The following is a 52,246-nucleotide window of genomic DNA, read 5'->3' as shown; positions in this document are numbered from 1 at the left end:
TGATCTTGCTGGTGTCCAGGCCCAGGTCCTGGATCACGGCCAGCGACTGCGCGGCAAACGCTTCGTTCAGCTCGATCCAGTCGATCTGATCCTGCGTCAGGCCGCCAGCCTTGAGCGCGGCCGGAATCGCTTCCTTCGGGCCGATGCCCATGATCTCCGGCGGCACGCCGCGCACCGCGAACGACACGAAGCGCGCCAGCGGCGTCAGGTTGAACTGCTTGAGGATCTTCTCCGACACCAGGATCAGCGCACCCGAGCCGTCCGACGTCTGCGAGCTGTTGCCCGCCGTCACGCTGCCCTTGTTGGCGAACACGGCGCGCAGCTTGCCTAGGCCTTCGACCGTCGTATCGGCACGCGGACCTTCGTCCAGCGACATCGTGCGCGTCTTCAGGTCGATCGCACCCGTGCCCAGGTTCGGGAACTTCTCGATGAGCTCGATCGGGGTGATCTCGTCCTTGAACTCACCGGCCTGCTGCGCGGCCAGCGCCTTCTGGTGCGAGAGCAGCGAGAAGGCGTCCTGCGCCTCGCGCGAGATCTTCCACTGCTGGGCGACCTTCTCGGCGGTCAGGCCCATGCCGTAGGCGATGCCGATGTTCTCGTCACGCGTGAAGATGTCCGGCGACATCGACGGCGAGTTGCCCATCATCGGCACCATGCTCATCGATTCGACACCGGCCGCGATCATCACGTCGGATTCACCCACGCGGATGCGGTCGGCCGCCATGGCCACGGCGGTCAGGCCCGAGGCGCAGAAGCGGTTGACGGTCACGCCGCCCACGGAGTTGGGCAGGCCAGCCAGCAGCGCGCCGATACGCGCCACGTTCAGGCCCTGCTGCGCTTCGGGAATCGCGCAGCCGACGATGGCGTCTTCGATCAGCGCCGGGTCCAGGTTCGGCACCTGGGCCACGGCGCTCTTGAGGATGGTCGCCAGCAGGTCGTCCGGACGCAGGTTCTTGAGCGTGCCCTTGGGCGCCTTGCCGATCGGGGAACGGGTCGCGGCGACGATGTAGGCGTCTTGCAGTTGCTTGGTCATGATGAAACTCCTGTTCTCTGTCGTCGCGCGGGTTAGTTACGGACCGGCTTGCCGGTCTGCAGCATGCCCATGATGCGTTCCTGCGTCTTGGCCGAGCCGAGCAGGTCCACAAAGGCCTTGCGCTCCAGCGCCAGCAGCCAGTCTTCGTCCACCAGCGAGCCGGCTTCCACGTCGCCGCCGCACACGGCCTCGGCGATGCGCGCGGCGATCGTGAAGTCGTGCTGCGAGATGAAGCCGCCGTCACGCATGTTCACCAGCGAGGCCTTGATGGTCGCGATGCCCGAACGGCCCGCCACCGGAATACCCACCGGACGCAGCGGCGCACGGTAGCCCGAGTCGGACAACGCACGCACTTCGTTGCGCGCCACGTGCAGCAGCTCGTGCACGTTGAAGACGATGGTGTCGGTCGGCTGCAGGTAGCCCATCTTCTGCGCGTCCAGCGCCGAAGACGACACCTTGGCCATGGCCGCCGCCTGGAAGCGGTTGGTCAGGAACTGCAGGATGTTGGTACTGCCCGCAGCCTGCGCGGCCGTGGCGGCTGCCAGCGCAGCTTCCTTCAGGCCACCGCCGGCCGGCACCAGGCCCACGCCCACTTCCACCAGGCCCATGTAGGTTTCCAGCGCAGCCACACGCTTGGCCGAGTGCAGCATCAGCTCGCAGCCGCCACCCAGCGCAATGCCCGATGCTGCCGACACGACCGGCACGCCGGCGTACTTCACGCGCATCATGCCGTCCTGGAACTTCTTGACGAACGGCTCGATGCCCTTGGCGCCGCCCATCATGAAAGCCGGCATGGCTTCTTCCAGGTTCGCACCGGCCGAGAACGGACCGCCCGGCGCGCCCAGCTTGAGCGACGTCGGCTGCCACACCACCAGACCCTTGTAGCCAGCTTCGGCCAGGTCAACGGCACGCGTGAGACCGTCGATAACGCTCGGGCCGATCGTGTTCATCTTGCTCTTGAACGAGATGATCAGCACGTCGTCCTGACCCGCAGCCTCGTCCACCCAGATGCGCACGGCATCGGTCTCTTCGATGGTCTTGCCGTAGGTGAGCGGGTCGACCGTGGCCGCACCCTTGATCGGCGCGCGGAACACCTGGCGGCCGTACACCGGCAGTGTGCTGCGCGACAGGAACGTGCCCTGCGATGCCGACCACGAACCCTGCGCCGAGTGCACACCACCGTTGTCCGCCACCGGGCCCGAGAACACCCACTGCGGCAGCGCGGCGTTCGACAGCGCGCGGCCGGCTTCGATGTCTTCCTTCACCCACTCGGCCACCTGCTTCCAGCCGGCCTGCTGCCAGTCTTCAAACGGGCCGCTGTTCCAGCCGAAGCCCCAGCGGATCGCCAGGTCGATTTCGGCGGCCGAATCCGCAATCTGCTCAAGGTATACCGCAATGTAGTGGAACACGTCGCGGAACACTGCCCACAGGAACTGCGCCTGCGGGCTGGTCGATTCACGCAGCAGCTTCAGGCGCTCGGCGGGCTCCTTCTTCAGGATGCGCGCGACTATCTCGTCGGCCTTCTTGCCGCTCGGGCCGTACTGGCCGCTCTGCGGGTCCAGCACCTTGATGTCCTTGCCTTCCTTCTTGTAGAAGCCGGCGCCAGTCTTCTGGCCCAGGGCACCCGCCTCCACCAGCTTGGCCAGCGCGGGCGGCGTGGCGTAGACCGGGGCGAACGGGTCGTCCTTCAGGTTGTCCTGCATCGTCTTGATGACGTGCGCCATGGTGTCCAGGCCCACCACGTCCGCCGTGCGGAAGGTGGCCGACTTGGCGCGACCCAGCTTCGAACCGGTCAGGTCATCCACCACGTCGAACGGGATGCCGAACTTGGCCGACTCGGCAAACACCGCCAGGATCGAGAAGATGCCGACGCGGTTGGCGATGAAGTTGGGCGTGTCCTTCGCGCGCACCACGCCCTTGCCGAGCGCGGAGGTGAGGAAGGTTTCCAGCTTGTCGAGGATGTCGCCGCGCGTATGGGCGGTCGGGATCAGCTCGACCAGGTGCATATAGCGCGGCGGGTTGAAGAAGTGCACGCCGCAGAAGCGCGACTTCAGCTCGGCCGAATTGTCCCCACCGAAGCCATCCGACAGTTCGGTGATCGACAGGCCCGAGGTGTTCGACGCGAAGATCGCGTGCGGGGCGATGTGCGGCGCGACCTTCTTGTACAGGTCGTGCTTCCAGTCCATGCGCTCGGCAATCGCTTCGATGACGAGATCGCAATCGCGCAGCTTCTCGATGTCGTCTTCGTAGTTGGCAGCCTGGATCAGGTTGGCATCGTCCTTGATGCCCAGGGGCGCCGGCGACAGCTTCTTCAGGTTGTCGATGGCCTTGAGCACGATGCCGTTCTTCGGGCCTTCCTTGGCCGGAAGATCGAACAGCGTGACGGGAACCTTGGCGTTGACCAAGTGCGCGGCAATCTGCGCGCCCATCACGCCGGCGCCCAGCACGGCGACGCGCCGGACGAGGAAGTTGGAGCGCTGGCCGGCCTGCGGCTGCGCGCTGGTGGAGAGTTCAGTGCGGGTCATGGTGTCCTCACGGGAGGAGAGGAAAGAGACGAGCGGGGCGACGTCTGTGCGCGTCGCCCCGAGGGGGGTGCGGCTGCTTGCTTAGAACAGCTCGGCTTCGAGTGACATCAGCGTCGCGCCGCCTGCACGTGCCAGGCGGATCTGCGAAGCCGTCTCAGGCAGCAGCTTGGCGAAGTAGAAGCGCGCCGTCGCCAGCTTGGCCTTGTAGAAGGTGTCGCCGCTGGCTTGCTTCTCCAGGGCGATCTTGGCCATGCGAGCCCAGAAGTACGAGAACACCAGGTGGCCGACCACGCGCAGGTACGGCACGGCGGCGGCACCGACTTCGTCCGGGTTGGCCATGGCCTTCATGCCGATTTCCATGGTCAGCTTCTGGACCTTGTCACCGATGTCGGCCAGCGGGTTGACGAACTCCTGCATGGCTTCGTTGGTGCCTTCGGCTTCGACAAAGTCCTGCACCAGCTTGCCGAACTTCTTCATCTTGGCGCCCATGTCGCCCAGGATCTTGCGGCCCAGCAGGTCCAGCGACTGCACGGTGTTCGTGCCTTCGTAGATCATGTTGATGCGGGCGTCGCGCACGTACTGCTCCATGCCCCACTCGGCGATGTAGCCGTGGCCGCCGAACACCTGCATGCCTTCGTTGGTAGCGGTGAACGCGTTGTCGCTCAGGAAGGCCTTGGCGATCGGGGTCAGCAGCGCGACCAGGTCGCCGGCTTCCTTGCGCACGGCTTCGTCCGGGTGCGACAGTTCGCGGTCGATCTGCAGCGCGATCCAGTAGCTGAACGCGCGGCCGCCTTCGGCGAAGGCGCGCTGGGTCAGCAGCATGCGGCGCACGTCCGGGTGCACGATGATCGGGTCAGCCGGCTTTTCCGGTGCCTTCGGGCCCGACAGGCTGCGCATCTGCAGGCGGTCCTTGGCGTAGGCCGCCGAGTTCTGGTAGGCCACTTCGGTCAGGCCCAGGCTCTGCATGCCGACGCCCAGGCGGGCGGCGTTCATCATCACGAACATGGCGTTCAGGCCCTTGTTCGGCTCGCCGACCATCCAGCCCTTCGCGCCATCGAGGTTGATCACGCAGGTGGCATTACCGTGGATGCCCATCTTGTGCTCGATGGAGCCGCACTTCACGGTATTGCGCTCGCCCGGGTTGCCGTTGGCATCGGGGATGAACTTGGGCACCACGAACAGCGAGATGCCCTTGGTGCCGCCCGGCGCGTCCGGCAGGCGGGCCAGCACCAGGTGGATGATGTTCTCCGACAGGTCGTGCTCGCCTGCCGAGATGAAGATCTTCGTGCCGGTGATGGCGTACGAGCCATCGGCCAGCGGCTCGGCCTTGGAGCGCAGGATACCGAGGTCGGTGCCGCAGTGCGGCTCGGTCAGGCACATCGTGCCGGTCCACACGCCCGAGACCAGCTTGGGCAGGTAGCGCTGTTTGAGTTCGTCGGTGCCGTGGGCGTGCAGGGCTTCATACGCGCCGTGCGACAGGCCCGGGTACATCGTCCACGCCTGGTTGGCCGAGTTCAGCATCTCGTACACGGCGTTGTTGATCAGGATGGGCAGGCCCTGGCCACCGTATTCCGGATCGCAGCCCAAGGCAGGCCAGCCACCCTCGACATACTGTGCGTACGCTTCCTTGAAGCCCTTGGGTGCCGTCACCACGCCGTCGCCGTGGTACGTGCAGCCTTCGCGATCGCCGGACTGGTTGATCGGGAAGATGACTTCCGAGCAGAACTTGCCGGCTTCCTCGATCACCTGGTTGATGGTGTCGGCATCGATCTCCGCGTGCAGCGGCATCTCCTTCAGGTGGCCCTCGACGCCGAGAAGCTCGTGAAGGACGAAGTGCATGTCGCGCAACGGTGCGGTGTATTGACCCATCTTGGGCTCCTTAGGTGTTGCTGCGCGACTTGCTAGGTATGCAATGCCGCGTCAGGTTCGGTAAGACTGAATGAGTTTGTTAAGCGCCACCATGGCCAGCTCGGCGCTGTTCGGCAACCGCAGGAAACGCGCGTCGTGATGCAGGCCCAATTCCAGGCTGTACATCTCGAACAGCATCAACTGCGGGTCCGCTTCCGCACGCAGGTGGCCTTCTTCCTTCGCCTGCTCGATCGCGCGGGCCAACGCCGACCGCCAGATCGTCACGCTCTTGACGAGTTCGTCGCGCACCGGGCTTTCGGCGCGGTCGTCGTACTCCACCGCGCCGCTGATGTAGATGCAGCCCGTGGTCACTTCCTGGATGCGACGCTCCATCCAGCGTCGCACCAGGCTCCACAGGCGCGGCAGCCCGCGCGGTTCCGTCAAGCTCGGGTAGAAGACTTCCTGCTCGAACCGTTTGTGATACTCGCGAACGACTTCCACCTGCAGATCCTCGCGCGAGCCGAAGTGCGCGAACACCCCGCTCTTGCTCATCTGCATGCGCTCCGCGAGCACACCGATCGTCAATCCTTCCAGTCCGTCGCGCGAAGCCAGTTCCAGCGCGGCATCGAGAATCGCCGCACGCGTCAGCTCGCCCTTGCGCATCGGCGTGGCTGCTGCGTGATTCGATTCAAGACGAGCGGTCGGGTGACGCATGATGATTTCTCTCCGTTCTTTTCTGGGGCATGACACACTCAAAAATCAGCGCTTTGCAAGGCGCCTTTTGCATGTCGGGCAGGACTGTAAACCAGCCTGCGCAAACACTCTAGCCCAAAATCGAACGGTCGTTCAATTATTTACAGGGCCCTGTTTAGCGGCAAGTGTTTTATTAGAAAGCCGCATCTAAATGCAGACGCCGCAATGGTGGCTCTCGCGTCGCAACACGATTGCCACAAACCGTTGCTAGCAAAGGTTTTGCGGGATGTGCGCCGCACCCATAAAACGCGTGCGGCGCAGCATGGTCGACCGGTTTTCTAGTGCTACCCGTCAGTAAATAAAACGGGCCGGAATCAGGCCGGCACGGTGCCGGCGCACATGGGGCCGCGGCGGAAGATGCGTGCGTCCATCTCCCGCAGATCCGCTGCCACGGCAACCTCTGCGGCACACTGGTCCAGCACGTCGCGCTGCAGATCGATGCCGGGGGCGATCTCGGTCAAGGTCAGGCGGCGCCCGCCGTGACCGTCGTCGCACATCTCGAAGACGGCGCGCTCGGTCACGTAGCGCACGGGGATACCCGAGCGCGCCGCATAGTCGCCGTTGAACGTGAGGTGCGAGACGGCCGGCACGATCTTCTTCAGGCGGCCCTCGCGCACGATCCTCAGGCGACCATCTTCCGCCTCCACCTGCAGGCCGCCGGCGGTGAGCGTACCCATGAACACCACCGACCGCGCGCTCTGCGTGATGTTGATGAAGCCGCCCACGCCCGCGACGATGGTGTCATTGCCCTCGCCGAACAGGCTCACGTTGACATTGCCCGCCCCGTCCAGCTCAGCCAGGCCGAGGATGGCGAGGTCGATGCCACCGCCTTCATAGAAGTCGAACTGCGCGGGCTGGTCGACCACCGCCTCTGGATAAGCCGAGGCGCCAAAGCTCAGCCCATCCGCCGGCGTGCCGCCGATGGGGCCGGCCTCCACCGTGAGCGTGAAGCCGCGCGCGCCCTCCTGCTCGGCCAGCGCGCCCACGGCGGCCGGCATGCCTACGCCGAGGTTCACCACGCGCGGCTGCTGCGCCATCAACTCCAGCACGGCGCGACGCTGCACCAGCGTGCGGGCGTCGAGCGCGCCGTGCAGGCTCGCTTCCAGCGCCTCGCCCGCTTCGAGCGCATCTTCCTTCAACTGGATCGCCTCGCCCTGCCAGGGCCGGATGTAGGTCGGGTTGAACGCCTCGCCGAAGGTCATCTGGTGCTCGGCCTCGTCGTCGGCGACAACCACGTAGTCGACCAGGATGCCCGGCACGTGGATGGCCTGCAGGTTGTCGTGCCGATCCACCAGTCGTCGCACCTGGGCGATGACGAGGCCGCCCGAGTTGCGCGCGGCCTGCGCCATCGCCAGCAGTTCGTGATGGAACGCCTCTTCGTGCGTGCTGATGTTGCCGCGCGGGTCAGCGGCCGTACCACGCAGGAAGACGCAGTGCAGCGGGAAGCTGGGATAGAACAGGTAGTCCTCGCCGCGAAAGCGTTCGTACTCGACCCAGGAGGCCGTGCCCGCCGCGCGTGCGGCCTTGGCGCGCGCGTTGATGGCGGCGCCGTGATAGCGCGCGTCCAGCTCGGTACGCGGGTCGACGAAGGTGTGCAGGCCGATCTTGGTCAGCACGCCCGGCTTGCCGCCGGCAATGGCGCGGTACAGATGCGTGAGCACGCCCTGCGGCAGGTTGAACGCATCGCACTGCTCAGCCAGCGCCAGGTCCGCCAGCCGCGTGGCTGAGCGCCAATGCCCGCCGACCACGCAGCGCGTCATGCCAGGATTGCCGAAATGGTTGACGCCGCGCGTGGCGCGATCGCCCTGCCCCGCGGAGTACACCAGCGTCAGATCGCGCGGCTCGCCGGTGGCCAGGAAGCGTCGCTCCAGCGCGTGCGTGACCGCCTCGGCATGGCCCGCGCCGACAAAGCCGGCGCACGCCACCGTCCAGCCGGGTTGCACCAGCCGCGCCGCTTCGTCTGCTGTGATGACCTGCATGTTGTCTCCGCTGTCGTTGTTGTGTTTGTTGTTGTGTTTGTTGCTGCGTCTGCGGCTAGTACTGCGCGGCGCCTCCGCTGATGACCACACCCAGCCGCACCAGCCGATACGCGCACCAATCGGCCAGGCGCGACCACCACGGGCGCGCGGCATGCGCGTCGGCCAGGACAGGCCGTGCGTGGCGCGCGATGGCGTCTTCCAGTGCCACGCGCAGGTGCCCGGCCACGGTCGCATCCCAGGCGACGACGTTGGCCTCGCGTGCGAGCAGCAGGCTGAACGGATCGATGTTGCTCGAGCCGATCGTTGCCCAGCGCCCATCCGCCACTGCCACCTTGGCGTGCAGGAAGCTGGCGGTGTACTCGTGGATCTCCACGCCATCGCGCAGCAGCATGTGATACAGCGAGCGTGTCGCGTAATGCTGCAGGCGGTATTCGACCTGCCCCTGCAGCAGCATCCGCACGCGCACGCCGCGCTGGCGGCAGGCGGCCAGCGCGCGCATGAAGCGCCCGCCCGGCAGGAAGTACGCGTTGGCGATGATCACCTCCTGCCGCGCCGTGCCCAGTGCGCGCAGGTATTCACGCTCGATGGCGCGCCGGTTGCGCACGTTGTCGCGCAGCACCAGCGACGCCAGCACATTGCCCGACGCGTGATCCGGCTCGGCACCGGACGCGCCGCCGAATGCACCACGAGCGCGCGGCTTGGGCGCATCCGTCATCACCGGAAACTCGGCGGCGACACCCGTCACGCCGACCTCGCGCACGCCTTCGCGCAGGCCCATCTGCCACCACAGGCGGTCCGTCGTGAGCGCGATCTGGCTCACCAGCGGCCCGCGCACACGGACGGCAAAGTCATAGCGCGCATCGAGCTGGCTGTCTTGCAGCGGCGCATGGTTCAGGTCGTCGATGATGTTGATGCCGCCGACGAACGCGACATCGTCGTCGATGAGGGTGATCTTGCGATGCAGACGGCGCAGGTAGCGGCGCTGCAGGAGAAAGCCCAGCACGGGCTGGTACACGCGCCAGGTCACACCGGCCGCATCGAGCATCGCGGCGATGCTGCCCGGCAGCGTGCCGGTGCCAAAACCGTCGACCGTGACGCGGACCTCGACACCCCGTCCGGCCGCGCGCACCAGTGCTTCGGTCACGCGATGCGCGGTGGCATCGTCGGTGTAGATGTAGGTTTCCAGCGCCACGCGATGCTGCGCACCATCGATGGCGTCGATCAGGGCGGGAAAGAACGCGGCGCCGCCCTGCAGCAGATCGACGCGGTTGCCCGGCAGGGGCTTGCCCCGCCGCCACTCGGAGCGCAGCGGACCCGCATCGCGCACGACCCTCATGGGCGCGCCAGTTCCGCCAGCAGGGGCACGTGGTCGGAGCGCTGCGCCCATTCGCGGCCGGTCAGCGCGTGCGCACGCTCGATGTCGAAGCCGCGCACGTAGATGCGGTCCAGCCGCAGCCACGGCAGGTGGCTCGGGAAGGTGCGCAGCGGGCGCGCGTCGGCCGCCTTGTCGGCCACCTCGGTGGCGCCAAGCCCCTGGCAGATCATGCGGTCGAGCCGGTTGTTCCAGTCGTTGAAGTCCCCCGCCACCACCAGCGGCGCGTGCTTGGGCACGACCGAGCGCACGCGTTCGATCAGCGCCTCGGCCTGCCGCTGCCGGCTGCGCGCGAACAGGCCAAAGTGCGCGCACAGCAGATGCACCTCGCCAAAGCCGAGATCGGTCACGGCATGCAGCAGCCCGCGCTGCTCGAAGCGGTGATCGGAGATATCGAGGTTCTCCGACAGCAGGATCGGGAACCGCGACAGGATCGCGTTGCCATGGTGCCCGTGGTCGTACACCGCGTTGCGGCCGTAGACCGTGTGCGGATAGACATCGGTGGCGAGGTAGCGCAGCTGCGTGTAATGCGGGTCGAACAGCTCGGCGGCGACGAGGCGGTCGTTGCGGTCCTGCACTTCCTGCAGGAAGACGATGTCGGCGTCCATGGTGTGTAGACCCTGCCGCACATCGTGCACGCGCACGCGCCGCGCGATGCCTGTGACGCCTTTGTGGATGTTGTAGGTGGCGACGCGCAGACGCAGCATGTCAGGCCCGATCCCTTGCGATCGCTGCCTGCCGCGCGGTATAGGCGGCCAGGCGCTCGGGCAGTTGCAGGATGGCCTCGCCATTGCTGCGCGAGAAGCAGCGCGCGGCAGCTTCCTGGTATGGCAGCCATTCGGCCTGCAGATGCTCGCGCGGCGCCAGCCGCACCGGCACCTTGCCGCTCACCAGCAGGCCGAACCAATGCTCGGTGTTGCGCGTGACGCCCGGCGCGTAGCGGTGGCGCCAGCGCGGGTAGATCTCGTATTCGATCTGGTGGCCCCAATCGATCAGGTGATGCCGGACCGCGTCGATGCCGGTTTCCTCTTGCACCTCGCGGCGGGCGGTCTCGGCCAAGGGCTCATCGAGCGCATCACAACTACCGGTCACGGATTGCCAGAAGCCCGGGTGGTCCGCCCGTTCCATCACCAGCACTTGCAGATCGGGCGTGTGGATGACGACGAGGACGGAGACGGGAATCTTGTGCGGCATGACGGATGGAAGACAACGAACGGCGCCAATGCGCCGCAGTCCTGTAGCTTACCGCAGCCGCGTACGGCCGGCGTTCTTCTCTTGAGCGCCCGCCGGTGCAAATCGTTCCCGGAAATCCGTCACGGTTCGTCCAGCGGCGGACCGGCGACCGCAAAGAAAAACCGCGCCGCCCTCATCGGGCAGGCGCGGCTTTGCGCACACAAGAAACGATCGATCAGGCCGTCGTGGTGGTCGGCGCAGCCACCTTCGCCTCGGCGGCGCGCAGGCGGATGTGCAGTTCGCGCAACTGCTTCTCGTCGACCGGGCTCGGGGCCTGCGTGAGCAGATCCTGTGCACGCTGCGTCTTCGGGAAGGCGATCACGTCGCGGATCGAATCAGCGCCGGCCATCATCGTCACGACGCGGTCCAGGCCGAAGGCGATGCCACCGTGCGGGGGCGCGCCGTACTGCAGTGCGTCCAGCAGGAAGCCGAACTTGGCACGCGCTTCTTCCGCGCCGATGTTCAGGGCGCGGAACACCTTGCTCTGCACGTCTTCCTGGAAGATCCGGACCGAGCCGCCGCCGATTTCCCAGCCGTTGAGCACCATGTCGTAGGCCTTGGCGATGCACTTGCCCGGATCGGTCTCGAGGTAATCCAGGTGCTCGTCCTTCGGGCTCGTGAACGGGTGGTGCATGGCCACCCAGCGCGCATCTTCCTCGTCGTACTCGAACATCGGGAAGTCGACCACCCACAGCGGCCTCCAGGCGTCTTCGAACAGGCCGGTGCTCTTGCCGAACTCGGAGTGGCCGACCTTCAGGCGCAGCGCGCCCATGGCGTCGTTGACCACCTTGGCACGGTCCGCACCGAAGAACAGGATGTCGCCATCCTGCGCGGCGCTGCGCTTGAGGATCTCGGCGATGGCCGCGTCGTGCAGGTTCTTCACGATCGGCGATTGCAGGCCGTCGCGGCCCTTGGCCACTTCGTTGACCTTGATCCAGGCCAAGCCCTTGGCGCCGTAGATCTCGACGAACTTGCCGTAGGCGTCGATATCACCGCGCGACAGGGCAGCACCGCCGGGCACACGCAGCGCGACCACGCGGCCACCTTCAGCGTTGGCTGCAGCCGAGAACACCTTGAAGTCGACGTCCTTCATCGCGTCGGTCAGCTCGGTGAATTCCAGCTTGACGCGCAGGTCCGGCTTGTCCGAACCGAAGCGGGCCATCGCCTCGCGGAACTCCATCACCGGGAACTTCGCATCCAGCTCGACCGACATGGCGTTCTTGAACACCGTGCGGATCATCTCTTCGAACAGGTCACGGATTTCCTGCTCGCCCAGGAACGACGTTTCGCAGTCGATCTGGGTGAATTCGGGCTGGCGATCCGCGCGCAGGTCTTCGTCACGGAAGCACTTGGTGATCTGGTAGTAGCGGTCGAAGCCCGACACCATCAGCATCTGCTTGAACAGCTGCGGCGACTGCGGCAGCGCGAAGAACTGGCCGGCGTTCACGCGCGACGGCACCAGGTAGTCGCGCGCGCCTTCGGGCGTGCTCTTGGTCAGCATCGGCGTTTCGATGTCGATGAAGCCCTTGTCATCCAGGTACTTGCGCACTTCCATCGCCACCTTGTAGCGCAGGCGCAGGTTGTATTGCATCTGCGGGCGGCGCAGGTCCAGCACGCGGTGCGTCAGGCGCGTGGTTTCCGACAGGTTGTCGTCATCGAGCTGGAACGGCGGCGTGACGGAGGCGTTGAGCACCGTCAGCTCCTGGCACAGCACCTCGACCTTGCCGCTGGTCAGGTTGGCGTTGGTGGTGCCTTCCGGGCGGGCGCGCACAACGCCCTTCACTTGCAGGCAGAACTCGTTGCGCACGCCTTCGGCCACCTTGAACATCTCCGGGCGGTCCGGATCGCACACGATCTGCACCAGGCCTTCACGATCGCGCAGGTCGATGAAGATCACGCCGCCGTGGTCACGACGGCGATGCGCCCAACCCGACAGGGTGACGCTCTGGCCGAGCAGTTGTTCGGTGACCTGACCGCAGTATTGAGTACGCATTTGCATGTTGTGGTTTTCCGCGAAGCGCGCCGCCAACAGGGCGTCGCGCGAGAAAGTTGATCGGGGGGCCGGAGGGATGCGTTCGCGCTACCGGCCGATTGTGTTCCTAAGGGGCTGAGACGGCGCCGCCTTCTTCGGGCAGCGCTTGCGGATTCGAGGGGCCGCGCGGCGTAGTGGCCGGCGACCGGTCCTCCGTCTCGGGCGACGCGTCGGGCGACTCCGTGCGGCGCGGCAGCGTTTCCGGCGCCACCACCCCCATCGACACGATGTACTTGAGCGCCGCATCCACCGTCATGTCCAGCTCGATGGTGTCAGCCTTGGGCATCATCAGGAAGAAGCCCGAGGTCGGGTTGGGCGTGGTCGGCACATAGACGCTGACGTACTCGCCCTGCAGGTGATTCTCGACGTCACCGCCGGGGCGGCCGGTCAGGAAGGCGATCGTCCACGAGCCCTCGCGCGGGTACTGCACCAGCAGCGCCTTGCGGAACGCATTGCCGTTGGACGACAGCAGCGTGTCCGACACCTGCTTCACGCTCGAATAGATCGGGCCCACCACGGGAATGCGGCCCAGCAGCGCTTCCCACCACGTCACCAGCTTCTGGCCGATGAAGTTGTGCGCCAGCACGCCCACGATCAGGATGAACAGCAGCGTCAGGATCGCGCCCAGGCCCGGGATCTTCACGCCGAGTAGGCGATCCGGCTGCCAGGCCGAGGGCAGCAGCGCCAGGCTCTGGTCCATCGTGCCGATGATGAGCGACAGCACCCACAGCGTGATCGCAAGCGGGACGAGCACCAGAAGACCGGTCAGGAACCACGTCTTGAGTGCGCTGGTTTTCTGTTTCATGGGGCGATGGGCCGAGGAATGAGGAAGGCGATCAGTGGCAAGCGCACGAGCCGCCGCAGCCGCCCGACGCTGCCGGAGCGGCGCTGGCCGTGGACGACGTGCTGTCGGACGCAGCGGATGCGGCCGGCGCGGCAGCCGGTGCGGCGGCATCGGTCTTGGCTGCCGTGCTGGCAGCCGACGCGCCACCCGAGCCACCACGGAAATCCGTCACGTACCAGCCCGAGCCCTTGAGCTGGAAGCCGGCAGCGGTGAGCTGCTTTTTGAAGGCCGGCGCGCCGCATGCCGGGCAATCCGTCAGCGGTGCGTCGCTCATCTTCTGCAGCACATCCTTGGCGTGGCCGCAGGCGTCGCATCGATAAGCATAGATCGGCATGGTGTCCTCACCCTGGAACAAACGAAATTCGAGAAAGCGTTTCTGGAGTGCCCGCGCAGGCCGCAAACACGGCGCGGGAAACGCGCACAGGCTCGCGAAAGATCGGGGCAGCTACGCGCAATGCAAGTGCCGGCGCGCAAAGCCTTGAATTATAAACCCTTTCAATGGGATTCCTGACCGCGGATGCGAAGCGGGCGATGGCGGCGCGCCACAATGTGGCACACCGCGCATGTCGCCCGCCCCTGCCCGCCAGGCTCAGGTCAGACTTGCGTGGCCGCCTTGGTGGTCGGCGCGCGGTTCTCGATCCACTGCGGCCCGAGCGAGCCCAGGATCATCGCGCCCAGGCTGGCCAGCAGGCCGACCAATTGTGGCGGGAACATCGCTTCTGGGAAGAACACCTCACACCAGATCCACGCCGACAGGCCGAGGATGATGGCCAGCAGGCCGCCCTGCTTGGTCGCGCGCTTCCAGAACAGGCCGAAGGCCAGCGGCACAAAGGCGGCCACCAGCGTCACCTTGTAGGCGTTCTCGACCATGTGGAAGATCGACAGGTGTGAATTCAGCGCAAACAGCGTCACCAGCACCGTGAAGACCAGCACCACCGCCTGCATCACGCGCAGGAAGCGACGGTCGTCCATGCGCGGCAGCAGCGGGCGCAGCACGTTCTCGGCAAAGGTGACGGACGGCGCCAGCAGCGTCGCGCTCGCGCAGCTCTTGATGGCCGACAGCAGCGCGCCGAAGAACATCACCTGCGCCACCAGCGGCGCGTGGTCCAGCACCAGCCTGGGCAGGATCAGTTGCGAATCGGTGTTGATGTACTTGGCGACCATCTGCGGGTCGATCAGCGTGGCCGAATACGCCAGGAACATCGGGATGAAGGCGAACAGGAAATACAGCACGCCGCCCAGCACCGACGCCGTACCGGCAATGCGCTCGGTGCGCGAGGAGGTCACACGCTGGAACACGTCCTGCTGCGGAATCGAGCCCAGCATCATGGTGATCCACGCCGTCACAAAGCCGATCACCTCGATCGGGTTGAACGCCGGCCAGAACGAGAACTTGCCCGAAGCCGCCGCATGCGCCACCACCGTGCTCACGCCGCCGGCCTGGCCCGAGACCTCCCAGCCGATGTACATCATGCCGATCACGATGATGATCATCTGGATGAAGTCCGTCACCGCCACCGACCACATGCCGCCGAACAGCGTGTAGATCAGCACGCTGGCCGCGCCGATCATCATGCCGGTCTCCTGCGACAGCGCGCCATCCGAGACGGTAAAGAACACCAGGCCCAGCGCCTTGATCTGCGCCGCCACCCAGCCCAGGTAGGACACGACGATGCACAGCGTGGTCAGCACCTCGGCCAGCCGGCCGAAGCGGTTGCGGTAGAAGTCACCGATGGTCAGCAGGTTCATCCGGTACAGCGGCCGGGCGAAGAACAGGCCCACCAGGATCAGGCACAGGGAAGAACCGAACGGATCGGCCACCACGCCATGCAGGCCGTCCTTGAGAAACACTGACGGAATGCCGAGCACCGTCTCGGAACCGAACCACGTCGCGAACACCGTGGCGGTGACGACGTAGAACGGCAGGCCACGGCCCGCCACCGCGAAGTCGGCGGTATTGCGCACGCGCAGCGCGGCCCACAGGCCGATCCCGACCGAAATCACCCAGTAAATAATGACGAACCAGATCAGCATGGCAGCGCGGAAAGAAGCTGGAAAACCCGATGGCGGCCACGCTTGGGCGCCGGACGAAATGGCGGGATTATAGCGATGGGACACCCCCGCGGGGCATTGGTGCGACCACGAATGCCGCCCCGTCTGCCACATTTTTCAGCGATGGCCCGTAACGGGCGCCCGCAGGCTTTTCTCGGGCTGCCGCCGATGTTGCTTTGCACCAACACGACGGCGGTCGTGCCCGCTCCTGTGGCGTCGAAGGCGCCTGATCAGTCGGCGCGCCGGCGCCAGACCTGCCAGCGCTCACGGCCGGCAAAGACGGGGATCGAGTCGCCCTCGGCGATCGGCACATCGGCGATCCGCTCGAACGCCGGCAACAGCAGTGCATCCAGCTCCGCTTGCGTGGTCTCGAAGGGCGGGCCCTTGAGCGAGACCTCGCGCCCCTCGACCACGGCAAAGAAGCCGGCCAGCAAGCCACCCGGCGGCAACAGCCTTGCCACCTGGGCCGCGTAGTCCGGCCATAGCCGGCGCGGCAGCGCGCACAGGAAGGCGCGTTCGTAGATCCACTGCACCGTCTGGCGCGGCTGGAACTGGAAGAAATCCGCCAACTCGACCACGCCTGCGCGCGGACCCAACACGTCCTTTGCCGAGGCAACGGCACTCGGCGCAAAGTCGATGGCCGTCACGGGCCAGCCACGCTCGGCCAGCCAGCCAGCCTCGTAGGCGTTGCCGCAGCCCGGGATCAGCGTGGAGAGCGGCGCGGGCTGCGCTTCGCAGAATTGCCGGAACGCTGCCGGTACGCCCTGCGCGTCCCAGGGCATGAAGTCTCGGTTGAAGCGCTCGTCCCAGAAGGCAGGATCGGCGGCATCGCGGGTGGTGAAGACGGGCGGTTGGGCCATGTCGGCTCGACAGTCAGTGACGCGCCAGCCACGTCAGCACGTGCGTGGCGATGATGCCGGTCGCAAATCCGCCGATAAACAGCAGCGCGGCGGATAGCAGCCGGTTGGTGCGGCGCTGCTCGGCCAGCAAGGCGGTCAGCGCGGCGGTCTGGGCGTTGCCCTCATCGCGCGCGGCGCGCTCCAGGAGCTGGTGCACCAGCCGCGGGAAATCCGGGAGCTTGTTGGCCCACTGCGGCGCCTCAACCTTCAGGCGATCGACAAAGCCGCGCCAGCCGATCTGCTCGTGCATCCAGCGTTCAAGGAACGGTTTGGCGGTCTTCCACAGGTCCAGGTCCGGATCGAGCTGGCGACCGAGTCCTTCCACGTTGAGCAGTGTCTTCTGCAGCAGCACGAGCTGCGGCTGCACCTCCACGTTGAAGCGGCGCGAGGTCTGGAACAGCCGCATCAGCACCAGGCCCAGCGAGATCTCGCCGAGCGGCCGGTCGAAGTACGGCTCGCAGCACGCGCGGATGGCGCCTTCGAGCTCCTCCACGCGCGTCTCTTCGGGCGCCCAGCCGGATTCGATATGGAGCACGGCAACGCGGTGGTAGTCGCGCTGGAAGAACGCCAGGAAGTTCTGCGCAAGGTAGTTCTTGTCGAATTCCGACAGCGCCCCGACGATGCCGAAATCCAGCGCGATGTAGCGGCCCAGCGTCCCGGGCGCCACGCTCACGAGGATGTTGCCCGGGTGCATGTCGGCATGGAAGAAGCCGTCGCGGAAGACCTGCGTGAAGAAGATCTCCACGCCGTCGCGCGCCAGCTTGTGCATGTCGACGCCGGCCTCGCGCAGTTCGGCCGCATGCGAGATGCGCATGCCGTGCATGCGCTCCATCACGAACACGTCGGAGGTGCACCAATCCCAGAACACCTCGGGCACCAGCAGCAGGTCGGAGCTGGCAAAGTTGCGGCGCAGCTGGCTGGCGTTGGCGGCCTCGCGCATCAGGTCCAGCTCGTCGTGCAGGTACTTGTCGAACTCGGCGACCACCTCGCGCGGCTTCAGGCGCTTGGCGTCGGCCCAGAGCCGCTCCATCCAGGTTGCCAGATCGCGCATGAGCGCGAGGTCGCTGTCGATCACGGGCAGCATGCCCGGGCGCAGCACCTTCACCGCCACCTCGCGGCCGTCGTCGGGGCCGCCGCGCAGCGTGGCGAAGTGCACCTGCGCGATGGAGGCGCTCGCCACCGGGTGATGGTCGAAGCGATGGAACAGCGCCAACAGCGGCTTGCCCAGCGATTTTTCGACGATGGCCGCGGCCACCTTCGGGTCGAACGGCGGCACGCGATCCTGCAGCTTGGCCAGCTCGTCGGCCACGTCGGGCGGCAGCAGGTCGCGCCGCGTCGACAGCACCTGCCCGAACTTCACAAAGATGGGGCCGAGCTTCTCCAGCGCCAGGCGCAGGCGCTCGCCGCGCGGTCGGGTCGGCTTGCGGCCCAGAGTCAGCAGCCAGGCCAGCGCGCGCGTGCGCCGGCTCTGGAAGCTCGACAGCGCGAGCTGATCCAGCCCGTAATAGAAGAGGACGAAGATGATCTTGCCCAGCCGGAAGAAGCGCGTCATGCCAGTTCGTCCGGTTTGCCCGCCCGTGCCGTCGAGGGTGCCAGGCGTTCGAGACGCTCCAGCCGTTTTTCCAGGCGAGCCTGGGCATCGCGCACGGCCGCCACGTCCGCCACGAACTGGGCGAGCCGGGCATGGCGCACCAGCGTCGGCTGCTCGTCGGTCAGGTACGCCGCCGTCGCCTCGGCCAGCGAGCGGCCGACACGTGTCGCCTCGGTGCGCGCGGCCTGCGCGCCGCTCACCATGCGCTGTGCGATCACGTCGCCGAACACGCGCGAGAGGTCTTCCGCCGCATCCCAGCGCACGTTGCGCATCAGCGTCGACAGCACGTTGGCGAACTCCGCCTCGCCGTCGATACGCACGTGCTTGAGCACGGCGGCCTGGCCGCCGGTGGCGTAGTCGCTGGCGGCCGACATGAGCGGCACCACCACGGTGACGGCGGGCTCGGCACCCGCCTCCGGTGTCGTCACCAGGCCGGCGGCATCGACCTGCAGCGTCAGTGCAAACGGCGCGAGATCGAAATGCGCGACGCGGCCCGCGAACGGCCGCAGCGTCTCCTGCGCCCAGGGCTCCGAGCGCAGCAGATGGTTGAGCGCGAGCAGCAGTGGCTGCATCAGCGCGAAGGGCAACGAAGACGAAGTGGCAGTCGAAGACATGCGGCGGTTGGACACAAAGGGGCTGGCCGGCGGGCAACAAAAAGGGCCCGAACCGGTGGTCGGGCCCTATTTTACGGGCAATGCCGCGAGAGCCGGTTTGACCGGCCTCGGGTGGCGATGGCCTTACTGCAGTTGCTGAATCCCTGCCAGCACCCAGCCGCCCGCACCCTGCGTCGGCTTGGACAGGTTCCACACCTCGGCAAACGGCTGCGCCGGGGCATTGCTCTCTTCGCGAATCATGCCGGAGAAGCGCACGCTGGCCAGGTAATCCGTCGCCTGCGTCTCGATGCCGAGCAGCTCGGCTTCGACCGAGACGACATCGGTCTTGTTGGGCGAGGCGCCGCGATCCGCCAGGTCCATCTTGATCTCGGCGAACATCTCCGGCGTGGTGAACTCGCGGATGTCGGTCAGGTTGCCGGCGTCCCACGCGGCCTGCAGGCGGATGAAGTAGACCTTGGCGTTGCGCAGGAAGGCTTGCGTGTCGAAATCCGCCGGCACGCCCCACGGTTGTTGCGGCGCAGGCGCGGCGGCCGATGTGCTGGCGGCCGGGCCACCCAGGTTCCACGCTTGCGCAGCCGTCGGCGCCCCGGCGCCCAGGCCCGACGTGTTGTCGCTGTTGAGCGACGATGCAGCCGGTTGCTGTGCCGGCGCAGCGGGCTTGGGCATGTAAGGCTCGCGATCGCCGCCGAGCGACGGGCCGCCCGTGGCATACGCCGGCTCCTGCGGACGGCTGCCGCGCACCTTGCGGATGATCCACATCACCACGAAGGCGACGATGGCGATCAGGATCAGGTTCGACAGCAGCGAGGCCAGCCCCGCACCCAAACCAAACTTGGATAGCAGATAGCCGATGCCCAGACCGGCGGCCAGGCCACCCAGCATGCCGCCCCAGTTGCGGCGCGGCTGCTGCGCCGGCAGCGGTGCCGGTGCGGCGGGCGACGGTTGCGCGCTAGGCGCGGCCTGCTGTGTCGGCGACGGCGTGGTCGGCGGCGTTTGCTGGCGCTGCGTCACGGTGGACGACTGCTTGCCGAAGCTGCGGCTGCCGCCCATGCGCTTGGCGTTGGCGTCCATCGCCGCGCCGAGTGCGAGCGTCGCCACCAGCGCGCCCGTCACGAGTTTTCCACCCCAATGCAAATTCATCGCTGTCTTCTCTCCAATGGCAGTGACGCCGTTAGATGAGGACGTCAACGCCGAAATTCAATGTGATCGATGGCGGCAAATGGTCGCATTGCGTGGCATCGGCCGTCTGGAGGATCAGAGGCGGCGTCCGACGTGCAACGCGACGACACCGGCCGTCAGGTTGAAGTATTCGACCGAGTCCAGCCCGGCCTGTTCCATCATCTGCTTGAGCGTTGCCTGATCCGGGTGCATGCGGATGGACTCGGCCAGGTAGCGGTAGCTTTCCGGATCGCCGGCGACCTTGCTGCCCAGCCACGGCAGCACCTTGAACGAATACACGTCGTACGCTTTCTCCAGCGGCTGCCACACCTTGGAGAACTCCAGCACCATGACCTTGCCGCCCGGCTTGACCACGCGGCGCATCTCAGCCAGTGCGCGGTCCTTGTGCGTCATGTTGCGCAAGCCGAAGGCGACTGTCACCACGTCGAAGTAAGCATCCGGAAAGGGAATGTGCTCGGCGTCGCACAGGCAGTTGGGGGTCATCACACCGGCGTCGAGCAGGCGGTCACGGCCGACGCGCAGCATCGATTCGTTGATGTCGGTCAGCCACACCTGGCCGGTGGGGCCGGCCTGGCGCGCGAAGGCCTTGGCGAGGTCGCCCGTGCCGCCGGCGATGTCGAGCACCTTGTAGCCGGGGCGCACGGCGGCCTGGGCGATGGTGAACATCTTCCACAGCCGGTGCATGCCGCCGGACATCAGGTCGTTCATCACGTCGTATTTGCTGGCGACCGAATGGAACACGCCGGCGACCTTGCCGGCCTTCTCGCGCTCGTCGACCTGCTCGAATCCGAAGTGGGTTTTGCTCATGACAGAAAAGGATGCGGATGCAGCGCGTGTGCGCCGCGAATTGAATGGGGAATCAGTGGCTGTGGCCGCAGGCGTGGCCGGCATTGGCGGCCATCGGCGCGTCGCGGTCGAGACCGGCGGCGGTCAGGCGATCGAGGTACGCCTGCCACAGCACGTCGTGCTCAACGCCCAGCCGGTACAGGTATGCCCAGTCGTAGATGCCGGAGTCGTGGCCGTCGGAAAACAGCGGGCGGATCGCATAGTTGCCCACCGGCTCCACGCCGACGATGCCGACCTCGCGCTTGCCGGTCTGCAGGACTTCCTGCCCCGGCCCATGCCCCTGCACTTCCGCCGACGGCGACAGCACGCGCAGGTATTCAAACGGCAGGCGGAACTGCTTGCCATCGGCAAAGGCGATTTCCAGCACGCGCGATTGCGTATGCACGGTAATACCGGTCGGGTGCGGGGTGTCGGCGGAAAGTCCGGCCATGAACAACGTCTCTGGGATTGCGTGAAGATTGCGATTCAGGAAGCCGCCAGCGCCATGTGCGCCGGCTCTTCCACCACCCGATAGCTTACCGCAGTCAACGGATCGCCCTCGGGGATATAGCGCAGGCGGCGATGGTGGAAGCGTGCCACGGTACTGCGGTGCGCCACACTGACGATGGTCACATCGGGCATCGATTCGAGCATCAGGCCGTACATGAAGGCCTCGGTGTCTTCGTCGAGCGCACTGGTTGCCTCGTCAAGGAAGAGATAGTCCGGGCGCTGCAGCAACGCGCGCGCGAAGGCCAGGCGCTGCTGCTCGCCGGGCGACAGGCGCAGGCTCCAGTTGCTCACCATGTCGAGCAGGCCGACCAGCGCGGGCAGGCGGCAGGCAATCAGCACCTCGGCCAGGCGCTCGGCGGAATACTCGGTGGGCAGATCGGGGTAGCACAGGGCATCGGCAAGCGTGCCCGCCGGCAGGTAGCTGCGCTGCGGCAGGAACAGCACGCGGGCATCGTCCGGCACGTCGATGCGGCCGTTGCCGTACGGCCAGATGCCAGCCACGGCGCGCACCAGCGTGCTCTTGCCGCAGCCGGAGGGGCCATTGACGAGCACGCGCTCGCCGCGGCCGAGGGTCATGTCGAACGGCTCGACCAGCAGGTCTTCGGGCTTGCGGTTGGGCAGGCTGAGCGCCAAGCCGCGGGCTTCAATGGCGGGCACCGCAGCGGCCTCGACTTCGATGTCCTGGATGCCAGCGCGGTGCTCTTCTTCGCGCTCCGCGGCGCGCATAGCGCGCTGGAATTCGATCAAGCGGTTGGTGGAGGCCTTCCAGCTGACCAGCGTGCCGTAGTTATCGACGAACCACGACATCGCGCCCTGCACCTGCCCGAACGCGGTGGCGACCTGCATCATGCCGCCCAGCGTGAGCGTGCCGCCAAAGTAGCGCGGCGCGGAGACCAGGAACGGGAAGATGATGGCGAACTGCCCATAGCCGGCGCTGGCGAAGGTCAGGCGCCGGGTGTAGTCCATCAGTTGGTTCCAGTTGGCGCGGATGCGCTCGAAGCGGCCGCGCAGGATGGCCTTCTCGGTCGGCTCGCCGCGGTACAGCGCGATGCTCTCGCTGTTCTCGCGCACGCGCACCAACAGGAAACGGAAGTACGCCTCGTAGCGTTCCTGTTGGAACGACAGCCCGATCAGCGGCCGGCCGACGAAGTGGATGATGACCGAGCCCAGCACCGAATACAGCAGCGCAAACCACACCATATAGCCGGGGATGACGAAGTCATGCCCGCCCAGCGCGAACGCCAACGGCCCCGACACCGCCCACAGGATGCCGAAGAACGACACCAGCGTGACCGCCGAGTTGAGAAAGCCCAGCGCCAGCGTGAGCGTGGCATCGGTAAAGTTGCGCAGATCGTCGGCGATCCGCTGGTCGGGGTTGTCGGCGGAGTGGGTCTGCTCGAGGCGGTAGAAGGCCTGCTTGCCGAGCCAGTCGTCGAGGAAGCTGCCGGTGATCCACGTCCGCCAGCGCATGCGCAGCATCATCGTGTAGTACTGGCGCAGCACGGAAGCGACGATGATGAGCGCGGCGATCCACGAGAAGCGCCCGAGCTGATGCCAGAACTCGGCCTTGTCCTTCTGCTCCAGCGCGTTGTAGAAGAGCCGGTTCCAGTCGGTGAACAGCACGTTCATGAAGACCACGAACAGACTCAGCGCGACCACCAGCGCGAGCAGGCTCCACGCCTTGGTGCGGTCTTCCGAGAACCAATAGGGCTTGATGAGTTGCCACGTCTCCGACAGGTTCAGCCGGCCGTGGTGGACATTCAACTCGGCGATGGAATCCTTGTGGGAATCGGGCGTGGCGGCGGTGCGCGGTGTCGTCATGGCGGTGTCGAGAGCGGGGGCACGACGGAAAGAGAGTCAGACGGCCCGCGCGGCATGGGGGTTCCGCGCAGGTGGTGGCGTTAGGTTACCAGCGGCCCGTCAGACGTCGGCGAGTGCGGATTGCAGCGCGTAGGACAGCGCCGGCAGCTTGGCCGTCACCTCGGCCATGCGCGCGGCATCCGGCTCGCGCTGCGCGGGGGCCCAGACGGCCTCGGGGAAATGCGTGTCCCAGCGGTAGCGCGGGATGACGTGCCAGTGCAGGTGCGGGACGAAGTTGCCGAAGCTGGCGAGGTTGATCTTGTCCGGCGCCAGCTCGGCGCGCAGCACACGCTCCACGCGCGTGACGACCTCCATCAGCCAGTGGCGGTCTGCCTCCGACAAGTCGGTCTGCTCGGCCACGTGGTCGTTCCAGATCACGCGGCAGAAGCCCGGGAAGCGCGCGTGCTCGACCAGCACCACGCGCGCCCGGGCGTTGCGCCAGACGGGCTCGCCGCCGTCGCTCTCGCACAGCGCGCAGCCGGCCTCGCGCTCGCCGGTCGTCACACCAGCACCCGCTCGATGCCGCCCGCGTTGGCGTGGGCGACGTAGTCCTGCAGCCAGGTCTCGCCCAGCACGTGGCGCGCCATCTCGACCACGATGTAGTCGGCCTGCACCGAGGCGTCCTCGCTGTAGCGCGACAGGCCCTGCAGGCAGGCCGGGCAACTGGTGAGGATCTTCACGTCGCCGGTAAAAGCCTCGCCGCTCTGGCCGGTGGTTTCGCCCAGGTGGCGCAGCTTGTCGGCACCCTTCTTCATCTCCTCTTCCTTGCGGAAGCGGACCTGCGTGGAGATGTCCGGACGCGAGACCGCCAGCGTGCCCGATTCACCGCAGCAGCGGTCGTTCTTCTCGATCGCGCTCAGCTTGCCGTCGGCGCCCTGGTTGCCGCCCATGAGCTGGTTGACCAGCTTGGTCGGGTCCATGGTCTTGATCGGGGTGTGGCAGGGGTCGTGGTACATGTAGCGCACGCCCTGCACGCCGTCGATCTTCACGCCCTTCTCCAGCAGGTATTCGTGAATGTCGATGATGCGGCAGCCCGGGAAGATCTTGTCGAATTCATAGCCGGCAAGCTGGTCGTAGCACGTGCCGCAGCTCACCACGACGGTCTTGATGTCGAGGTAGTTGAGCGTATTGGCCACGCGGTGGAACAGCACGCGGTTGTCGGTGACCATCTTCTCGGCCTTGTCGTACTGGCCGTTGCCGCGCTGCGGATAGCCGCAGCACAGGTAGCCCGGCGGCAGCACGGTCTGCACACCGGCGTGCCACAACATGGCCTGCGTGGCCAGGCCCACCTGTGAGAACAGCCGCTCCGAGCCGCAGCCCGGGAAGTAGAACACCGCTTCGCTGTCGGGCGTGGTGGTCTGCGGGTTGCGGATGATCGGGACGATCTCGTTGTCCTCGATGTCCAGCAGCGCGCGCGCCGTCTTCTTGGGCAGGTTGCCCGGCATCTTCTTGTTGATGAAGTGGATCACCTGCTCGCGCGCCGGCGCCCTGCCCACCGTGGCGGGCGGATGCGCGGTCTGCTTCTTGGCGAACTTCTTCAGGATGTCGTTGCCCAGCCGCTGCGCCTTGAAGCCCCAGTCGATCATCACCTTGCGCGTCAGGTTGATGGTCTCGGGGTTGGTCGCGTTCAGGAAGAACATCGACGCGGCGGTGCCGGGGTTGAACTTCTTCTGCCCCATCTTGCGCAACAGGTTGCGCATGTTCATCGACACGTCGCCGAAGTCGATCTTGACCGGGCACGGCGTCACGCACTTGTGGCAGACCGTGCAGTGGTCGCCCACGTCGGCAAATTCTTCCCAGTGCTTGACCGACACGCCGCGGCGCGTCTGCTCTTCGTACAGGAAGGCTTCGATGAGCAGCGAGGTGGCGAGGATCTTGTTGCGCGGGCTGTACAGCAGGTTGGCGCGCGGCACGTGCGTGGCGCACACCGGCTTGCACTTGCCGCAGCGCAGGCAGTCCTTGATCGACTCCGAGATGGCGCCGATGTCGCTCTGCTGCATGATGATCGACTCGTGCCCCATCAGGCCGAACGACGGCGTGTAGGCGTTGCGCAGGTCGGCCGGAACGCCTTGCGGGTCGTTCACGTCGCGCAGCAGCTTGCCCTTATTGAAGCGGCCGTTCGGGTCGACGCGGCGCTTGTAGGCAGCGAAGTCGGCGATCTCGTCGTCGGTCAGGAATTCCAGCTTGGTGATGCCGATGCCGTGCTCGCCCGAGATCACGCCGTCGAGCGAACGCGCCAGCGTCATGATGCGGGCGACCGCCTTATGGGCGTCCTGCAGCATGTCGTAGTCGTCGGAGTTGACCGGCAGGTTGGTATGCACGTTGCCGTCGCCGGCGTGCATGTGCAACGCCACGAAAACGCGGCCACGCAGCACCTGCTTGTGGATCGCCTGCGCCTCGTCGAGGATCGGCTTGAACTCGCCGCCGTTGAAGATCTGGCGCAGCTCGGCGCGGATCTCCGCCTTCCACGACACGCGGATGGTGCGGTCCTGCAGCAGGTGGAACAGGTTGGCGTCCGGCTGCACGTCCAGGCGCTCGTCGATGGTCTGCGAGAGATAGCCCAGGCCCAGGCCGATCAGGCTGGCGCGGGCGGTATTCACCGGCGTATCGAGATGGTCCAGCAGGTACTGCCAGCGCGCACGCGTGGCGCGCACCAGTTGCTGCGCTTGCTGCACGCGGTCTTCCAGCAGCTCGGCGCTGGGGATCTCGTTGGCGTCGTCGGTGCGGCCCAGTGGCAGATCGTTGCGTGCGAAGAACGCCTGCAGCGCATCGGCCAGCTTGAGCTTGTTCTTGATCGACAGCTCGATGTTGATGCGCTCGATGCCGTCGGTGTACTCGCCCATGCGGTTGAGCGGGATCACCACGTCTTCGTTGATCTTGAAGGCGTTGGTGTGCTTGGCGATGGCGGCGGTGCGCGAACGGTCGAGCCAGAACTTCTTGCGCGCCTCGGGGCTGACGGCCACGAAGCCCTCGCCGCTCTTGCCGTTGGCCAGGCGGATCACCTCCGAGGTGGCGCGCGCCACGGCGTCATCGTCCTCGCCGACGATGTCGCCGATCAGCACCATCTTCGGGAACGCGTTGCGCTTGCTCTTGGTGGCGTAGCCGACCGCGCGCAGGTAGCGCTCGTCCAGGTGCTCCAGGCCCGCGAGGATGGCGCCGCCGGGCTTCTTGGTCTCGCCGTCGAGGTAGTCCTTGATCTCGACGATGCTCGGGATCGCGTCGCGCGCCTGGCCGAAGAACTCCAGGCACACCGTGCGGATCGACTTGGGCATGCGGTGCAAAATCCAGCGCGCGCTGGTGATGATGCCGTCGCAGCCTTCCTTCTGCACGCCGGGCAGGCCGGCCAGGAACTTGTCGGTGACGTCCTTGCCGAGGCCTTCCTTGCGGAAGGTGCGTCCTTCGATGGTGAGCGTCTCGGTGCGCAGCAGCTTGGCGCCGACCGGCGCATTGCCGTCGAACCACTTCAGCTCGAACGTGACGACGGGCGCGTCGTGGATCTTGCCGAGGTTGTGGTTCAGGCGCTGGACTTCCAGCCAGTTGCCGTCCGGATCGACCATGCGCCACCAGGCGAGGTTGTCCAGCGCGGTACCCCACAGCACAGCCTTCTTGCCGCCCGCGTTCATGGCGACGTTGCCGCCGATGCACGAGGCGTCGATCGAGGTCGGGTCCACGGCAAAGACGAGGCCGGCCTTCTCGGCCGCCTCGGCCACGCGGCGCGTGACCACGCCGGCGCCCGAGTAGATGGTCGCCACGGGGTGGTCGACGCCCGGCAGGTCGGTCTGCTCGACCGCGTCCAGGCGCTCCAGCTTTTCGGTATTGATGACGGCCGAGAACGGCGTCAGCGGCACGGCGCCGCCGGTGTAGCCGGTGCCGCCTCCGCGCGGGATGATGGTCAGACCCAGCTCGAAGCAACCCTTGACGATGCCGGCGATCTCTTCTTCGGTATCGGGCGTGAGCACCACGAACGGATATTCGACGCGCCAGTCGGTGGCGTCGGTCACGTGCGAGACGCGCGAGAGGCCGTCGAACTTGATGTTGTCCTTGGCCGTGACGCGGCCGAGCACCTTCTGCGCGCGGCGGCGCAGGTCATAGACCTGGGCGAATTCTTCCTGGAACGCCTTGACGGCGCGGCGGGCGTGCACGACGAGTTGCTCGACCTTGGTGGCGCGCTCGTCGCCCACCGGGTCGTGGTGCGAGTCGTGGTCGGCCACGCGGCGCTTCTCGATCTCCGCCAGGCGGTGATCGAGCGCGTCGATCAGCATCTGCCGGCGCTTCGGGTTGTCGAGCAGGTCGTCCTGCAGGTACGGGTTGCGGCGCACCACCCAGATGTCGCCCAGCACTTCGTACAGCATGCGCGCCGATCGGCCGGTGCGACGCTCGGCCCGCAGCCCGTCGAGGATCTGCCACGCAGACTCGCCCAGCAAGCGGATGACGATTTCCCGATCCGAGAACGAGGTGTAGTTATAGGGAATCTCGCGCAGCCGCGGCGCGGCGTCCTGCGCCGCGAGCTTGGCGTCGATCAGAAGTGGGGCATTCATGGGCGAGCCGCAGGGAGGGAGCGCGGCGGAATGGGCGGAAACGATATTCGGTCCTGGCCGCGCGGTCTTTAAAGGGGAATTGTACTGCAAGGTTCAATGTTGATGCGTTGCAGCAACGGTATCCCTGCCGGGAGCATGGGGGCCAAAACTGCCGCGTTTTCAACAGGTTGCGAAAAGCGCACGGCCGCGCAAGCGCCGCAAAGATCACACCACCGTCACATCAGGGCGCCCTTGAGCCACCCGAACATGCCCTGCCAGAAGCTGTCGGGCAGCGTCAGTAGTGCAGTGGTCATGGCGACATAGCGCAGGAACTTGCCGATCGCCATGTACATGACGCTGGGCCAGAACGACAGGCGCAGCCAGCCGGCCAGCGTGCAGAGCGGATCACCGATGCCCGGCAGCCATGACACCAGCAAGGACGCCGGCCCGATACGGCGCATCCAGCGGAAGTACTTTTTGTCGAGCGGCGGCGCACGGTGGCGCTGCGGGTGCGGCACATGCTGGACGTGCTCGGTGTCGTGCTGGCGGCGGCGGCGCGAGAGGTGGTAGCGCACCAGCGCCAGCTTGGCGGCATAGCCCATCCACCAGTCGACCACGCCGCCCAGCGTGTTGCCGATGGTGGCCACGATGATGGCCGGCCAGAACATCTCTGGGTTGAGCTTGATATAGGCAAACACCGCCGGCTCCGAGCCCAACGGCAGCAAGGTCGCCGAGATGAAGCTGACGATGAAGATGGCGGGCAGCCCGACGTTGGGCAAGGCCAGGGTGGCGAGCAGCCAGGTGATCCACTGTTCCATGCGGTCGATTGTAGGGCGCGGGCGGCGGTGACGTCGCTTGGGGGCCGCCCTACCCCATCGCCCCCATCAGCCGAAGAACAGGTAGGCGATCAGCACCGCACCCACCAGCCCGATCAGGTCGGCCCACAGCCCGCAGGCCAGCGCGTAGCGCGTGTCCTTGATGCCGACGCTGCCGAAGTACACGGCCAGCACGTAGAAGGTGGTCTCGGTCGAGCCCTGGATGATGGCGGCCAGCTTGCCCTGGAAGGAGTCGACGCCGTAGGTGGTCATCACGTCCACCATCAGGCCGCGCGCGCCGGCGCCGGACAGCGTCTTCATCAGGCCCACCGGCAGCGCCGGTACGAAGCGCGTGTCGATGCCGAGGTGCGAGAAGGCCGCCGACAGCCCCTGCATCAGGAAGTCCATGCAGCCCGCGGCGCGGAACACGGCAATGCCCACCAGCACCGCCACCAGGTACGGCACGATGCCGATCGCCACCTGGAAGCCATCCTTGGCGCCATCGACGAAGGTCTCGTACACGTTGATGCGGCGGATGGCCCCGCACGCCAGGAACGCCACCACGATGGTCAGGATGGCGCCCGCGCCGATCAGCCCGATCCACGCCGCCATCTGCTGCGGCGGAAACTGGCGCAGCCACGCAAACAGCAGCCCCATCGCCGCGATGAAGCCGCCGAAGTACGCCAGCAGCGCCGGCCTGAACAGGTTGATGCGCTGGTACCAGGCCACCGCCGCGATGCCCGCGCAGAAGCCGATAAAGGTGGACAGCAGTGTCGGCAGGAAGATGTCCGCCGCATTGAAGCCGACCAGCCCCTGTTTGACCGCCATCGCCTGGCGGATGGCGATGACGGAAGTGGGCACCAGCGTCACGCCCGCCGTGTTGAGCACCACGAACATCAGTTGCGCGTCGCTGGCGCGCGCCGGCTGCGGGTTGATCTGCTGCAGCTCGCGCATGGCCTGCAGACCGAGCGGCGTGGCGGCGTTGTCCAGGCCGAGCACGTTGGCCGACACGTTCATCATCATCGCGCCGTTGGCCGGGTGGCCGGCGGGCACGGACGGGAACAGGTGCCGCATCAGCGGGTTCACCAGCCGGGCGAAGAGGTCCACCACGCCGGCGCGCTCGCCCACGCGCATGATGCCCAGCCACAGCGCCATCATGCCGGTGAGGCCGAGCGCGATCTCGAAGCCGGTGCGCGCGGCGTCGAACATGGCGGTGAGCATGCGGGAGAAGACCTCCATGTCGCCCTGCACGACCTGCACGCAGGCGGTGACGAAGGCAACGAGGAAGAAGGCGAGCCAGACGAGGTTCAGGGCCACGGCGCATCCAGGCAGTACGGAAGCGGCTATTGTGCCGGACCCGCGCCACACCCCGGCCTGGCGCGCCCGGAACGGCAACCTATACTGCCCGGATCACGGTACAACCCGTTCCACACGTGGGAGGCCGCATGCCCCGAGTGCTCATCGCCGGACTGGCCGGCGGCCTGACCTTCAACGTCGTGATATTGCTGACATTCCGATGGATCGGCTTCGGCTGGAATGGCGGCGGGTTCCTGCTCACCTCGCCGATCCAGAGCCACAAGCTGATCGCGGTCTGGACCCAGATCGAACCGCTGCCGCTGGTCGTCGCCAACCCCGCGCCGATGTTCGTCGTCTTCCTACTGTTCGGCCTGGTGCACGCGGGCCTCTACGGCTGGCTGGCGCCCGCGTGGCCAGCGGGCGTGCTGCCCCGTGCGCTGCGCTTCGCCGGCCTCAATTTCGTGCTGGGTTATCTGTTCTTCGAGGTCTTCACGCCGATCAACATGCTTGGCGAACCGCTGGTGCTGGTGCTGGCTGAACTCGGCTTCTGGGCCGTCATCGCCTTGGCCGAAGCGTGCGTGATTGCGGCGCTCATGGAGCGCTCCGCAAGCAGTCGCGCTCAGGCCTGACCCGCCGGCTCATCCACTGGCACGATCTCGTGGAAGTTGCCGTAGTCGACGTGGGTCACGCTGCCTTCGTCGTGCATCAGGTCGACAAAGCGATAACCCCAGCGGATCTCATCATGTTGCCAGGAGTGGCGTGCCTGCAGGGTCTGGGCGGCGGTCTCGTCGGAGCCTTCGATGGTGAGCAGCAGCATGGCATCGCCGGCGGCGAGCGACTCGGCGGTGGCGCCGAACAGCGGGCTCGTCTCGTCGATCTCGTGCATCAGGATCCAGCCGAGCAGGAAGATCGGATGCTCGCTGCGCACCAGCGTGAGGTCGCGGATCTTGTAGATCGTGTAACCCTCGGGCGAGCGTTCGTCCTGCAGCAAGCGCAGCTTGGCCTTCGCCTCGGCGATGACGTTCTGGCGTGCATTGGCGGCGCGCAGCATCAGCGTAGTCTTGCCGTTGAGCGTGCGTACCACCGGATTGCGCACAAACATGATCTTGGCGCGTGGGCGCGAGAAGCGCGCGAACACCAGCCCCGTGGCCATGGCGATACCCGACATGCCGATGAAGATCTCCATCGTGGCGACGATATGCGCGTACATCGTCTGGGGATGCATGTCGCCGTAGCCGACGGTGGCGAGCGTCTCAACGCTGAAGAAGAACGCCCCAGCGAAGCCCGCCGGCGACTGGTTGGCGATCGGCGCATCGCCCAGCGAATACAGCCCGGCGAAGATCGCGTTGAGGGTGAGGAACAGCGTCGCCAGCGCGGCAAAGAAGGTCGGCCAGTTCACCGCCAGCGCGTGGTGGTAGATGTCGCGCCAACCCAGCGACGGCATGCCGTGCGCGATGACTTGCTGGGTGCCGGACCAGACCTTGCGGCCCCGGCGTGTATGCCGGGAAGGCCGGGAGGGGGACGACGGGGTGTTCATGGGGAGCCTCGCGCCGAAGATAGGCCGCGCCCGCGCGCGGCGAGGGCAGTGTACCGACCGGCCGGCCAGTCCGGCAAGGCGGCGCGTGATAGGCTTACGGGCTCTCCCCCGTCCACTCCGGTCCGCACCATGGCCATCGATTACCTCAAGAAGATCCTGACCGCGAAGGTCTACGACGTCGCCCAGGAAACCGAGCTCAAGTTCGCGCCCAACCTGTCGGCGCGCACCGGCAACCGCGTCTACCTCAAGCGCGAGGACGACCAGCCGGTGTTCTCGTTCAAGCTGCGCGGCGCCTACAACAAGATGGCCTCGCTCACGCCTGCCGAGCGCAAGCGCGGGGTGATTACGGCCTCGGCCGGCAACCACGCGCAGGGCGTGGCGTTCAGCGCGGCCCGGATGGAGTGCAAGGCGATCATCTGCATGCCGGTGACGACACCGCAGCTCAAGATTGACGGCGTGCGTTCGCGCGGCGGCGAGTGGGTCGAAGTCGTGCTGCACGGCGAGAGCTATTCCGACGCCTACAACCACGCCGCCAAGCTGCAAGAGAAGCACGGCTACACCTTCGTGCACCCGTTCGACGATCCGGAGGTGATCGCCGGCCAGGGCACGATTGCCATGGAGATCCTGCGCCAGCATCCGCAGCCGATCCACGCCATCTTCGCAGCCATCGGCGGCGGCGGGCTGATCTCGGGCATCGCGGCCTACGTGAAGGCCGTGCGGCCGGACATCAAGGTGATCGGCGTGCAGAGCGTCGACTCCGACGCGATGGCGCGTTCGGTGGCCGCCGGCAAGCGCGTTGAGCTGAAGGACGTGGGCCTGTTTGCCGACGGCACCGCGGTCAAGCTGGTGGGCAAGGAGACCTTCCGCGTCACGCGCGAGCTGGTCGACGAGATCATCACGGTGGATACGGATGCCATCTGCGCGGCGCTCAAGGACGTGTTCCAGGACACACGCAGCCTGCTGGAGCCGTCAGGCGCGCTGGCGCTGGCCGGCCTCAAGCAATACGCCGAGCGAACCAAGCTGAAGAACGAGTCACTGGTGGCCGTGGCCAGCGGCGCCAACATGAACTTCGACCGCCTGCGCTTCGTGGCCGAACGCGCTGAGGTGGGCGAGGCACGCGAAGCCGTGTTCGCTGTGACGATTCCGGAAGAGCGCGGCAGCTTCAAGCGCTTCTGCGAGCTGGTCGGCTGGTCCCGCAACGTGACGGAGTTCAACTACCGCATCGCCAGCAAGGACGCCGCGCACATCTTCGTGGGCGTGCAGATCGCCTCGCGCGCGGAGGGCGACAAGATCGCCGAGAACTTCCGCAAGCACGGCTTCCCGACGCTGGACCTGTCCAATGACGAACTCGCCAAGCAGCACATCCGCTACATGGTGGGAGGGCATTCGCCGCTGGCCGAGAACGAGCTGCTGTACCGCTTCGAATTCCCCGAGCGGCCGGGCGCGCTGATGAAGTTCCTCTCCAGCATGAGCCCGAACTGGAACATCAGCCTGTTCCACTACCGCAACCAGGGCGCGGATTCGAGCAACATCCTGGTGGGCATCCAGGTGCCGAAGAACGAGAAGCGCGAGTTCAAGGCCTTCCTCACCACGCTGGGCTACAAGTCCTGGGACGAGAGCGAGAACCCGGTCTACAGTCTGTTCCTGTAATCGTCCCGCGCTGAGCTGAGTATTGTCATGAGCAACCACCCCGAACACTCGCCACTGGGCAAGGCCTCGGCCTACACGACGCAGTACGACCCGAGCCTGCTGTTCCCGATTCCGCGCCAGGGCAAGCGCGACGAGATCGGCCTGCCCGTCGGCAGCGCCCTGCCCTTCTTCGGCGTGGACCTGTGGAACCTGTACGAGCTGTCGTGGCTGAACCTGCGCGGCAAGCCGCAGGTGGCGATCGGCACGGTGATCGTGCCGTCGGATTCGCCCAACATCGTCGAGTCGAAGTCGTTCAAGCTGTACCTGAACTCGTTCAACCAGACCAAGGTGGCGTCGGCCGAGGCACTGCAGCAGTTGATCCACCACGACCTGTCTGAGGCATGCGGTGCGCCGGTGCAGGTGCGCATCGTGCCGCCGGAAGAATTTGCGCGGCAGAAGATGGGCGAGCTGGGTGGCCTGTCGCTCGATCGTCTCGATATCGAGACCGACGTCTACCAGCCCACGCCCGAGCTGCTGCATGCAGACGAGGAAGAAAGCCCGGTGGAAGAAACACTGGTCTCGCACCTGCTCAAGTCCAACTGCCTGGTGACGGGCCAGCCGGACTGGGGCAGCGTGCAGATCCGCTACGTGGGCGCGCCGATCAACCAGGAAGGGCTGCTCAAATACCTGATCTCGTTCCGCGAGCATAACGAATTCCACGAGCAGTGCGTCGAGCGCATCTTCACCGACATCCTGCGACAGTGCCGCCCGGTCAAGCTAGCGGTGTATGCGCGCTATACGCGGCGCGGCGGGCTGGACATCAATCCGTTCCGCACCAACTACAACACGCCGTGGCCGGATAACCTCCGCAATGCGCGTCAGTAAGCGCTGACCTATCGCACGCCAAGGCGCCCTCGGGCGCCTTTTTTCATGCCCGTACGTCGACCAAACGGCATACGCCGCCTCCTCCATTTTGGGGACCCGCACGGGGCTTTCGTTTCGCGCTCACTCGCCTATAGTGGAACCGCAGTACAAGCCACCCGGGGGAAATCGTGAAGTGCCCGTCTGCCGTTGGGGACCGGGTGCTCTCGACGGGGACATTGCCATGACGCACACGCCATGGTGGCCGCTACGCGCGGTTGCATGCGCATGCCTGCTGATCTGCGGCAGGCCGGTACTCGCGCAAGTCACGAACGAGGTGGTGGACGACAGGCCGCCCAGCCTCGAAACCCTGCAACGGCAACTTGCCGACGAGCAGGCGCATCTGCTCGAACTCAAACGGTCGATCCAGCAACAGGAAGCGCGCCTGAACGACATGCGGCGCACGCTCGGCATGGGCGAGCTCGACACCCTGCGCGGCGCGGGTGCGCCCGGCGCGGGCGTGGACGCAGGCACGGCCGCCGGCACCACCGGCGACGCCGCCGCGCAGATGACGCAGAACGCCCAGCCCGGCGCCGCGCCGGTCGGCAAGCCGCCGGCCGACACCGACAAGCCGCCGCGCGTCGCGCAGATCTTCGATGAGCCCAGCGCGCTCACGCCGCCCGGCAAGGTGGTGTTCGAGCCGTCGCTGCAGATGGCGTATTCGTCGTCCGACCGCGTGGCGCTGGTGGGCTACACCATCATCCCCGCGCTGCTGATCGGCCTGATCGATATCCGCCAAGTCAAAACCACCACCCTGACGGGTACGGCCACCGTGCGCTACGGCCTGGCCAAGCGGTGGGAGGTCGAAGCGCGCATGCCCTACGTCTACAGCACGAGCGACACCGTCAGCCGCGAGCTGTTCACCGGCACCGCCAGCGACAACGCCTTCAACTCGCGCGGCCACGGCATCGGCGACGCGGAGCTGACCGCGCGCTACCAGATCAGCGCAGGCGGTGTCGACAAGCCGTTCACCATCGGCTGGCTGCGCTTCAAGTCACGCACCGGCAAGGACCCGTTTGAAGTCACCACCGATTGCGTCACGCGCTGCGTGAGCAACACCACCGGCACCGGGCTGCCCCTGCAGCAACCCACGGGCTCGGGCTTTTTCGCGCTGCAGCCGGGCCTGACCTGGCTGTATCCAACCGATCCGGCGGTGTTCTTCGGCAGCGTCAGCTACCTGCACAACTTCGAGCGCAAGGACGTGAGCCTGCATCTGGTCGACGGCTCGCAGCAGTTCCTGGGCAACATCAAGGCCGGCGACATCATCGGGTTCAACTTCGGCATGGGGCTGGCGCTGAACGAGAAGGCCGCGTTCTCGATCGGCTACGACCAGAGCATCATCGGGTCGACCAAGCAGAACGGCGTGACGGTGCCGGGCTCGACGCGCTCCATCCTGGGCACGCTGCTGGTGGGGTACTCGTACCGGCTCTCGCCCAAGATGACGCTCAACCTGTCGGTGGGCGCGGGCCTGACGCGCGACACGCCCGACGTGACGGTCACGCTGCGGCTGCCGATCCAGTTCTGAACCGCGCCGCCCCATCCGCATCCACTGCACTGAACCGCCTGGCGCGGCTCAGTGCAGGTTCACCACGTTTGCCAGCGCGCTCTGCAGCACGCTGCCCAGGTTCAGCTGGCGGAACTGCGGCAGGCTGTTGACCGCCGCATTGATGGTGGTGAGCGACTGCAGCGTCTGGCTGCTCAGCGTGTTCTGGATCACGGTCGCGGCCGCCGCACCGGTTCCGGCATCGGGCGTGAACGTATTGTTCGGCCCGTTCTGCACCAGGTTGACCGTGTTGACGACGTTGGCGAGCTGGTGCGCCTGGTCGGCCGTGATGCGTGAGATGTCGGGAATGGTGACCGACACGTTCGCCACCAGATCGCCATTGATATAGACCGCGCGATCGATGCCGAACGAGATGTGCAGGTTGGCCGCCGACGGAATGTCGAAGCCACCGCGCATGTCGTCGAGCTTGTCTTCCGATACGGCCTTCCACGCGTGCACGGGGTTGGTGATCGCACCCACGCTGCCGGCCTCGTCCACCTCGTTGGCTTCATCGTTCAAACCGCCCGCCCAGGCGTGGCCCGCGCCCGCCCAGGCCAGCAAGCCTGCGGCACAGGCCGCCCATCCAAACCGTCCCATGATGCCCTCCTGCGCGCCGCCGCTCAGAAGTCCGATGGACCATGCTTGGGGATCACGATGTTCCCCAGGCCGCTGCGGTCCATGCCTTCTTCCAGCGGCGCGCGCGGTGCAACGCGCCAATCCGCAAAGGTGTTGAACGACGCGCGCTCTTCACGGTTGTGGATGACGAACAGCAAATGGTTGTCCCACGTGCGCTCGAAGGCCGCCCGTGGCATCGCGCGCGTGCCCATGGCCGGATCGCCCACCAGCACACGCTCTTTCTGCACCCCCTTGACCACCACGAAGTGGTGGTAGCCGTTCTCGTTCAACAGCACGATGGCCGGCAGATGGGCCGTCCGCAATGCATCCAGCGGCTGCTCGAAGCCGTCGGCCTCGAAGCCTTGCGATTCGAGATAGCGCTTGATATCGAGCAGCGAGAAACCCTCCTGCTGGATCTTCTGCTGGTTGCCGTGCAGGTACATCGACTGGAACACCGCCTGCTCGGTGACGGGATAGCCGTACTGGTAGGTCAACAGCGTCGCCACCGCGGCCGAGCCGCAGCTGAAGTCGAAACGCTGATGGATGGTGCGCGCAAAGCGCGCCTCCCTGATGCTGGTGACCGGCACGTCGTACAACGCACCGCCCGCGCCCAGCATGTCGATCGCACCGGCGCTCACCGACACTGGCGCCAGCATTCCCGCGATCGCCATCAGCATCGCGCCGCCTACCTCGCGCATCGCATCACCCCCTCGTCAACATGAAGACGTTAGGGCCGGAACTGCACGTTGACGATGGTGGCGTTCTGGATCAGCACGTTCGCTCCGGTGTTCTGGATGACCGTGGGGATCCCGCTCGCATTGGCAAACGAGCCGTCGCGCACGATGTTGGAACCCGTTGCCACGTTGACGGCGGAGTTGTCCGACACGGTGCCGGACAACCGCATGTCATTGACGGTCTGGTTCAACGTCTCCATACCGCCGCGATAGCCATCGAGCGCCGCTGCATCGACCGCATGACCGAGCCCAGGCACCGTTGCGGCCGCGGCGACCGGGGGACGCGCCGCTTCCACTTCGGCTGGCTGGGACACGTCTGCGACCGGGGCATCATCCGCCGCCATCGCCATCGCCGCGGGCCACGCCGCGAGGCCGCATGCGAACAGCCATGCCGCCCATCCTGCTGCTGTGTCGGATCGCATCGAAAGTCTCCTTCACGTTCCGACGGGGGGCCGGACCGCAGCGCGATCCGACCCGTTCAGCCGCCGCCATCAGACCGGCGGCGGCACTTCCCCGCTCATGCCCGATGCCGCCTCAATGGCCGACATTCAGGTTGGCTTGCACGTTGACGCTCTGTTGGACGAGGGACGCGAAGCCGCTGTTCTGGTTCGCGATCATCACCCCGGCAGCCGATTGGCCGACACTGGTCATGGCATTGGACATGTTGAACGTGCCCGCATCCACAACCACCGTGCCACCCGCACCGCCCACACCGCCCATTGCGCCGTTACCGACGCCGCCATTGCCAGTGCCGCCCGTGCCGCCAGCGCCACCCATGGCACCCACCGCGGCGTTGCCGCCAGTCGCGCTGCCATTGCTGGCCGAGGTGGTTGCGCCACCGTTGGTTGCGCTGCCGTTGGTGGCCGAGCCGCCTGCGCCGCCGTTGCCGGCCACATTGGCGTTCGCGCCGCCAGTGCCGCCCGCGCCGCCTGCGCTGGTGCCGCCCGAGGTGCTGCTACCCGTGCCTGCACCGCCAGAGGCCGTCGACGTGCCGCTCGATGCCGAGCCGCCCGCGGCGCCAGCACCGCCTGCGCTGCCTGCGTTACCACCCGACGACGCGCCGGAACCATGGTGGTTGTTGGAGGCACCGCCGGTGGCACCGCTGCCGCCGCCATTGCCGCCGCCACCGCCGCCGGCCGCGCTGGCACTGCCTGCCAAGCCGCCCAGACCTGCACCCAGGCTGGCCGAGAGCGTGCCGGAGCTGCCGCCCGCCCCACCGTTGCCGGCATGGCCATTGGCATTGCCGCCGTTGCCGCCGTCACCCGCCGAGGCGCTGCCGTTGCTCGCGCTGCCGTTAGAGGCATTGCCTGCCGTGGCGCTGCCATTGCTAGCGCCGCCGCCCGAGCCGCCGGCACCGCCAGCACCGCCGTTGCCAGCCGTGCCGCCCGAGCCGTTGCCACCATGGCCGTTGCCACCATGACCACCGCTGCCGCCATTGGCCGTACCCCAATTGCTGGCGGTATTGCCGATGTCATGCACTTGGATGTTGGTCACGGTGCCTTCCAGCTTGGAGATGGCGATGGCCTTGCTGACGTTGAAGTTGGAAACCGCGCTGCTGCCATTGTTGGCGGCTGCGGCGCCCCAGGCGGAGGCATCTGCCAAACCGCTGTTATTGCGGTTGCTGCCCTGGCTTTGGTTGTTATGTTGGTTGGAGTTATCCGTTGTTGTCGTTGTGGTGTCTGTGTCCGTACTTGTGTTGGTGATCGCGGCATTCGTGGTCTGGGTGTTACTCCCGCCATTTGCCGTATTCCCGATGTCAGCCAATGCAACGCCGGAGACCCCCAATCCCATGGCAATCGCGGTGGCCAGTAACGTTTTCTTCATAGCGCACTCCAGAAAGAGAGAAGGGTGGTCTAACAACACACTGGGAGAACCTCACCCACCCCAGGGGGCGCAGTTCGCATATTCGATGCCATCTTGACGCGCCTTCGCGCATCAGGTTGCCAAGCCATTGAAAACGCGAAGGATTCGCGGACGGTCCGCCCGTATGCGCAAAACGCACGAGGCAAACGTGTCAGGATCTGCGCTTTTTGGAGGAGGGTTTTTGCGGATTCGGTTGCAGCGCTGAAACACGCATCCAGATGCGTGCCTCCGGATGCCGCTGCAACGATGGCCCGAAACCCGCACGCACCCTGCGGATGCGCCTGCGCGCAGCGTTTCACTGCGCAGACAGCAAATGGGTTTCAGGCCTGATACAAGCGCGGGCCAGCGAGCACATTCGTTGTCGGAACACTGGCAAGGCAAGGGGCATCGCAACAGGCACCTGCCAGCGGCATGGCGGCGAAGCGCTCGCTTGAGGCCTTCGCCGGAGGGCCGTGCCCAACGACAAGCCGACCACCTGCGCAAGGGCAAAACGCTGACGAGCCGAAGGTCTCGGTGCGACCGGGCCCCATTGCAGGACCCAGCGGTTCCATCACCCGCCCGCACGCCATGGCACGCCGATCGTGCAGAGCGTCATGCGTGCGACATGTGGCGCGCGGCCTATCGGCATTTCATCCGAGAAACCGCGCGCCGCGCTTGGCTTTACGACAGGCTAAGCCGTGGGGGCCACGCTCAGCTTCAGCTCCTCGATCATGCGGTCGCGCATGATGAATTTCTGTACCTTGCCCGTCACCGTCATCGGCATTTCGGTGACGAAGCGGATGTAGCGCGGGATCTTGTAGTGCGCAATCTGGCCCTGGCAGAAGGCGCGGATCTCCTCTTCCGTCGCTTGTTGCCCAGGCTTGAGGACGATCCAGGCGCACACCTCCTCGCCATATTTCGGGTCAGGCACGCCGAACACGTTGACGGCCTGCACCTTCGGATGGCGGAACAGGAACTCCTCGATCTCGCGCGGGTAGACGTTCTCGCCGCCACGGATGAGCATGTCCTTCACGCGGCCAACGATGTTGCAGTAGCCGTCGGCGTCGAAGGTGGCAAGGTCGCCCGTGCGCATCCAACCGTCGTGGATGGACTCGGCGGTCTTGGCCTCGTCGTCCCAGTAGCCGAGCATGACCGAATAGCCCTTGGTGCACAGCTCGCCCTTTTCGCCCACCGGCACCACCTCGCCCGCGCCGTCCACCAGCTTGACCTGCAGATGCGGCTGGATGCGGCCCACGGTGGTCACGCGCTTGTCGAGCGGGTCGGTCACCGCGCTCTGGAACGACACCGGGCTCGTCTCGGTCATGCCGTAGGCGATGGTGACCTCGCGCAGGTTCAGCTCGGCCACCACGCGCTTCATCACCTCGATCGGGCACGGTGAGCCGGCCATGATGCCGCCGCGCAGGCTCGACACATCAAAGCTGCGGAACTCGGGGTGATCGAGCTGCGCGATGAACATGGTGGGCACGCCGTGCAGCGCGGTGCAGCGCTCCTCGGCCACGGTGCGCAGCGTGGCGAGCGGGTCGAAGGCCTCGCCGGGGAACACCATGCAGGCGCCGGTGGCGGTGCACGTGAGCACCGACATCACCATCCCGAAGCAGTGGTACAGCGGCACAGGGATGCACAAGCGATCGCCGGCCTGCAGGTTCATCGCCATGGCGACGAAGCGCGCGTTGTTGACCACGTTCACGTGCGTGAGCGTGGCCCCCTTGGGCGCACCGGTGGTGCCGCTGGTGAACTGGATATTGATGGCGTCATCCGGCGACAGCGTGGCGGTGATGGCGTCGAGCGCATCAACGGGTACGCCCTTGCCGCGCGCAATCACGTCGGCGAAATTGATCATGCCAGGCGTGGCGGCCTCGCCCGTGCGGATGACCCAGCGCAGCGCCGGCAGCTTGGCGGCCTGCAGCGCACCGGGCTGCGCCGTGGCCAGCTCGGGCGCAAGCGTCTGCAGCATCTCCAGGTAGCGCGAGGTCTTGAACGCCTCGGCCGCCACGATGGCCTTGCAGCCGACCTTGTTGAGCGCGTACTCCAGTTCGGAGAGCCGGTATGCCGGATTGATGTTGACGAGGATGAGCCCCAGGCGCGCCGTCGCAAACTGCGTGAGCACCCATTCATAACGGTTGGGTGACCAGATGCCGATGCGATCGCCACGCTCCAGCCCGAGCGCATGCAGGCCGGCGGCCAGCGCGTCGACCTGCTCGGCAAAGGCGCGCCAGGTCCAGCGCACGCCTTGTTCGCGAAACACCGCCGCCTCCGCCTCGGGACAGCGGCGCACCGTCGCCTCCAGCAGCGCGGGCACCGTCACGTGCGCCAGCGGCACCGCGGTGTCACCCACTACATACGACACCCCATTGCGCGGACGCGGGTCAAATACTTCACCAGCCATGGACGTCTCCTCCAGTTCAACGTTGGCCTTTTGAGCCTTGTTTTGAATGACTCTACGGACTGCTTTGCCCGCAATTTGACGCAGCTTGACGCATTTGGCAATCCGCCCCAGAACGAACAATGACGCGGAACAAGATGCTGCACCGCAGCAGCAAAAATCCCGGCCGATCGTCACAGGCGCGCTAACATGCCGGCCTGACGTTTTTGCATGCGGGATTCGCGATGATCGTGGTGGTGATGGGTGTGTCTGGGTGCGGCAAGTCGACGGTGGGCCGCATGATTGCCGAGCGGCTGGGCTGCGCCTTCCGCGATGGCGACGAGTTCCATAGCGACGCCAATCGCGCCAAGATGCACGCCGGCATTCCGCTCAATGACGACGACCGCAAGCCCTGGCTCGAAGCCATCCGCGCCTACATGGACGAGATGACCAGCGGCAGCCGCTCGCTGGTGGTGGCATGCTCCGCGCTCAAGCAGCGTTACCGCGACGTGCTGCGCGGCCCGGCGGGCAACGCCGAGTTCGTCTACCTGAAGGGCGATTTCGAGCTGCTGCAAGGCCGCCTGTCCGCACGCAAGGACCACTTCTTCAACCCGGCCCTGCTGCGCAGCCAGTTCGATGCGCTGGAAGAACCGACCGACGCCATCGTGGTGGACATCGCGCTGCCGCCGGAAACCCTCGTGCAGCAAGCCACCGAGCAACTGCAGGCGCGCGCCGGGCACCGTCCGGCCGCCTGACGCCCCTCCCGACTGCTGTTGCTAGCTGGGCGACAGCTGCTGCAGCACGGCCTGCACCTCGCCATTGCACACGCGGCTCATGCGCTCCTGCTCCTGGGGCGTGTCGATCTGCTCGTGCGCCTGTAGCCCCAGCTCGATCAACGACTGCACGCGCGGCAGCCAGTGGCGGCTCAGCTCGTCTTCCAGGCTGGCGCCAATACGGTCCGGATCGCCGAAGTACAGCTGATCGCCGTACCTGCGTTGGATCTCCTGGCGGATCACCTCGGCGGCGCGCGGCAGCACGCCGCGGTTGACCGCCACGTGCCGCAGCTCGTGCGCGCGGATCTCGCCATAGGCGCAGGTGCCCGGCGCAAACTCGCGCGCCACCGTCACCCGGAAATCGCTCAGCACCAGCTCCACGTCGATCGACGGCCGCAGGCAGGTGGTGGGCGGCTGCGTCGGCAGTGCCATGTAGTGCGTGGTGACCTCGAAGCGAGCCGCCAGCGTGGCGTAAGTCTTGCCGAGCACGCGCGCAGCGCGATCGTACGGCGGTGCCTCTGCGGTCAATTGGTCGACGCTGCGGTCGTTGCTGAAGAGCAGCGGGGTTTCCTGGGTGTGCACGGTCACGTGCATCGGGCCCAGCTTGTCATCGCAGGTCTTCAGCCAGTAGGCCTTGGAGGGGCCCAGCAGGAGCGTGGCGCTGGCAGGCGGGCTATCCGTGGCCGCGGCAACCGTCTCGATGGGCGCGAAGCGGACGTCCGCCAGCCGCGCGCGGTTGTGCCGGCTCCACTGCCAGGCGACCGTTACGGCCACCAGCACCAACCCCAATACCATCACCCGACGCATGATGGGCTCCCCGTTCTGTGCCGCTTATGTGTGCGGCGCTCGCGGGCGCCGTCTGTGTCAGACCTGTCATACCGAGGCCAATACGGCCGCATGCGCATGGTGAGCGGTCATGAACCGCACCATCTCACCCGACTGCCGCAGTGCTTTGCGCGCCTCTGGTAAGAAAGGATAGAAGATCGGCCACACATGTGGGAGCCGCCGGCCCATTTCCACCGAAACGGATACCCCGGCGGCCCTGGCCCGCTCCGCCATACGGAGGGTGTCGTCGCGCAGGACCTCGCTGGAGCTGACGTAGCAGTGCAGCGGCGGCAGGCCGGTGAAGTCGGCATACAGCGGCGAGGCCAGCGGATGGTCGACCGGCACGCCGGAATCCCCCAGGTAGAGCGCGGCGCCGTGCGCCACCCACGCGCCACGGAACATCACGTCGCTCTCGTCGTTCTCGACCAGGCTGGCGCCGGTGGCGGCCAGGTCTGTCCATGGCGAATACAGGATCGCACCGGCCGGCAGCGCATCACCGGCATCCCGCAGCGCCACCAGCAGCGCAAGCGACAGCCCGCCGCCCGCCGAATCCCCTGCCACCACGATGCGCGACGGTGCAATGCCCTGCCCCAGCAGCGTGCGATAGACATGCACCGCATCTTCCACCGGCGCCGGGAACGGATGCTCGGGCGCCAGACGGTATTCCGGCACGTACACTCGCGCCCGCGCATGCATGGCCAGGCCCACGGTAATGGAGCGGTGCGTGCGCGGGCTGCAGAAGAAGTAGCCGCCGCCGTGCAGGTAGAGCACCACGGGCGGCGTGTCGCCGATGGCATCGGGATCGGCCGGTTCAATCCATTCGCCCGGCACGCGGCTGCCGTTGGCGGGCACGACGCGCCAATCCTCGGGCATGCGCATCGGCATCGGCAGCGTGCGGATCTCGGCATTGCGGCGCGTGGCGAACGGATCGAACGGCTCGCGCTCGGTCGGCCTCTTGACGCGGTTGCGCGTCATCCACGACACCACCCAGTTCTGCCAGCTCATGGCCCTTCCCTCTTGCTCTCCGATCAGCGTAGCGATGAAGCCGCGCCAGGACAATGGGCATGCACCCGGTGCGGGCAACACGTGGTGTCAAGCCGGCAGCGGCGCGGTGAGGGTGTGCAGGCAGAGGCGCTCCATGGCGCCGATCCAGTCATCGTGCGCGGGTGGTGCATCGGGCAGCAGCAGGCGGTAGCGCCGCGCGCCCCACATCGCCGTCACCAGTGTGCGCAGCAGCGCGTCATCCGGCGGGGCCGGCAGATCGGGACAGGCGTCCAGCGCCCGCCGCCACACGGCGCACAGTTCGTCGAAGAAGCGCCGGTGGTGCCTGGACTCGGCGATGCGCTCTTCACGCATCAGCATGGCGCGGTCGAAATACGGCGGGCTGAGCGCCGCGTCGCCGCAGGTCAGGCGCACGAGATGGCGGACGCGCTGCGTCCACGGCATGCCGGCGGCCTCGACCACCTCGGCCTGGATGCGCGCGAGCAGCGTCTCGATGGTGTGCCGCACGTAGCCGGAGAGCAGTGCGTCCTTGTTGGGGAAGTATTCGTACAGCGTGCCGACCGAGCAGCCGGCCTCCAGCGCCACCGCGCGCGTGGTGGCGCCGTCTGCGCCGTCGCGCTGCCAAATCCGAACAAACGCCTCGTAGATGGCCTGCACGGTGAACTTCGCGCGCGCCTGCGATGGCCGCTTCAACGGCCGGGCGGGGCTTGGCGAGGAAACACCGGGCGCATCGGCGTTTCCGAACCCGGCGCCGCGCGGCCGGCGATAGAGTGAAGCCATCGACCAATCGATCCTGTGGATGAAGGAGACACTATGAACGCCCCATACCAGCGGCTCTTCACGCGCAAGCATGCCCTAAACGAAAGCCGCCTGGAAAGCGCCGCTGCCACTCCCACCGCTGCCCCCGGCGAGATCGTGCTGCGCCTGGACCGCTTCGCGCTCACCACCAACAACATCACTTACGCGGCCTTCGGCGATGCGATGCAGTACTGGGATTTCTTCCCCACCGGCCAGGACGGCTGGGGCCATATGCCGGTGTGGGGCTTCGCCGATGTGGTGGCCTCGACGGTGGAGGGTGTCGAGGTGGGCGAGCGCTTCTACGGCTACTTCCCGATTGCTACGCATATCCGCATGCAGCCCGAGCGCGTGTCGCCGCGCGGCTTCTACGACGGCGCCGCGCACCGTAAGGCGCTGGTCTCCGCCTACAACCAGTACACCCGCGTGACGCACGACGAGGCCTACGACCCAGCGCTGGAGAGCTACCAGATGCTGTACCGGCCGCTGTTCATCACGTCGTTCATGCTGGCGGATTTCCTCGCCGACAACGCCTTCTTCGGCGCGCGGCGGCTGGTGTTCTCCAGCGCGTCGAGCAAGACCGCGTATGGCACCGCGTTCTGCCTGCAGGACACGCCGGGCCTGACGCTCACCGCGCTCACTTCGTCCGGCAACCGCCCCTTTGTCGACAGCCTGCGCTGCTACCACGACAGCGCCACCTACGACACGCTGGAAACGCTGGCCACCGACATCCTTACGCTGTACGTCGACTTCTCCGGCGACGTGGCGCTGCGCCGGCGCGTGCACGAGCATTTCGGGAGCGCGCTGGTGTACGACTGCTTTGCCGGCTCCGCGCAGAACACCGACTTCATCGCGGCCACCGACCTGCCCGGCCCCGCACCCCAGTTCTACTTTGCGCCCGTACAGATCCGCAAGCGCAACGCAGATTGGGGCCCGGCCGTCGTCACCGAGAAGTTCAACGCCGCGCAGCGCCGCTTCATCGACCACGTGCGTGCGCCCGCCAACGGCTGGCTCACGCTGATCGAGGAAGACGGCATGGGCGCCGCGCAGGCGCGCATTGCCGCGCTGCATGCCGGGCGCACGCACCCGCGCGAAGGCTACGTGATCCGGCTGGGCTGAACGCCCGGCGCAGTCAGGCGGCCGCAGTCAGCCCCCAAAACGCACCACGGTGGACTGCAGGCCCGCCATGCTGCCCGCCGCGTCGATGGCGGCTTCCAGGTCCGTGAAGCCGAAGCTCTGCACATCCACCGCATCGAGCGGCAACTGGCCGGATGCCGCCAGCGCCACCAGCGCGGCGTAGTCGGCCGGCGTGTACATGAAGTGGCCGATCAGCTCCCAGTTGTTGCGCATCAACTCGCCATAGGGAATCGGCAGCGGCACCTGCATGCTGCCCATCAGCACGAGGCGGCCTTGGCGGCGCAAGGTCTTGAGCGCGGCCAGCGTGGCGTGCGCGTCCTTGGCCTGGCCGACCATGTCGAAGGCTAGGTCAACCCCGCCCGCCGGGCCGGTGGCCGCGCGGATGGCGGCGCTGTCGGCGTCTGCATCCCCCGTGAGCACCACCGCGGCGACACGGCCATGCCCGAGCGCCACCAACGGCTCGAGCGATGCGCGGCGGCGCCCCAGCGCGACCACCCGGCTTGCGCCCATGGCCAACGCCGCCAGCACCGCGGCCGAGCCGAAGTAGCCGCCCGCGCCGTTGACCGCCACCACCTCGCCGGCCGCCAGCCGCCCGCGCCGCAATCCGCCAAACGGCACCGCAAACTTGGCCAGCGCAGCCAGGCGCTCGGCCGGCACGTCGCCCAGGCCATCCAGCGGGATCAGCGTCGAGGCGGGAAACTCGGCCAGCTCGCGCCACGTGCCATGCGGAAAGGCCGCCAGCAACGCGCCGCTGTCGGCACTGATGCCGGTCAGGCCGATCAGCGCCTGTGCCGGCTCGCGCACCGCCTCGTTGGCAATCCAGTACGGATTGACCGCCACCCGCTGACCGACGCGATACGCCAGCACACCCTCGCCCAGCGCCGCGACCTCGCCGATGCCGTTGGTGCCGGGCGTGAACGGCCCGGGCGGATAGGCATACGGCAGGCGGCCCTCCAGATAGGTGCGCGTGTAGCTGAGCAGGGGCACCGCCTGCATGCGCACGAGCACGGCGCCGGGGCGCGGCGCGGGAGCGTCGATGTCACGCAGGGCGAGTGGCTGGCCGGGTTGGTCGAGCATCCAGGCTTTCATCGGGAGGTCTCCGGGGGAAAGAAACCACTGTAGTGGAAAGACGCCGCAAGTGCTCTTTACGCCGCAACCGCGCTCCATCCTCCGGCCCGGGCGATATGCCCGCACATCAATCTACAAATTTATATATTATTGAAATCTTAATTGAATCCAAGCCTCCCGCCAGTCTGCCCACATGACGATCGATTTCACGCACTTCACCCCTGGCCCGGCCCTGATCGGCGGGCTGGTCATTGGCATGGCGGCGGCCGTGCTGGTGCTGTTCAACGGCCGCATTGCGGGCATCAGCGGCATCCTGGGCGGACTGCTGGAACGCCCGCGCGGCGGAATGGACGAGTGGGCCTGGCGCGCGGCCTTCCTGCTCGGGCTGATCGGCGCGCCGGTGGTGGCCGCGCTGGCGGGCCATCCGCTGGTGCCGGACATCGAGGCCGGCTGGGGCGAGGTGCTAGCCGCCGGCTTCCTGGTCGGGCTCGGCACGCGCTACGCGGGCGGCTGCACCAGCGGCCACGGCGTGTGTGGGCTGTCGCGCGGTTCGGTGCGCTCCCTGGTGGCCACGGCGACGTTCATGGCGGCCGGCTTCGTCACCGTCTTCGTGCAGCGGCACGTGCTGGGAGGCTGATGTGATCGTCTTCGCTGCCCTCATCGCCGGCGCGCTGTTTGGCGTCGGGCTCATGCTGTCGGGCATGGCCAACCCGGCCAAGGTGCTCGGCTTTCTCGACCTGACCGGCCGTTGGGATCCGTCGCTCGCCTTCGTGATGGCCGGCGCGGTGCTGCTGGCCGTGGTGGCGTTCTTCGTGGCGCGGCGGCGCGCTCGCTCGCTGCTCGGGCTGTCGATCCAGTTGCCGGCCAGTACGGCGGTCACCCTGCGGCTGGTGCTCGGCAGCGCGGCGTTCGGCATCGGCTGGGGCCTGGCCGGGTTCTGCCCCGGCCCGGCGCTGGTGGCGCTTGGCGCCGGCGTGCCCAAGGCGTGGGGCTTTGTCGGCGCCATGCTGGCGGGGATGGCCGTCTTCAGCGCCATGGAGCGGCCTCGCTAGCCGTCACGCCGATCGGCGCGCCCCAAAGAAAAAACCCGCGACGCTACCGCCGCGGGTTTTTTTCTTGCCTCAGGCTGGGGCGCTGCACCCCCCTGCCTGCGATCAACCCGATCAGTTGACCTTCAGCGTGCCGCCACGGCCCAGGCCGCCGCTCACGTCCTGCGCCTTGTAGTTGCGCAGCGCGACGACCATCTTGTTCCACGCGTCGATAAAGGCGACCACCGTTGCCTTGCCTTCCGGCGTCGACGAGAAGCCGGCCAGGCCACCGCCCACGCCGCCGCCGAAGCCGCCGAGCAGGGCGCCGTAGTTGGTCGCGGTCGAGCTGCCTTCGGCAGCGGCAATCTGCACGGCCGAGCGCACGTCGAACAGCGTCAGCGTCACCACCGATGCCTTCTGCTTCACGCTGCCGGCCAGCGCGGCAATCGCGCTGTTGCCGACCAGGCCACCGATCGCGCCGCCGATCCCGCCGATCCCCGAGTCGTTGATGATGATCGCCGGCTCCAGGTAGTAGTCGGCCGCCACGCGCTGGCCCTTCTGCTGCTTCGAACCGGCGCGGTATTCGCCGGAGTTGCGCTGCAGTTCGGTGATGCGCGACAGGCGTGCGTCGGTCTTCTGGTTGCCGATCGACGTGATGACGAAGCAGTTGGACTGCTGCACCGCCAGGCGCAGCAGCGGGTCAATGGTCGTCAGCTTGGTGGCGCTGCCGAACGGGCCCCACCAGTCGGCATTGCGGCCGTCATCGACGGCGATCGTGCCCAGCGGCGCGGCGCAGCGCTGCAAGGTCGGATCAGCCCCGGCGCTGGCCGCGCCGCCTGCCGCACCGGTCACGCCGGCGTTCTGGCCGCCCGGCGTCACCATCCCGCCGCACGCCGCGAGCGAAGCGGTGAGCACCGCCACCCCTGCGAACTTGAAAATCGTCTTCATATTGTTGTTGATTCCATTGAGTCGATATGCGGCTTATGCGTCCTGCGACTCAATAAGCCCCCCTGGCAAGGCGTGCGGACCCCCCGAACCGCCTTAATGCTGCCGATATCCGGTCAATACCAGTACCAGTTCGTCTGACGCCAGACGCCGAGGTACGGATAGCCCGAATACCAATAGCCGTAATAAACGCTGCGCCACTGCGTGCGCCATTTGAAGTCTTCTTCGTCGGAGCGCTTCGCGCGGCGGGCTTCTTCGAGCAGCTTTTTCGATTCCTTGTCGCCGCGGCTGGCCGCGATCGACAGCCATTTATCGGCTTCGCGCGGGTCGGAGCCCATTTCCTCGAGGCCGAACAGATAGAAGTTGCCGAGTGCCTTTTGCGCCGCGAGGTTGCCGTGCTCGGCGGATTCACGCATCCAGACCAGCGCCTGGTAGCTGTCCTGGCGCACGCCGTCACCGCGGAAGTAGCGCAAAGCCAGGTCGTACGCGGCTTTCGGCTCGGTTTTCGCGACTTCCTTGAGCGCGGCGATGCGCGGATCTTCCTTGTTGACGTCCTTCGCGTCATAGGCGACCTGGTCGGTCGGCCGGTCGGCGCACCCGCGGTCGTCACAGATCCGCACCGTCGTGGGCGGCGGCGGATTCTGCGCGCAGGCAGCCAGCGAAAGGAGACCCCCGATTATTAACAAACGATAATACATTCGTCTGACCTCGATTTTATTTTTGCCGTCGGTCGGGAAATGGACCTGCCCGTCGCCGCGCAAGCCACCTTCAGTCACCCCACCCCCGGAGTGCGAATTGCGGGCAAATGATATAGATCGGTCTACACGAGTGTCAACGGCGTTTTCCATGACATTACCGCGTCATAAAATACGGCATCCAGATGTGATTTTCGATTAACTAAGGCCAACGCCAGCCGAACTCCACAATCTGGCGCGGAGGGCGGTGCTAACATGCTGGCCCAGTAGTCAGGAGAAGTAGACATGCGCGCAAGCAAGCGTCAGCAAGTTGTCGACACCGCAAGCGCGCTGTTTTCGAAACACGGCTTTCACCCTGTCGGCGTCGACTGGATCGTCGATGAGTCCGGGGTCGCGCGTATGACGCTGTACCGCCATTTCGCCAGCAAGGACGAGCTGATCCGCGAAGTGCTGGAGCAGCGCTACACGCTCATCATGGGCAGCGTGGTACAGGCGCTGGCGCCCCAGCCCGATGCCGCCGCCCGCCTCAAGCGCATCTTCGATTGGTACGAGGCCTGGTTCCGCAGCCCGGCGTTCTCGGGTTGCCTGTTCGAGCGCGCGCTGGCGGAATTCGGCCCGACCAACCCCAGCGTCACGGACGTGGCCGTGCGCTACCGCGACGATCTGCTCGGCCTGATCGAGTCCCTGTTGAAGGACGCCGTCCCACCCGACACGGCGCGGTGGCTGGCCGGCGTCTGTGTGATGCTGCTGAGCGGCGCCACCGCTGACGCGCGCGCCGTCGGCGACCCATCGGCGGCCGGGCGAGCGTGGGAGGCAGCCCAGGCGCTGCTGGAACAGGCGACGGCCGCGGCGGCGGTCGCGTAAATCACCGCGCGCCAAACCGGCGGTTCTCTCCACGCTGCCGCGCAATTCTGCTGCACGTCATTGACGCGAGAAAAATCTGCGTCATGCTGCAAGTCGACACTGACAAGCCGCTCAGCAAAGGTGAACGCCCCATGACGACACAGCGCAGACGTGCAGCCCGACGAGGCCTCCTGGCGACGCTGCTGGCAGGTAGCGTCTTCAACGCGACCGCGGCGCCCGCCCTGACCTGGGGCGTGTGCGGGCACCCCAGCCCGAACCAGCCGTTGTGGAGCGACGTCCCCGCGCAGTTCGCCACGCTCGCGCAGCGCGGCCTCAAGAGCTATCGCTTCGATGTGCCGCTCACCGGTGACGGCACCGCCGCCGTGCAGTTGCTCCAGACCTTGGTGCCGCTATCCCACGCGCACCACATCACGCTGCACCCGATCCTGTATGTCCCGTTTACCTGGGGCGATGCAACCGACAACGGCCGCTATCCCAGCACCGATGCCGGCCTCGAAGCCCAGGGCTATGACCGCGTCCGCCCCATCGTCGAGCGGTTCGCCGCCGACATCCGCGACTGGGAGCTGCAGAACGAACTGAGCCTGCGCAAAGGCTTCAAGAGCGGCACCGGCCGCTCGCCCGGCGACTACGCGACCCCGCTGGCGCATCAATGGGCAGCCGTGTTACGCGGCATGTCGCGCGCCATCCATGACGTGCGCACCCGCACCGGGCGGCCGCTGCGCGCGGTGGTCGACACCGTCTACGCGGATTTCGGCCTGGTGCCCTTCCTGGAAGCACAGGGCGCCCTCGTCGATAAACTCGCCTACCACTATTACTACGGCGCCGGAACAAGCCCGTACCAGGTCAGCGCGCCGGGCGGGACGATCGACGTCTTTGCGGAGATGAAGCAGCTCGGCAAACCCGTCATCGTCAACGAACTCAACGCCGCCGAGATCTACGCCCCGCTAAAGGGCCAGCCGTATGACGACGCGAAAGCGCTCGTCAGCCTGAAGACGCATATCGACCACCTGCTCAACCAGAAGGAAGCCAATATCGAAGGGGCGGAGTTCTACGAGCTCTACGACGAGCCCGGCAAGAACGCGGCCGAATCGAACTTCGGGCTGATGCAGGACCCGACGCATCCGAAGACTCAGCTGCTGCTGGCGACGGCTTACACGTGCGGGCGACTCTCGGCGGAGGAGCGTGCCGCGCTGGTCACGAGCGGGCTCTTTACCGAGGCGAGCCTGGCGGCACGACTGGCGAGCTGCCAAGCCACACAGCCGCAATACGTGCGGGCCAAGTAGCACGCAAAAGAAAAGGCCCTGCATGCAAGGCCTTTCTTCATGGGTTGTGCGAAGTTTTTCTGACTCGGGCTATGGCTGGCCGCTGCCATTGCCCTGCGGATACCCACGGCCGCCGCACGGCTCGGCATGCGCCGACGGCGCAGAGAGGACCGCAAAAGTTCCAACGGTGCCACCAACCACTGTCAGCAGGGCAATGGCAAGCAGGAAACTCTGCATCACGCGTTTCATGGCTTCTCCCTGGGGCGGCAGACATAGTCCCCTGTAGTCTAGTTCGCCTGTTGCTCTCCAGCACGCGTCAAGAGGGCCGCGCGTCGAATATTTCCTGATGTGACCGTCAGAGCGCCGGAGGCTTTCAATGTCCTACGGCGATGGACACGGGCAAAAGAAAGGCCCTGGATGCAGGGCCTTTCTTTACGGGTGGGGCGAAGCGCCTTTTAGAACGGAATATCGTCGTCCATGTCCTCGAAGCCGTTCGACGGCGCTTGCTGACGGCGTGCACCGCCGCCCTGCTGGCCGCCACCGCCTTCACCGCGGCTCATGCCGCCGCCGCCCTGGCCACGACCACCACCGTAACCACCACCGCCACCGCCGCCGCCTTCGCCGCGCGAGTAGCCGCCACCGCCACCGCCGCCGCCCTCACCGCCCATCCCCTGGCGGCCGCCGAGCATCTGCATTTGCTCGGCCACGATTTCGGTGCTGTATTGCTTCTGGCCGTCCTTCTCCCACTGACGAGTCTTGAGGCGGCCTTCGACATAGACCTGCGAACCCTTCTTCAGGTATTCGCCGGCGATTTCGGCCAGGCGGCCGAAGAAGGCGATGCGGTGCCACTCGGTGGCTTCCTTCATTTCGC

The 52,246-nt window shown here is 66.6% G+C and carries 47 protein-coding genes; 10 read left to right on the top strand and 37 right to left on the bottom strand.

Annotated features, from left to right (window positions below; all coding sequences use genetic code 11):
• From QZ609_RS04215 to QZ609_RS04105, 23 genes are all read right to left on the bottom strand, one after another.
• Positions 1–1,033: acetyl-CoA C-acyltransferase (locus tag QZ609_RS04215; protein ID WP_295491490.1), on the bottom strand; the 1,033-nt coding region annotated here is incomplete at its 3' end.
• Between the two features lie 32 nt (positions 1,034–1,065).
• The gene (locus tag QZ609_RS04210; RefSeq protein ID WP_295491487.1) at positions 1,066–3,558 is read right to left on the bottom strand and encodes a 3-hydroxyacyl-CoA dehydrogenase/enoyl-CoA hydratase family protein; all 2,493 of its coding nucleotides are present in this window, start codon (positions 3,556–3,558) and stop codon (positions 1,066–1,068) included.
• A gap of 81 nt (positions 3,559–3,639) precedes the next feature.
• Positions 3,640–5,427: an acyl-CoA dehydrogenase C-terminal domain-containing protein gene (locus tag QZ609_RS04205; protein WP_295491484.1), complete on the bottom strand. Its 1,788-nt coding sequence runs from the start codon at positions 5,425–5,427 to the stop codon at positions 3,640–3,642.
• A 51-nt stretch (positions 5,428–5,478) separates the two neighbouring features.
• Complete coding sequence (locus QZ609_RS04200) at positions 5,479–6,069, bottom strand: TetR/AcrR family transcriptional regulator (protein WP_295491481.1); 591 nt, start codon at positions 6,067–6,069, stop codon at positions 5,479–5,481.
• A 404-nt stretch (positions 6,070–6,473) separates the two neighbouring features.
• Entirely contained in the window at positions 6,474–8,138 is a 1,665-nt protein-coding gene (locus tag QZ609_RS04195; RefSeq protein ID WP_295491478.1) for an acyl CoA:acetate/3-ketoacid CoA transferase, read from the bottom strand.
• A gap of 55 nt (positions 8,139–8,193) precedes the next feature.
• A complete protein-coding gene (gene clsB, locus QZ609_RS04190; RefSeq protein ID WP_295491476.1) occupies positions 8,194–9,474 on the bottom strand; it encodes a cardiolipin synthase ClsB in 1,281 nt (426 codons plus the stop codon).
• Positions 9,471–10,217 carry an endonuclease/exonuclease/phosphatase family protein gene (locus QZ609_RS04185; RefSeq protein ID WP_295491473.1) on the bottom strand — a complete coding sequence of 249 codons (747 nt, stop codon included), beginning with the start codon at positions 10,215–10,217 and terminating at the stop codon, positions 9,471–9,473. The genes clsB and QZ609_RS04185 overlap by 4 nt, the downstream gene beginning before the upstream one ends.
• Position 10,218: 1 nt before the next feature.
• Positions 10,219–10,704 carry a dihydroneopterin triphosphate diphosphatase gene (gene nudB / locus QZ609_RS04180; RefSeq protein ID WP_295491470.1) on the bottom strand — a complete coding sequence of 162 codons (486 nt, stop codon included), beginning with the start codon at positions 10,702–10,704 and terminating at the stop codon, positions 10,219–10,221.
• A gap of 214 nt (positions 10,705–10,918) precedes the next feature.
• Positions 10,919–12,742, bottom strand: coding sequence for an aspartate--tRNA ligase (aspS, locus tag QZ609_RS04175; protein WP_295491467.1), 1,824 nt, complete (start codon positions 12,740–12,742; stop codon positions 10,919–10,921).
• 100 nt (positions 12,743–12,842) lie between these two features.
• On the bottom strand, positions 12,843–13,580 hold the full coding sequence (locus QZ609_RS04170) for a DUF502 domain-containing protein (protein ID WP_295491464.1): 738 nt from the start codon (positions 13,578–13,580) through the stop codon (positions 12,843–12,845).
• 31 nt (positions 13,581–13,611) lie between these two features.
• The gene (locus QZ609_RS04165) at positions 13,612–13,953 is read right to left on the bottom strand and encodes an FmdB family zinc ribbon protein (protein WP_295491462.1); all 342 of its coding nucleotides are present in this window, start codon (positions 13,951–13,953) and stop codon (positions 13,612–13,614) included.
• Between the two features lie 260 nt (positions 13,954–14,213).
• Positions 14,214–15,653 carry a sodium:solute symporter family protein gene (locus QZ609_RS04160; protein WP_295491460.1) on the bottom strand — a complete coding sequence of 480 codons (1,440 nt, stop codon included), beginning with the start codon at positions 15,651–15,653 and terminating at the stop codon, positions 14,214–14,216.
• A gap of 248 nt (positions 15,654–15,901) precedes the next feature.
• Entirely contained in the window at positions 15,902–16,531 is a 630-nt protein-coding gene (locus tag QZ609_RS04155; RefSeq protein WP_295491456.1) for a methyltransferase domain-containing protein, read from the bottom strand.
• 13 nt (positions 16,532–16,544) lie between these two features.
• Positions 16,545–18,122 carry a ubiquinone biosynthesis regulatory protein kinase UbiB gene (ubiB, locus tag QZ609_RS04150; protein WP_295491452.1) on the bottom strand — a complete coding sequence of 526 codons (1,578 nt, stop codon included), beginning with the start codon at positions 18,120–18,122 and terminating at the stop codon, positions 16,545–16,547.
• Entirely contained in the window at positions 18,119–18,775 is a 657-nt protein-coding gene (locus tag QZ609_RS04145; protein WP_295491450.1) for an SCP2 sterol-binding domain-containing protein, read from the bottom strand. The genes ubiB and QZ609_RS04145 overlap by 4 nt, the downstream gene beginning before the upstream one ends.
• A 123-nt stretch (positions 18,776–18,898) precedes the next feature.
• Entirely contained in the window at positions 18,899–19,915 is a 1,017-nt protein-coding gene (locus tag QZ609_RS04140; protein ID WP_295491447.1) for a TIM44-like domain-containing protein, read from the bottom strand.
• Positions 19,916–20,029: 114 nt separating this feature from the next.
• Positions 20,030–20,761, bottom strand: coding sequence for a bifunctional demethylmenaquinone methyltransferase/2-methoxy-6-polyprenyl-1,4-benzoquinol methylase UbiE (gene ubiE / locus QZ609_RS04135; protein ID WP_295491444.1), 732 nt, complete (start codon positions 20,759–20,761; stop codon positions 20,030–20,032).
• Positions 20,762–20,813: 52 nt separating this feature from the next.
• Complete coding sequence (locus QZ609_RS04130; protein ID WP_295491441.1) at positions 20,814–21,230, bottom strand: DUF971 domain-containing protein; 417 nt, start codon at positions 21,228–21,230, stop codon at positions 20,814–20,816.
• Between the two features lie 35 nt (positions 21,231–21,265).
• Positions 21,266–23,110 carry an ABC transporter ATP-binding protein/permease gene (locus QZ609_RS04125; protein WP_295491439.1) on the bottom strand — a complete coding sequence of 615 codons (1,845 nt, stop codon included), beginning with the start codon at positions 23,108–23,110 and terminating at the stop codon, positions 21,266–21,268.
• A gap of 99 nt (positions 23,111–23,209) precedes the next feature.
• Entirely contained in the window at positions 23,210–23,653 is a 444-nt protein-coding gene (locus QZ609_RS04120; protein ID WP_295491436.1) for an HIT family protein, read from the bottom strand.
• Positions 23,650–27,687, bottom strand: a complete 4,038-nt coding sequence (locus QZ609_RS04115; RefSeq protein WP_295491433.1) for an FAD/FMN-binding oxidoreductase — start codon at positions 27,685–27,687, stop codon at positions 23,650–23,652. Before QZ609_RS04115 ends, QZ609_RS04120 begins: the two co-directional genes overlap by 4 nt.
• 215 nt (positions 27,688–27,902) lie before the next feature.
• A complete protein-coding gene (locus QZ609_RS04110) occupies positions 27,903–28,484 on the bottom strand; it encodes a YqaA family protein (protein WP_295491432.1) in 582 nt (193 codons plus the stop codon).
• 66 nt (positions 28,485–28,550) lie between these two features.
• Complete coding sequence (locus QZ609_RS04105; RefSeq protein WP_295491429.1) at positions 28,551–29,798, bottom strand: nucleoside recognition domain-containing protein; 1,248 nt, start codon at positions 29,796–29,798, stop codon at positions 28,551–28,553.
• A gap of 128 nt (positions 29,799–29,926) precedes the next feature.
• Here QZ609_RS04105 and QZ609_RS04100 point away from each other — a divergent pair, with 128 nt between their 5' ends.
• On the top strand, positions 29,927–30,406 hold the full coding sequence (locus tag QZ609_RS04100; RefSeq protein WP_295491426.1) for a hypothetical protein: 480 nt from the start codon (positions 29,927–29,929) through the stop codon (positions 30,404–30,406).
• Here QZ609_RS04100 and QZ609_RS04095 read toward each other — a convergent pair.
• Positions 30,397–31,314, bottom strand: a complete 918-nt coding sequence (locus QZ609_RS04095) for an ion channel (protein ID WP_295491424.1) — start codon at positions 31,312–31,314, stop codon at positions 30,397–30,399. The genes QZ609_RS04100 and QZ609_RS04095 overlap by 10 nt on opposite strands.
• Positions 31,315–31,443: 129 nt before the next feature.
• On the opposite strand from QZ609_RS04095, the gene ilvA reads away from it, so the two are divergent.
• From ilvA to QZ609_RS04080, 3 genes are all read left to right on the top strand, one after another.
• Positions 31,444–32,964 carry a threonine ammonia-lyase, biosynthetic gene (gene ilvA / locus QZ609_RS04090; protein ID WP_295491420.1) on the top strand — a complete coding sequence of 507 codons (1,521 nt, stop codon included), beginning with the start codon at positions 31,444–31,446 and terminating at the stop codon, positions 32,962–32,964.
• Between the two features lie 27 nt (positions 32,965–32,991).
• A complete protein-coding gene (gene queF, locus QZ609_RS04085) occupies positions 32,992–33,828 on the top strand; it encodes an NADPH-dependent 7-cyano-7-deazaguanine reductase QueF (RefSeq protein ID WP_295491418.1) in 837 nt (278 codons plus the stop codon).
• Between the two features lie 220 nt (positions 33,829–34,048).
• Positions 34,049–35,389, top strand: a complete 1,341-nt coding sequence (locus tag QZ609_RS04080) for a transporter (RefSeq protein ID WP_295491415.1) — start codon at positions 34,049–34,051, stop codon at positions 35,387–35,389.
• Positions 35,390–35,437: 48 nt separating this feature from the next.
• Here the strand turns inward: QZ609_RS04080 and QZ609_RS04075 are convergent, their stop codons facing one another.
• From QZ609_RS04075 to QZ609_RS04055, 5 genes are all read right to left on the bottom strand, one after another.
• Positions 35,438–36,004, bottom strand: coding sequence for a hypothetical protein (locus tag QZ609_RS04075; protein WP_295491413.1), 567 nt, complete (start codon positions 36,002–36,004; stop codon positions 35,438–35,440).
• Between the two features lie 23 nt (positions 36,005–36,027).
• Entirely contained in the window at positions 36,028–36,720 is a 693-nt protein-coding gene (locus QZ609_RS04070) for a C39 family peptidase (RefSeq protein WP_295491411.1), read from the bottom strand.
• A gap of 29 nt (positions 36,721–36,749) precedes the next feature.
• On the bottom strand, positions 36,750–37,178 hold the full coding sequence (locus QZ609_RS04065) for a hypothetical protein (RefSeq protein WP_295491408.1): 429 nt from the start codon (positions 37,176–37,178) through the stop codon (positions 36,750–36,752).
• A 112-nt stretch (positions 37,179–37,290) separates the two neighbouring features.
• The gene (locus tag QZ609_RS04060) at positions 37,291–38,580 is read right to left on the bottom strand and encodes a hypothetical protein (protein WP_295491405.1); all 1,290 of its coding nucleotides are present in this window, start codon (positions 38,578–38,580) and stop codon (positions 37,291–37,293) included.
• 709 nt (positions 38,581–39,289) lie between these two features.
• Complete coding sequence (locus tag QZ609_RS04055; RefSeq protein WP_295491403.1) at positions 39,290–41,005, bottom strand: AMP-binding protein; 1,716 nt, start codon at positions 41,003–41,005, stop codon at positions 39,290–39,292.
• Positions 41,006–41,226: 221 nt separating this feature from the next.
• On the opposite strand from QZ609_RS04055, the gene QZ609_RS04050 reads away from it, so the two are divergent.
• Entirely contained in the window at positions 41,227–41,736 is a 510-nt protein-coding gene (locus QZ609_RS04050; protein ID WP_295491401.1) for a gluconokinase, read from the top strand.
• A 21-nt stretch (positions 41,737–41,757) separates the two neighbouring features.
• Here the strand turns inward: QZ609_RS04050 and QZ609_RS04045 are convergent, their stop codons facing one another.
• The 3 genes from QZ609_RS04045 to QZ609_RS04035 all read right to left on the bottom strand — a co-directional run bounded on the left by QZ609_RS04045 (position 41,758) and on the right by QZ609_RS04035 (position 44,361).
• Positions 41,758–42,561 (bottom strand): hypothetical protein, encoded by an 804-nt coding sequence (locus QZ609_RS04045; RefSeq protein ID WP_295491399.1) that lies wholly within the window; start codon positions 42,559–42,561, stop codon positions 41,758–41,760.
• 66 nt (positions 42,562–42,627) lie between these two features.
• Positions 42,628–43,584 (bottom strand): alpha/beta hydrolase, encoded by a 957-nt coding sequence (locus QZ609_RS04040; protein ID WP_295491396.1) that lies wholly within the window; start codon positions 43,582–43,584, stop codon positions 42,628–42,630.
• Positions 43,585–43,671: 87 nt separating this feature from the next.
• Complete coding sequence (locus QZ609_RS04035; RefSeq protein WP_295491392.1) at positions 43,672–44,361, bottom strand: TetR/AcrR family transcriptional regulator; 690 nt, start codon at positions 44,359–44,361, stop codon at positions 43,672–43,674.
• 33 nt (positions 44,362–44,394) lie between these two features.
• Here QZ609_RS04035 and QZ609_RS04030 point away from each other — a divergent pair, with 33 nt between their 5' ends.
• Positions 44,395–45,495 (top strand): DUF2855 family protein, encoded by a 1,101-nt coding sequence (locus QZ609_RS04030; protein WP_295491390.1) that lies wholly within the window; start codon positions 44,395–44,397, stop codon positions 45,493–45,495.
• Positions 45,496–45,522: 27 nt separating this feature from the next.
• Here QZ609_RS04030 and QZ609_RS04025 read toward each other — a convergent pair whose 3' ends face one another.
• A complete protein-coding gene (locus tag QZ609_RS04025; protein ID WP_295491388.1) occupies positions 45,523–46,602 on the bottom strand; it encodes a zinc-binding dehydrogenase in 1,080 nt (359 codons plus the stop codon).
• Between the two features lie 172 nt (positions 46,603–46,774).
• On the opposite strand from QZ609_RS04025, the gene QZ609_RS04020 reads away from it, so the two are divergent.
• Entirely contained in the window at positions 46,775–47,218 is a 444-nt protein-coding gene (locus QZ609_RS04020) for a YeeE/YedE family protein (RefSeq protein WP_295491386.1), read from the top strand.
• 1 nt (position 47,219) lies between these two features.
• Positions 47,220–47,633, top strand: coding sequence for a DUF6691 family protein (locus QZ609_RS04015; protein ID WP_295491384.1), 414 nt, complete (start codon positions 47,220–47,222; stop codon positions 47,631–47,633).
• A 111-nt stretch (positions 47,634–47,744) separates the two neighbouring features.
• Here the strand turns inward: QZ609_RS04015 and QZ609_RS04010 are convergent, their stop codons facing one another.
• Together QZ609_RS04010 and QZ609_RS04005 are read right to left on the bottom strand one after the other, a co-directional pair.
• Positions 47,745–48,557, bottom strand: coding sequence for a hypothetical protein (locus QZ609_RS04010; protein ID WP_295491382.1), 813 nt, complete (start codon positions 48,555–48,557; stop codon positions 47,745–47,747).
• 113 nt (positions 48,558–48,670) lie between these two features.
• Positions 48,671–49,252: a tetratricopeptide repeat protein gene (locus QZ609_RS04005; RefSeq protein ID WP_295491492.1), complete on the bottom strand. Its 582-nt coding sequence runs from the start codon at positions 49,250–49,252 to the stop codon at positions 48,671–48,673.
• Positions 49,253–49,534: 282 nt separating this feature from the next.
• On the opposite strand from QZ609_RS04005, the gene QZ609_RS04000 reads away from it, so the two are divergent.
• Both QZ609_RS04000 and QZ609_RS03995 read left to right on the top strand, forming a co-directional pair.
• Positions 49,535–50,113 (top strand): TetR/AcrR family transcriptional regulator, encoded by a 579-nt coding sequence (locus QZ609_RS04000; protein ID WP_295491377.1) that lies wholly within the window; start codon positions 49,535–49,537, stop codon positions 50,111–50,113.
• A 131-nt stretch (positions 50,114–50,244) separates the two neighbouring features.
• On the top strand, positions 50,245–51,396 hold the full coding sequence (locus QZ609_RS03995; RefSeq protein WP_295491375.1) for a hypothetical protein: 1,152 nt from the start codon (positions 50,245–50,247) through the stop codon (positions 51,394–51,396).
• A gap of 69 nt (positions 51,397–51,465) precedes the next feature.
• Here the strand turns inward: QZ609_RS03995 and QZ609_RS03990 are convergent, their stop codons facing one another.
• Both QZ609_RS03990 and ssb read right to left on the bottom strand, forming a co-directional pair.
• Positions 51,466–51,624 carry a hypothetical protein gene (locus tag QZ609_RS03990; protein WP_295491372.1) on the bottom strand — a complete coding sequence of 53 codons (159 nt, stop codon included), beginning with the start codon at positions 51,622–51,624 and terminating at the stop codon, positions 51,466–51,468.
• A gap of 206 nt (positions 51,625–51,830) precedes the next feature.
• The coding region (gene ssb / locus QZ609_RS03985) for a single-stranded DNA-binding protein (protein WP_295491371.1) at positions 51,831–52,246 on the bottom strand (416 nt) is incomplete at its 5' end.

The sequence above is a fragment of the uncultured Ralstonia sp. genome (assembly GCA_913056305.1).
In the GTDB taxonomy this organism is placed as follows: Bacteria; Pseudomonadota; Gammaproteobacteria; order Burkholderiales; family Burkholderiaceae; genus Ralstonia.
The sequence above is the reverse complement of the archived record's forward strand: the minus strand, read 5'-3'. Positions and strand labels throughout refer to the sequence as shown.

Bases quoted from the DNA above. Each gene is read 5' to 3' on its own strand.
- QZ609_RS04210 (WP_295491487.1), bottom strand. From the start codon at position 3,558: ATGACCCGCACTGAACTCTCCACCAGCGCGCAGCCGCAGGCCGGCCAG.
- QZ609_RS04205 (WP_295491484.1), bottom strand. From the start codon at position 5,427: ATGGGTCAATACACCGCACCGTTGCGCGACATGCACTTCGTCCTTCAC.
- QZ609_RS04200 (WP_295491481.1), bottom strand. From the start codon at position 6,069: ATGCGCAAGGGCGAGCTGACGCGTGCGGCGATTCTCGATGCCGCGCTG.
- QZ609_RS04195 (WP_295491478.1), bottom strand. From the start codon at position 8,138: ATGCAGGTCATCACAGCAGACGAAGCGGCGCGGCTGGTGCAACCCGGC.
- clsB (WP_295491476.1), bottom strand. From the start codon at position 9,474: ATGAGGGTCGTGCGCGATGCGGGTCCGCTGCGCTCCGAGTGGCGGCGG.
- QZ609_RS04185 (WP_295491473.1), bottom strand. From the start codon at position 10,217: ATGCTGCGTCTGCGCGTCGCCACCTACAACATCCACAAAGGCGTCACA.
- nudB (WP_295491470.1), bottom strand. From the start codon at position 10,704: ATGCCGCACAAGATTCCCGTCTCCGTCCTCGTCGTCATCCACACGCCC.
- aspS (WP_295491467.1), bottom strand. From the start codon at position 12,742: ATGCAAATGCGTACTCAATACTGCGGTCAGGTCACCGAACAACTGCTC.
- QZ609_RS04170 (WP_295491464.1), bottom strand. From the start codon at position 13,580: ATGAAACAGAAAACCAGCGCACTCAAGACGTGGTTCCTGACCGGTCTT.
- QZ609_RS04165 (WP_295491462.1), bottom strand. From the start codon at position 13,953: ATGCCGATCTATGCTTATCGATGCGACGCCTGCGGCCACGCCAAGGAT.
- QZ609_RS04160 (WP_295491460.1), bottom strand. From the start codon at position 15,653: ATGCTGATCTGGTTCGTCATTATTTACTGGGTGATTTCGGTCGGGATC.
- QZ609_RS04155 (WP_295491456.1), bottom strand. From the start codon at position 16,531: ATGGCCCAACCGCCCGTCTTCACCACCCGCGATGCCGCCGATCCTGCC.
- ubiB (WP_295491452.1), bottom strand. From the start codon at position 18,122: ATGACGCGCTTCTTCCGGCTGGGCAAGATCATCTTCGTCCTCTTCTAT.
- QZ609_RS04145 (WP_295491450.1), bottom strand. From the start codon at position 18,775: ATGTCTTCGACTGCCACTTCGTCTTCGTTGCCCTTCGCGCTGATGCAG.
- QZ609_RS04140 (WP_295491447.1), bottom strand. From the start codon at position 19,915: ATGAATTTGCATTGGGGTGGAAAACTCGTGACGGGCGCGCTGGTGGCG.
- ubiE (WP_295491444.1), bottom strand. From the start codon at position 20,761: ATGAGCAAAACCCACTTCGGATTCGAGCAGGTCGACGAGCGCGAGAAG.
- QZ609_RS04130 (WP_295491441.1), bottom strand. From the start codon at position 21,230: ATGGCCGGACTTTCCGCCGACACCCCGCACCCGACCGGTATTACCGTG.
- QZ609_RS04125 (WP_295491439.1), bottom strand. From the start codon at position 23,110: ATGACGACACCGCGCACCGCCGCCACGCCCGATTCCCACAAGGATTCC.
- QZ609_RS04115 (WP_295491433.1), bottom strand. From the start codon at position 27,687: ATGAATGCCCCACTTCTGATCGACGCCAAGCTCGCGGCGCAGGACGCC.
- QZ609_RS04110 (WP_295491432.1), bottom strand. From the start codon at position 28,484: ATGGAACAGTGGATCACCTGGCTGCTCGCCACCCTGGCCTTGCCCAAC.
- QZ609_RS04100 (WP_295491426.1), top strand. From the start codon at position 29,927: ATGCCCCGAGTGCTCATCGCCGGACTGGCCGGCGGCCTGACCTTCAAC.
- QZ609_RS04095 (WP_295491424.1), bottom strand. From the start codon at position 31,314: ATGAACACCCCGTCGTCCCCCTCCCGGCCTTCCCGGCATACACGCCGG.
- ilvA (WP_295491420.1), top strand. From the start codon at position 31,444: ATGGCCATCGATTACCTCAAGAAGATCCTGACCGCGAAGGTCTACGAC.
- queF (WP_295491418.1), top strand. From the start codon at position 32,992: ATGAGCAACCACCCCGAACACTCGCCACTGGGCAAGGCCTCGGCCTAC.
- QZ609_RS04080 (WP_295491415.1), top strand. From the start codon at position 34,049: ATGACGCACACGCCATGGTGGCCGCTACGCGCGGTTGCATGCGCATGC.
- QZ609_RS04075 (WP_295491413.1), bottom strand. From the start codon at position 36,004: ATGGGACGGTTTGGATGGGCGGCCTGTGCCGCAGGCTTGCTGGCCTGG.
- QZ609_RS04070 (WP_295491411.1), bottom strand. From the start codon at position 36,720: ATGCGCGAGGTAGGCGGCGCGATGCTGATGGCGATCGCGGGAATGCTG.
- QZ609_RS04065 (WP_295491408.1), bottom strand. From the start codon at position 37,178: ATGCGATCCGACACAGCAGCAGGATGGGCGGCATGGCTGTTCGCATGC.
- QZ609_RS04060 (WP_295491405.1), bottom strand. From the start codon at position 38,580: ATGAAGAAAACGTTACTGGCCACCGCGATTGCCATGGGATTGGGGGTC.
- QZ609_RS04055 (WP_295491403.1), bottom strand. From the start codon at position 41,005: ATGGCTGGTGAAGTATTTGACCCGCGTCCGCGCAATGGGGTGTCGTAT.
- QZ609_RS04050 (WP_295491401.1), top strand. From the start codon at position 41,227: ATGATCGTGGTGGTGATGGGTGTGTCTGGGTGCGGCAAGTCGACGGTG.
- QZ609_RS04045 (WP_295491399.1), bottom strand. From the start codon at position 42,561: ATGCGTCGGGTGATGGTATTGGGGTTGGTGCTGGTGGCCGTAACGGTC.
- QZ609_RS04040 (WP_295491396.1), bottom strand. From the start codon at position 43,584: ATGAGCTGGCAGAACTGGGTGGTGTCGTGGATGACGCGCAACCGCGTC.
- QZ609_RS04035 (WP_295491392.1), bottom strand. From the start codon at position 44,361: ATGGCTTCACTCTATCGCCGGCCGCGCGGCGCCGGGTTCGGAAACGCC.
- QZ609_RS04030 (WP_295491390.1), top strand. From the start codon at position 44,395: ATGAACGCCCCATACCAGCGGCTCTTCACGCGCAAGCATGCCCTAAAC.
- QZ609_RS04025 (WP_295491388.1), bottom strand. From the start codon at position 46,602: ATGAAAGCCTGGATGCTCGACCAACCCGGCCAGCCACTCGCCCTGCGT.
- QZ609_RS04020 (WP_295491386.1), top strand. From the start codon at position 46,775: ATGACGATCGATTTCACGCACTTCACCCCTGGCCCGGCCCTGATCGGC.
- QZ609_RS04010 (WP_295491382.1), bottom strand. From the start codon at position 48,557: ATGAAGACGATTTTCAAGTTCGCAGGGGTGGCGGTGCTCACCGCTTCG.
- QZ609_RS04005 (WP_295491492.1), bottom strand. From the start codon at position 49,252: ATGTATTATCGTTTGTTAATAATCGGGGGTCTCCTTTCGCTGGCTGCC.
- QZ609_RS04000 (WP_295491377.1), top strand. From the start codon at position 49,535: ATGCGCGCAAGCAAGCGTCAGCAAGTTGTCGACACCGCAAGCGCGCTG.
- QZ609_RS03995 (WP_295491375.1), top strand. From the start codon at position 50,245: ATGACGACACAGCGCAGACGTGCAGCCCGACGAGGCCTCCTGGCGACG.
- QZ609_RS03990 (WP_295491372.1), bottom strand. From the start codon at position 51,624: ATGAAACGCGTGATGCAGAGTTTCCTGCTTGCCATTGCCCTGCTGACA.